The following is a 43,206-nucleotide window of genomic DNA, read 5'->3' on the forward strand; positions in this document are numbered from 1 at the left end:
ACACCACCCCCCGGATCATGCAAGCGACTGGGGGACAAAGTCATGCCGGACCTGGCGACCAGGGCTCCAAGATCAGAGCCACGAAAACGGTAACGGGGACGGCGGCCGCCGCGTCGGCCGCCATGAATGCGGCGACGTTGCGCTCCGGCCCGATCACCCATGCCGCCAGCAGCGCCGCGACCACCAGGATGACGCCGAGGATCGCGAAGCCGACCTGGTAACCCGCGAGCGGCGTCGCTGCGACGTTCACCAGCCCGCCGAGCATCAACGGTGCGAAGATGCCGCCGAGGCTGTAGAAGGCGATGATCGCGCTCATCGCGGTGCCACGTTGCTTCGGTGGGACGACGTCCGAGACCAGCGCCCACGCCACACCCTGCGCCCCGACGATCAGCGACGCGCCGACCACCAGCAGGCCGATCTGCGCCGGGCCTCGCTCGAACAGCATCCACACCGAGGTGCACGCGCCGCCGACCGCGATGAGCGCGCAGGGCAGCAGGCCGCGAGACGCTCGTGCGGTGGCTCCGCGCTTGGTCATCGCCCGCGAGACCGCCCCCGAAGACGATCATGAGCACGGCCCCGCACAGGTAGGTCAGCGCGATGAGCCATCCGGTGGTCGCCGCGTCGTACCCGGCGCCCTGGCGCAAGGCGAGCGGCAGCCAGCTGATCTTCACCGCCGCGGTGCAGTACGTCGCGAGGAACAGCAGCGCGACGCCGACGACGGTGCCGGAGGTCAGCAGCCGCCGGTACGGCACGTGCTCCGGGAGCCTCGTCGGTTCCTGCTCGCCATGCCCGACCGCCTCCGGTCCGTCACGCCCGACGATCAGCCACACCAGCACCCACGTCAGCCCGACGATCCCGGCGACGGCGAATGCGGCGTGCCAGCTGAAGTTCAGGATCACGGCCGTGATCACCGGCGCCGCGATAAGCGGACCTATGGAGGTCCCGGCCGCGACGATCGACGTCGGCAGCGCCCGCTTCTCCGCGGCGAACCAGCTGTGGGTCACGCTGAAGGCCATCGCGGCGCTCGGCCCCTCGGCGAAGCCGAGCACCATCCGCGTGATGAGCAGGACGGTGAAGCTCGTGCTCCAGATCATCGGAAGCAGGCTGAGCGCCCAGATCAGCGCGACCCCGCCGAGCAGCCAGCGGGCCGGCACCCGCCCGGTCAAGTAGCCGCCGAGGATCGCGCCGACCGCGAAGAGCCAGAAGAAGGCGCTCTGGACGAGGCCGAACTGTCCGGCGTCGATGCCGAGGTCCCGCATCAACTCGACGCCGGCGAGACCGACGATGCCCTTGTCGGCGAAGTTGAGGAGCAGGAACGCGCAGAGCATCGCCACCACGATCCAGGCCCGCGACCTGGAAGCCGAGCGACGCGAATCGGACGGGGGCGTTGCCGAAGACAAGCGGTCAACAGCCATTGGCGGCCTTCCTCGGAAGATGGGTGATTCCCGGCGGGGACTCGGCCCCGCGCGATTCCGGGGCGCTGACCTCTCGGAATGCGGATCACGGACCGTACCGCCGAGAAGAAGTGAACCACCATTCGAATCACTGCACAAGAATTCGCTCAAATAGCGGTTAACTTAATCCAGGTTTTCGGAGCTCGGCTCGCAGGCGGTATCGAATCAGAACTCACGTGTTCGACGCCCCACCGAACGATGGCAGACGGAGATGCGGCGCGTTCCGATCAGCCTGCTGCACCGGGCAGGTCGAGAACCGTGCGGCCGAGCGCCACCACGTCGTCCCGGTGAGCGGGCCGGCGCCACACCTCGCTGGTGCGCGAAAGCGTGTTGACAACGGTCTGCGCGGCGTGGACGAGGAGCTTGGCCTCGGCAGGGTCCAGCTCGGGCCGGTGGGCGTTGAGCAGCGACGTCCACTCGGTCACGTAGTCGCGCTGCATGCGACGGACCTTCTCCCGCTCCTCGGCGGGTACGTTGACGATCTCGTTGAGCAGGGCGCTCATCGCGGCGCCGTGCTCCAGGCTGATCCGGACGAAGGAGCGCAGCACGGCGTCGAGCGCCTGCCCCGGTTCTTCGGACAGGTCGAGCGCTGCGGACAGGTCGAACAGCAGCGCTTCGAGGCAGCGGGTCAGCGCAGCGACGAGGATCGCCGCCTTGTTGGCGAAGTGGTAGTAGAGGGTCGAACTTGCCAGCCCCGCAGCGCCGGCCGCGATGTCCTCCATCCCGACGGCGTCGTAGCCCCGCTCGGCGAAGAGCCTGGTAGCCGCGGCGAGCACCGCCTCGTGCCGCGAAGCCGGGGACAACCGCCCGCGCGAGACCGACGGCTGCTCCTCTGCGGCGTCGGGGTGCGGCCGCACCTCCTGCGATCGGCAGATGGTCATGCCCAGTTCGACCGTCATGAGCCTGGCACGCGCCGGATCGAGCTTGCCCGCGTAGTTGCCCATGGCGGTGAAGGCGGCGAGCGTCGCCCGCAGCAGCAACTCGACGGCTTCCGGGGACAGCTCCGGCCGTTCCGCCGCGACGGCGGTCCGCAGCGGCTCGATCGAAGCGAGATACCGTCCCGTCAACTCGTTCCGCTGCTCCTCCGGCAGGTGCACGATCACGCGGTCCCAGAGCACCCCGGCATGGCGGTGCTCCAGCACACCGGCCGCCACGGCGTCGAGCAGCTCACGCAGGTCGCCGTGCTCGCCGCCGAACGCGCTGGCATCCTTGTCGATCGCGTCGACGACCGTGGCGTAGAGGAGTTCCTGCTTGCCCCGGAAGTGCCGGTACAGGGCAGGGCCCGAGATACCGACCACGTCCGCGATGTCCGACATTCCGACGTTGTGGTAGCCGGAAACCCGGAAACGCTCCGACGCGGTGGTGATGATCTGCTGCTTCCGGTCCCGCGGACGAGTGTTGCGCGGACGGGTACCAGTCATCGGGTTCGCCGCCCCCAGTTCGCGGTTCTGCACTGCAAGACCACGATGTTAACAGCTGTTCGGTCGGCCGGTGCGCGGCGGATGCCCGCCGGACGAGCCCGTTCAGCTGTGGAGGTGGACGATCTGGCCCGACATGCCGCGGGACTCCGGTGACGCGAGGTAACGCGCGAGTCGGGCGACCTCGGCCTCGGTGCCCACGCTGCGGAGGATCTCCTCGGCTCGCGCGGTGTCGCGCTCGGAGACCTCGCGGGCGCGCTGGCGCAGCCGGGCCGTCGCGATGGGCCCCGGCGCGATGCAGTTCGCCCTGATCCCTTGTGGGGCGAGGTCCTTCGCCAAGTACCTGGTGTAGTGCATGACGGCGGCCTTGGTGATCCCGTAATGCGCATAGGTGCCCTGCTCGCTCGGGCGGACTCCGGTCACCGAGCCCATGGTGACGATCGCGGGGTCGGTGCCGCGGACCAGTGCGGGGAGAGCGGCCCGCACCGTGGTGATGGTCCCGTGGAGGTTGCGGCGCAAGACCGCGTCCAGCTCGTCGAGGTCGATCGCCGAGGCCCGGTTGCCGTCGAACGGACCGGAGCCACCTCCCGCGTTGCACACGAGCGCGTCGAGCCGGCCCCATTCGTCGACGATCCGCGCGACGAGGCGTTCCACGGACTCGGCATCGGTCGTCGAGGTTTCGGCATGGATCACCCGCGCGCCTGCGGCGGCGAGCTCGGCGACGACGTTATCGGTCTGCTCGTCCTCGAACTCGCGGAACCCGGCGAAGTCGGTGTCCACGACCGCCACGTCGTAACCGTCGCGAGCGAGTTCGAGCGCGACGGCCCTTCCGATTCCGCGTGCGGCGCCGGTCACCAGCGCCTTCGTCCTGCCGTTGTTCTCGTTCTGCATGTTCCGTCCTGACTCGAATTGGCCCGGATCCGTCATCTGACAACGCCTTTCGCCCGCAGGCCGGCGATCACGTCCGGCCCGTACCCCGCTGCCGCCAGGACTTCGTCGGTGTCGGCCCCGATCACCGGCGCGGGAACGGGCTCCGCAGCGGGCGTGGCGGAGAACCGCGGCGCGGGAGCGGGCTCGATCCCGCCCGGGCCGGTGCGGAAGGTGCCTCTGGCGGCGTTGTGCGGGTGGTGCGGGGCTTCGGAGAGGGAAAGCACGGGTGTCACGCACGCGCCGCGTCCGTCGAAGGCGTGCTCCCACTCGTCGCGGGTGCGGGTCGCGAACACCTCCTCGAGGGTCTTGCGCATGGCGGGCCACGCCGCGCGCCGGCGCTGCTCGGCGAAGTCCGGGTCATCGACGAGACCGAGGACTTCGAGCAGGGCGGCGTAGGACCGGCCGTCGCCGATGCCGAGAGCGACGTGGCGGTCGTCGGCGCAGCGGTAGACCCCGTACCAGGGCCTGCCACCGTCGATGCTGTTGCGCTCGCGCTCGTCGCGCCACGTCCCGTTGTTCAGGAATCCGTGGACCATCGCGAGCAGGGTGGCCGAGCCGTCGCTCATGGCGGCGTCGACCACCTGCCCGCGGCCGGTCGTCCGCGCGCTGATGATCGCGCCGAGCAGGCCGAAGGCCAGCAGCATCCCGCCGCCGCCCATGTCGCCGATCAAGTTGAGCGGTACGGCGGGCTCGTCGGCGGGGCCGATGGCGTGCAGCGCGCCGGTGAGCGCGATGAAGTTGATGTCGTGGCCCGGCTCCGCGGCGAGCGGGCCGTACTGCCCCCACCCCGTCATCCGGCCGTACGCGAGTCGCGGGTTGCGGGCCAGCAGGGCTTCCGGCCCGAGGCCGAGCCGCTCCGCGACTCCTGGCCGGAAGCCTTCGACCACCGCGTCCGCGCCGTCGACCAGCGCCATGACGACTTCGCCGCTCTCGGGGTGCTTGAGGTCGATCGTCAGCGAACGGCGGTTGCGGTGCAGGACCGGGTGCGGGTTGGGTCGGCCGGCGTCCTGCGGACGGTCGATGCGGATGACGTCCGCACCGAGATCGCCGAGCAGCATGCCCCCGAACGGGCCGGGACCGATGCCGCCGAGTTCGAGCACCCGGACGCCCGCCAACGGCCCCGCGGCCCCATCTTTCGCAACCATCGCAATGCTCATCGGTTTCCTCGTCCGGTCGTTCTCGATCGCGTCATGACGGCCCAGCACCCGCGAAGCGCGGTGCGCGCTTCTCCACGAAGGCCAGCCGCGCCTCCTCCGCGTCCGGGGACGCCGCGCACACCGCGAACTGCTCCGCCTCCAGCGGCAGGTAGTCCCCGAGCGAAAGGCTCAGCGCCGCTTGCAAGTTGCGCCTCGCCGCGGCGATCGCGGTCGGCGAGTACGACGCGAGAAGCGTGGCGACCGAGGTCACCTTCGCCGAGAGCTCTTCCGGCTCGACGACGTCGTTCACCAGGCCCCACCGCAGCAGCTCGGCGCCGCGCAGCTTGGGCGAGAGCAGCATGAGCTCCTTGGCCTTGTTCGGGCCGACCAGCCTGGTCAGCTGCCACGGGGCGGCGAGGTCTCCGCCGAAGGCCACCTTGACGAAGGCCGTGCTCATCACGACTGTCGTGGCGGCGTACCGGAAATCGCAGTTGAGCGCGAGCGACATCCCGGCACCCGCGCAGCCGCCGCGGATCTCCGCGACGCTGGGGGTGTTCATCTCGTGGAGGAACGTGACCAGCCGCGCGTAGTGCATCAGCGAGGTGCGCCCGCGCAAGTGGTCGCCTCGCGGGTACGGCGGCGGGTTGGTGTCCGAGTTGTCCCTGCCCACGCAGAAGTGGTCGCCGGTGCTGGTGATGATCACAGACCGGATGCTGCGGTCGTTCTCCGCTCGTTCCAGGGAATCCAGCAGCCCGTCGGCCATCTCGATGGTGAAGGAGTTGCGGCGCTCGGGGCGGTTCATCGCGATGGTGGCGACGCCGTTCTCTGTTCGGTAGACGACAGTGTCCGTCATGGGTCCGTCCTCATTGGTCAGGAATCTTGGTGGGCGGGCCAAGACGCCCGCTCGACGACCTTGGCGCGCAGGGCTCTGGCCTGCCGGGGCATGTTCCACGCAACGGCCGAGGCGATCCGGCCGCCCTCGCTGTGGACGCCGGCGAACGGACCCTCGTCGAGGTTCCCCTCGACGACGGTGAAATCGGCGGCACCCGACGTTCGGCCGTAGGCCTGGATCTTGACGTCGTACTGGTCGGTCCAGAAGTACGGGACCGGTGCGAAGGGGACGCGCCGACCGAGCAGGGTGCGCACGGCCGCAGCGCCCTGCTCAGTGGCGTTCATCCGGTGCTCGACGCGCATGCGGCCGTGGTCGGGATGCATCCACGAGGCGACGTCACCGGCACCGACGATGCCGGGCGCTGCCTCGCAGTACTCGTCGCACAGCAGCCCGTCTCCGAGGGGCAATCCGCTCCCCCGCAGCCACTCGACGGCGGGCACCGACCCGATCGCCACCAGCACGACCTCGGCGGGCAGTTCCGCGCCGTCGTCGAGGGCGACGCCGACCAGCCGTCCCCGTTCCCCGGCGAATCCGACGACGCCGGTGCCGCACCGCACGTCGACCCCGTTCTCGACGTGCAGCCTGGCGACCCTGCCCGCGATGTCGGCACCGAGCTGACGCACCATCGGGGCGCTGAGCGGGTCCACGAGCGTGACTGCACAGCCGAGTTCGCGTGCGACCGCCGCAGCCTCGGCACCCAGGAAACCGGCACCGACGACGACCACCCGTGGTGTGGCGGCCAGTGCGTCCCGCAGCGCGAGTGCGTCCTCGATGCCGCGCAGGACGTGGACTCCGTCGAGATCGTGCCCGAACGGGAGGCGTTTGGGGCGCACCCCGGTCGCCACGACGAGACCGTCGAACGGGACAGGATCGCCGTCGGCCAGCTCGACGTTGCGGGTCGAGACGTCCAGGCCGACGGCCCGGCTGCCGAGCCGCCACTCGGCTTCGAGGTCGTCCAGCACCGCCGGGGGCCGGAGCGCGAGGCGATCGGGCGCCCACTCCCCGCTGAGGACCTGTTTGGACAGTGGTGGCCGGTCGTAGGGCGGGTGCCGTTCGTCGCCGATCACGGTCAGCCGACCGGTGAACCCTTCCCGGCGCAGGGTTTCGGCCGCGGTGAGGCCTGCGGCGGAGGCACCCACGACGACCACGTTCGACAGCGTCATCGGTCGCGTCCTTCGGAGATGGTGATCACGCTCTTCAGAGGCTCGACGCGTTCTTCCGCGACGCGCGCACGATCGTCGTCGACCTCCTCGAAGTACCCCAACCGATCATCGCAGCGGTCAACGGGCCCGCGATGGGGCTCGGCGCCACCCTGGCGGTCCTCTGCGACGTGGTCTACGCCTCGACGACCGCGGTGATCGCCGATCCGCACGTGACGGTCGGCGTGGTGGCGGGCGACGGCGGTGTCGTGGCGTGGCCGTGGCTCGTCGGGATGGCACGCGCCAAGGAGTACCTGCTCACCGGGGACAAGCTCGACGCGGCCGAGGCCGAGCGGATCGGCCTGGTCAACCGCGTCTTCGAGCCCGACGAACTGCTCGACCGGGCGCACGCGCTCGCGCGCCGGCTGGCCGACAGCCCGGTCCGGGCCGTCCAGGGCACCAAGTCCGCGCTGAACACCATCCTCCGCGACACCGCGAACCTCGTCCTGGACAAGGCGCTCGTGAGCGAGAAGGAGTGCTTCGCCTCCGGGGACCACGCGCGGGCCGTCGAGGCCTTCCTCGCCGCACGCGCGCGGGAGAAGGCGAAGGCGTAGGGCAACGGCAGCTCATCCCCAAGTCCGCACGGAGAGGTGCGAATGTCAGAAATGATGTCCCTTCCCGACGTCGCGATGGCGTCGAGCATGTGCGAGGTCTTCCAGGCCACGGTCGCCGCGCGGCCGGACGTCGTGGCACTGCGCGCCTCCGACGGCGGGCAGGCGATCACCTGGCGGGCCTACGGCGAGCAGGTCGGGCGGATCGCGGCCGGGCTGGCGGGGCTCGGCGTCCGCCGCGGCGACACCGTCGCCCTCATGCTCACCAACCGGCCGGAGTTCCACCTGGTCGACGCGGCCGTCATGCACCTCGGGGCGACCGCGTTCTCCGTCTACAACACCTTCACCGCGGAGCAGGTCGCGCAGCTGTTCACCAATGCGGGCAACCGCATCGTCGTGTGCGAGCGGCAATTCGTGGCGAGGATTCGCGAGGCCGCTGACATCCATCCGGTCGAGCACGTCGTGTGCGTCGACCCCGTCGACGGCATGCCGAGCCTCGACGACCTGGTCGCCGCAGCGGATCCGGGGTTCGACTTCGAGTCGGCGTGGCGGGCCGTCACCCGTGACGACGTGCTCGCGTTGATCTTCACCTCCGGCACGACCGGCGAACCGAAGGGCGTCGAGCTCACCCACGCCAACATCCTCTTCTCCGTCGCCGGGAAGGCATCGCACCAGCAGGACGTCCTCGGTGCCGGCACCGAGGAGCGGGTGATCTCCTACCTCCCGGACGCGAACCTCGCGAACCGCTTCGCCGCTCACTACGTACCGATGGCGACCGGCGCGACGGTCACCGACGTCCGCGACGGCAGGACCGTGCTCGACGTCTTCCGCGAGGTGCGGCCGACGACGTTCATGGGCGTGCCGATGATCTGGTACAAGCTCAAGGCGTCGATCGACAACGCGATCGCCGGGAGGCGGGAGCTGGCCGAATGGGCGCTCTCGATCGGCAAGGCCCGGGTCCGGCACGAGCTCGCGGGCCGCCCCGTGCCGTCCCGGCTCGCCGCGATCGGCGAACTCGCGGATCGCGAGGTGCTCGCGCCGCTGCGGCGGGAGTTCGGGATCGACGAGCTCGGTTTCGCCACCTCGGGCGGGGCACCGATCGCGCCGGAGGTGCTGGAGCACTTCCTCGCGCTCGGCGTGCGGGTGTGCGAGGTCTACGGCCTGACCGAGACCGCGGCCTCCGGGATCGGCAACGACCCGCGGCGGATCAGGCGCGGAACGGTCGGGCAACCCCGGCCGGGCGTCGAGGCCAGCCTCGGTCCCGACGGCGAACTCCTCCTGCGCAGCCCTGGCGTGATGCGGGGCTACCGCAACGACCCGGGGAAGACGGCGGAGGCGATCGACGCCGACGGCTGGCTGCACACCGGTGACATCGCCACCATCGACGCCGAGGGGTACGTGTCGATCGTCGACCGCAAGAAGGACCTGATCATCAACTCGTCGGGCAAGAACCTCTCGCCCGCCAACATCGAGAACGCGATCAAGCTCGCTTGCCCGCTGCTCGGCTCCGTCGTGGCGATCGGAGACCGCAGGCCGCACGTCGTCGCGCTGCTCACGCTCGACCCGGAGCAAGCGACCGCATTCGCCGACGCCCACGGCATCGCGGACCGCTCCCCCGCCGCGCTGGCGAACGACCACCGGGTCCAGGAGGCCGTGGCCGACGGAGTTGCCCGCGGAAACGCCAAGCTCTCCCGCGTCGAACACGTGCGGGCCCACACCGTCCTCCCGGTGTTCTGGGAGGCCAACAGCGACGAGCTCACCGCAACGACCAAGGTGCGCAGGCGGATCGTGAACGAGAAGTACGCCGCCGAGATCGACCAGCTGTACACCGGCGGGACGAACCGATGAAAGGCTCCCGAAAACGAACTGCGCTCGAAGACGGAGTCTGTCCTATATAGACGGTGCTCGAAGAATCCCATCACCGCGGGCTTGGAATGCACGCCGAAGGCGAAGCGATTCTGCCCTCTTGTGTTCTCGCTCAAGCACGATCTAGCGGGTGGCTGAGCCATAGGCAGCAGCGTGCTCTAGCTCCCCGAGGGCATGAGCACGATTCTGCCGAATACTTCGCCGGCGTCCATTTTCCGGTGGGCCAGCACAGCTTGCTCCAACGGCAGCACCTCGTGCACAACCGTGTCCAGTTCGCCGCGACTTGCGGCGGCGAACAGCTCGGCGGTCACGGCCTGTCGGTCGGCTGCAGGCACGGTGTTGGCGCTGAAGGTAGCGAACGACATCGACTTCTGGAACGCCGCGAACATCTCCATGGCGAAGTCCGTCGGCGGGTCACCTGCGACTGCGCCGACGACCACCATGCGACCGTTCGGGTTGAGCTTGGCGAAGAACGAAGGCAGCTCCGCGCCGGCGACGATGTCGATGATGACGTCGTAGCCTGCGGGAGCGTGCTCACCTCCCTCGCCTGCGCGGTCCAGCACGTGGGTCGCGCCGAGCTTGCGCAGCCGATCGCCACGTTCGGGTGACGACGTTGTGACAGCCACCGCGCTGGCACCACCACGAGCCGCGAGCTGGACCGCCATGATCCCGATGCCACCGGCCGCGCCGCGCACCAGCACCGTCTCGCCGGGAGCGAAGTGGGCATGGCGAAGGCCGAAGTGGGCCACCGCTCCGGAGCTCCCGAGCGTCACCGCCTCGGTGGCCGACATGGTCGCCGGGAGGGGGAGGAGCGTCGCGGCCGGGGCGATCGCTTGCTCGGCGTAGCCGCCGCCCACGCCGGTGAAGGCCCACACGCGCTGACCGACCCATGATGTGTCGACGCCATCGCCGACCGCGGCCACGGTGCCCGCTATCTCACCGCCGAGGATGTGACCGTCCTTGAAGCCGTAGGCGGCGAGAGCGCCGCTTCGGATCACGGCGTCGACGCCGCCGACGCCGATCGCCTCGGTGGTGATCAGCACCTGCCCGTCGGCGGGACTCGGGGTGGGGAGGTCGATGACCGCGAGGCCCTCGGGACTTCCGAACGCCTGCACCGCAACTGCTTTCACTGTCGTCTCCGTGCTCTGGAATCGATCGGGACTCGCCAGCGGACAGTAACGGACGCCACCGTCCGTTTGGCTAAAGTGAGAGTGTGCCCGATCGTTTGCCTCACATCCTGCGCTCCGATGCCCGGGACAACCGCGAACGCATCCTCGACGCGGCTCGTGCGGTGTTCGCCGCCGAAGGTCTGAACGTGCCGATGCGGGAGATCGCCCGGCGCGCCGGGGTCGGCCCCGCCACCCTGTACCGCCACTTCCCCACCAAGGAGATGCTGGCCACCGAGGCTTTCGCGGACCAGATGCGCGCGTGCTACGCCATCGTCGACGAGGGGCTCGCCGACCCGGATCCGTGGCACGGCTTCTGCCTGCTGATCGAGAAGCTCTTCGAGCTGCACGCACGCGACCGAGGCTTCACCACAGCCTTCATGTCGACCTTCCCCAACGCGATGGACTTCGCCACGGACCGCGAACAGGCATTGAGGTCGATCGCGGAATTGGCCCGCCGCGCCAAGGACACCGGTCGCCTGCGCCCCGACGTCGTCCTGGACGACCTGATCCTCGTACTCATGGCCAACAGCGGCATCCAGGCCACTTCCCCAACGGCCCGCGTCGCCGCTTCCCAGCGCTTCGCCGCGCTCGCGATCCAGGCGTTCCAAGCCTCGTCGCCGACGCCAGATCGACAGGAGATGGCATCATCCGAACCCCTCACCGGCGTGAACGGCACACCATTCCGCAGCGGATGACGAAGACGTCAGCGTTCCGGTAAAGCCGTCAGCGCCGTGGGCTGGTTCATGCCGGCGGCATCTTCCCCGGGTACGGCGCCTCGGGCCGGAGCGCTTGGAGCCGGTCGATCTCCGCGCGGGAGAGCTGACCGTTGCGGGCCTTCTTCGCGACCGACATGGCGGCGACATCGTTTCCGACGGCCTGCGGCGCGTTCAGCATCCGTCCATCGTGGACGTTGCGCGAGTGCTGTTGCATGATCGCCCACGCGTAGACGGCGCGCTGTTCCTTGGTGCTCCCTGCGAATTGCTTGATCAGCCAGATCAGGACGAAGAGGAACGCGATGGCGACGAGGAGCATCACGACCCCGGCTCCGGGGCCCGCTTCGTCGCCCGGATTGGGAGGCGCGAAGAGGACGTACGCTCCCCCGGCTCCGCAGAGGACGATCATCAGCAGGGAGAACACGATCTGCGTGATCCAGTACCCGCTGCCTTTGTAGACGCGCGTTTGCTTGGCTTCGGTCATAGCGGGTACTCACTGTTCGAGAGAGGGTCGGGAGGCCGTGGTCGCGGCGGAGTCGCAGCGCGCAGTTCGGCGGCCGAGCTTCTGGCCAAGCCACTTCCCTTCGCCGAGCGGACTTCGGCTTCGTGCGCCGAGCGCTCGCCAGCTGCGCGAGGACTAGCCGCCTGGGACCGCTTCGAGGGCTTGAAGCTGTGATGCGCTCCAACCATAGATCGGAACTCCCGCCGATCTGGCGAAAACCCCAACGTGCGCGCTTCATCACAGCGCGAGCAGGAGGCCGGGAACGGCCCGCCGGCCACCTGCCGGGGAAGTGTTCCCACGTGCAGGTGGCCGGCGGGTGTCCGGAGTGCTTCAGCCGGTGACCGCGTGGTGCCCCTCGACGGCGACCGGAGTCGGCGCGACCGGCAGGTCTTCCGCCCCGCCCTGCGACCCGGCTGACGGAGTCGTACCCGACGACGGCGGCTTCACCACCGGCGGCTTGCCTGCGGGCGGCCCGGACGCGGGCGGCTGGCCCACCGGCGGCTGCTCCGCCGGCGGCTGACCTGCCGGCGGTTCATCTGCCGGTGGTCCCGCCGCGGGCGGCTCATCCGCAGGAGGCCCGGCCGCGGGCGGCTCATCTGCGGGCGGCTCATCCGCACCGGGGTGATCCACGATGGGAGCGTTCGTGCACTCGGAGTTCTGCGGGGAGCCGATGGGCACCACCGCGCCGAGAACTCCGACGTTGTTGCCGCACAGCTGGACCGGTAGCACGCTCAGGTTGTTGTCGTTGCCGATGTTGATGCCGTCGTTGTCGGCGCTGTCGGCCGACGCAGGCGTTCCACCGACGAGCAGGCCGGCACTGGCCGCGAGAACGACGGCCCTGCAGGCCGTCTTGCGCACAGATCGCATCGGTTTCCCCTCTTTTCCTTCTTCCATGCGGAAATTCCCATCTGCGGCCGGGTCACCGCAGGTGGACCTGAGTGCCCAGCGGCTATTTCGCCGGCCGGGACAACGCGAGGCCGGGCGGAACGACCTCCCGGGCCGCCGAACCTGACTCGGGATCGGTTGGCGCGGTGGGGAATTCGGCGGAGGTCGTGACGTCGCCCTCCGTGCCCGGGTCCATCACGTGGACGGGGCGCTCGGCCGACGCGGTGCCCGCGCAGGCGATGAGCGGCGGGTACGCCAAGCCCGGCGCGGCGGCCATCTGCGGCCTCACCGCGCGTGCGGTGCCGCTAACGGCGATGCGACGAAGGCTCATGATCGGCTCCTTGCCACACTGGCGTACCGTTCGCAGCGGGCTCCGGCGAACCGCAGCCGGGAAGCGCCTGTGCGAACACCTGATCAGGGATCAAGCGCTCGTGGAAGCTATCCCGCGTTTCCAACGGTCGCCACGCAAGCGGGACAGCGCGACCGGCAACCGGCCATCATCGCCTGACCAGCAGAAATGAATGTGTGTCGCACTCAAATTCGGGGCAGAAGCCCAGTTTTGATCACCCGTTAGAGCGGCGCAGTTACCTCTACTGGGCGACAATCACCGCATTCAAAATCCGGCCGGCGCGTCTTTCACCGGCCCCGTCGAGCGGGGACGTGCGGGGCCGGAGGACGGCTTCGGCAGCGGGATTCGCGGCCGAAGCCGTCACCTGGCAGGTGGCGGTCAGCGCCAGCCGAGGGCGGGTGCGACGTGGGTGAGGATGCTGTCCAGCACGTGGCTGTTGTAGTCCACCCCGAGCTGGTTGGGCACGGTCAGCAGCAGCGTGTCGGCCTCCGCGATCGCCTCGTCCTCGGCCAGCTGCCGCACCAGCACGTCGGGCTCGGCGGCGTAGGTGCGGCCGAAGATGGACCGCGTGTTCTCCTCGATGTAGCCGACGTGGTCCGCGCTGCCGCTGTCGCGGCCGAAGTACGCGCGGTCCAGGTCGTTGGTGAGCGCGAAGATGCTGCGCGACACCGACACGCGCGGTTCGCGCTGCCACCCGGCATCGGCCCACGCCTTGCGGAACGCCCGGATCTGCTCGGCCTGCTGCACGTGGAACGGCGCCCCGCCCTCGTCGTCCTTGAGGGTCGAGCTCATCAGGTTCATGCCGAGCTTGGCCGCCCACACCGCGGTGCCGTTGGAGGCGGCGCCCCACCAGATCCGCTCCCGCAGCCCCTCGGAGTGCGGCTCGACGCGCAGCAGCCCGGGCGGGTTGGCGAACATCGGGCGCGGGTTCGGCTCGGCGAACCCCTTGCCTTCCAGCACCTTCAGCAGCACCTCGGTGTGGCTGCGGGCCATGTCGGCTTCGGTCTCGCCCTCGTTCGGCCGGTAGCCGAAGTACCGCCACCCGTCGATCACCTGCTCCGGCGAGCCGCGGCTGATGCCGAGCTGGAGCCTGCCGCCGGAGATCAGGTCCGCCGCCCCGGCGTCCTCCGCCATGTACATCGGGTTCTCGTACCGCATGTCGATCACGCCGGTGCCGATCTCGATGCGCGAGGTCTTGGCGCCGATCGCGGCCAGCAGCGGGAACGGCGAGCCCTGCTGCCGGGCGAAGTGGTGCACCCGGAAGAAAGCACCGTCGGCACCGAGCTCCTCGGCCGCCACGGCGAGGTCGATGGCCTGCAGCAACGAGTCGGAGGCGGTCCTGGTCTGCGAATGCGGAGTGTCGGACCAGTGCCCGAACGACAGGAATCCGATGCGCTTCATAACACCTGCAACACCCCGACCCACGGCCTGATTCCGCAACCGACGAACGACGCCGTCACCGCAACCGGCAACGGAACGCGCTGCATCGATATGACCAGAGAGCGCCCGCATTCAGGGGTCGTTCCAGAATGCTGCGCGGGCACGCGTACAGGCCGGGTGGAGCCATGCTGAAGCGACCCGCCTAGCTCGCGGTGCGGGCCAGGGCATCGAGCAGCCAGGTGTGCGCGACGCCGACCGGCGCGGGTTCGCCCGTGATCTCGCCGGCGAGGTGCCAGTAGCGGCGCAACCGCGGGTGCCGGTCGGCGGCGGTGCGCTGGTTCAGCGCGCGCCGGAACTCCGGGGTGTCGCGGGCACCGCGCGCGGAGGCGTGGGCCGCGACGAACCGGTCGAGCGCGGGACCCGGCTGTGGCCGAGCCCCGGCCGCCACCTGGGGGAACGCCAGCTCGCAGGCCGCAGCGACGGCGGCGTGGAGCGTGCCGAGGTCGGCGATCCGGTCGTGGTCGACGAGCGTGCTGGCCCGCAGCTGGGTGGCGAGCGCGCGGTCGGCGGCGAGCATCGTCAACTCGGCGTACGCGACGACCTGCGCCGGGGTCGGCAGCTCCGGCGGGCGCGGCGCGCTGATGTCGAGGAACATGCCGACCGCGTCCGGCGGGATCGGCCCGGTGATCATCGGGCGCCAGAGGCGGACGAGGGCATCGTGCACGGAAAACCCGTCCTGCACCGCGGAAAGCAGTTCGAGCCGCGCGGCACGGTCGGCGGCTGGCGCCTCCTCGACCGCGCGGAGCGCCGAGCGCCGCCAGGCCTGCGTCGCCAGCTCGCGGTCGAGCGCGGCCCGCTCGGCGGCCACGGCGTCGACGAGGGAACGCCGGCCGGTGAGGACGTCGTCGATCGACCGCAGTCCCAACCCGAGCCCGCGCAGCCGCCGGACCAGGTTCAGCCGGTCGACAGCGGCCGCGTCGAACCGGCGGTGCCCACCGACGCTGCGCACGGGCTCCAAGAGCCCCTCGTCGCAGTAGAAGCGGATCGTGCGGACGGGAACGCCGGTCCGACGAGCCAGGTCACCGATCCCGAATGTGTCCCCGGTCACCATCGGTTGAACCTCCAGCCGAGTGGAATTCCTACGGTACGCCCATGGATGTCGCACAACTCGTCAAGGGACTGCACGAGCGCACCGCCGGTTTCGCCGAGGCGGTGGCCGGCGCCGACCCGAACGCCCGGGTGCCCACGTGCCCGGAGTGGCCGCTGCGGGTGCTGGTCGGGCATGTCGGCCAGGCGCACCGCTGGGCGGCGGGCATCGCCCGGTCCGGGCCGACCCCGGTACCGGACCCGTTCGACGCGGACCCCGGCTCCCCGGAGGACTGGTCCGACTGGCTCCACGAGGGTGCCTCGATCCTCGCCGACGCGGTGCTGTCCGCCGATGATCGTCCAGTGTGGACGTTCCTCGGGCCGCGGCCGGCGACGTTCTGGCTGCGCCGGATGCTCCACGACACGACGGTGCACCACGCGGACGCAGCGCTGGCCACGGGTGCCGCGTTCGAAGTCGCGCCGGACCTCGCGGCCGACGCGATCAGCGAATGGCTGGAGGTGCTGTCCGATCCGGTCGCGCAGACCGTCAAACCGGCCTTCGCCGAACTGCGCGGCACCGGCCAGACCCTCCTGCTCCGCCCCGACACCGGCTTGGGCTGGCTGATCACCCGCACCCCCGACGGCGTGCGGTGGACACGCGCCACGGAGACCGCGGACACGGCGCTGGCCGGTCCGGCGAGGGACCTGCTGCTGGTGCTCACCCGACGACTGCCGATCGACCAGGTCACGATCACCGGAGACCGCAACCTGGCCGATCACTGGCTGGCGCGCACGGCGGCTTGACATCGGCCTGCCACCATCGTCCACAAGAGACGCTGACCTGCTCGGGGTCGGCACGTCGGGACGAGGTGGAGCACACCTGCGAGCTCAGCCGACTGCGGCGCCGAACCAGCGCGGCAGTCGGCTGAGCAGATCCTGCTGATCGTCACCGACCCAGGCCACGTGGCCGTCCGGCCGCAGCAGCACGGCGGGCACGTCCAGTTCCTCGCTGGCGTCGACGACGTGGTCGACCCGGTCCACCCAGCCCGCCACCGAGAGCAGGCCGGTCTGGTCGAGCAGCAGGCCACGGCCACCGCGCATCAGCTCGTAGAGGCGCCCCCGCTTCAGCGTCACGTCCCGCAGCCGCCGACCGAGCAGGTCATGCCCCTCGCCGAAGTCGTAGCGGATGTCGATCGCGGTCATCTTCTCGATCAGGTACCGGTTCACCGCCTCGAAGTCCATCAGTTCCGACACCAGCCGGCGCACCGCCTGCGGGCCGGGCTCGGTGGACAGCAGCTCCATCTGGGCGCGCGTGTTGTCCAGCACGGCAGCGGCCACCGGGTGCCGTTCCGCCTGGTAGCTGTCCAGCAGTCCCTCCGGTGCCCAGCCGGCGAGCTCGGCGGCCAGTTTCCAGCCGAGGTTGAACGCGTCCTGGACGCCGAGGTTGAGCCCCTGCCCGCCCATCGGCGGGTGGATGTGCGCCGCATCGCCGGCCAGCAGCACCCTGCCGACCCGGTATCGCTCGGCCAGCCGGGTGGCGTTGCCGAAGCGGGACAGCCAGCGCGGCGAGTGCACACCGAAGTCGGTTCCGACGAACACCCGCAACTGCTGCCTGATCTCCTCAAGGGTCGGCGGGACCGAGCGATCTTCGGCCACCGCCGCGGCAGGCACGACGACGCGGTAGAAGCCGTCGCCGGCGGGCCCGGCGCCGACCAGCCGATTGGTTTTGCGGATCTCGGCCACCACTTCGGCCACCGTCTCCGGCGGCGCGGTCACCTCCAGCTCACCCAGCAGCATGTCGGTCGTGGAGGGCTCGCCGGGGAAGGCGACGCCGAGCAACTTGCGCACCGTGCTGCGGCCACCGTCACAGCCGACGAGGTAGCGCGCACGCAACCGCGTGCCGTCGGCCAGCTCGGCGGTCACCCCGTGGTCGTCCTCGCTCAGCCCGACCAGTTCGCAGCCGCGCCGGATCTCGGTGCCGACCTCCATGGCGTGCTCGGCCAGCAGGCGATCGGTGATGGTCTGCGGGATGCCGAGGACGTACGAATGCGCGGTGTCCAGTCCGTCTGGCGACGGCTTGGTGATACCGGCGAAGAAACCGTGGAGCGGATACTCCTTGCCGTGCGCGAGAAACCGCTCCAGAAGGCCGCGCTGGTCCATGATCTCGATGCTGCGCACGTGCATGCCGAGCCCGCGGATGTACTTGGTCGGCTCCGCCTCCTTCTCCAGCACGAGCACGTGCACACCGTGCAGCCGCAGCTCACCGGCCAGCATCGAGCCGGTCGGCCCGCCACCGGCAATGATCACGTCGAACATGAATCCCCGATTCAGCAAGGTTGCGTTCGGCCAGCTGCCCCGCACATCCGACGGCGCACGCCCGCGAGCACATTTCCGCAGGTTCTGGCTTCGGTCGGAGATTCTGCGGCACCACCCGGGTCTTGCCGCAAGCCCCCCGGTGCGCTATATGTTGAAGTGGGAGGGGAACACATTCCCCACTTCTTTGCCCGATGTGGACGAATGAAATCCCCTCAGAACCCGAAGAGGAGCGATGCAGCCGTCCAGGCCCGCTCCGGATCGTCCTCTTTTCCGGGCGCCCTCGCTGAGCGGTCGTTTTCAGAATGGCTCCGCCCAGCTCACCCGAAGGCGCTCACCGCCTGGCACCGGTGGCGATTTCGCGCGAAATCGATCATCGAATCGACCCCCGAGAACCGTCGTCCAGCAGCCGGACGAGACCGCATCAATGGTCACGGTTCGAAGCGCACGGTGAACTTCTCGTCCAGCCCGAACGCATCATCCTGATCCATGACCCTGATCAGCGCCGACGAGATCTTCCCGAATTCTTCGGGCGCCCAGGAAGGCCTTGCTGGACCCGGAATTCTCCGAAATCCAGTTCCCGCGCAAGGACGTCGTGCAGGTCCGGCTCTGCTCGGATCAGAGCGCCATCGATGACGACGCGCACTCCCCGCACCTCCAGGTTCGGGCTTGATCAGCGTGCGACGTAGGCGCTCATCAGGGCCTGGACCTCGTAGACGTCGACGCCCTTGCCGAACTGCTTCGTGATCGGCTCGGCCGTGCCGGAGAGCCAGATCTTCAGCTCCGCGTCGAGGTCGAAGGTGCCGGCGGTCTCGACGGAGAAGTGGGTGATGCTGCGGTACGGGATCGAGTGGTACTCGACCTTCCGGCCGGTCATGCCCTGCTTGTCGACGAGGACCAGGCGCCGGTCCGTGAAGAGAAACGAGTCCCGGATCAACTGGTACGCGGCATGGATCTCCTCCCCCTGCGCCAGCAGGCGCCCGAACTCCTGCGCTGCCGCACGGGGGTCGACCCGCGAAGCGTTGCCCATCATCCCGTCGAAAAGTCCCATGCTCGCTCTCCCCAGCGAAGATCGGATGCTCCACGATCACACTAACGAAAACGCCGGGTGCCCGACGGCGCCCCTCCAGCCTGCGTCGCTCACACCGCTTTGACCGGCACTCCCGCGGCGTCGAAGCGCTGGATGAGTTCGGCGGGCGCGTTCGAGTCGGTCAGCAGCATGTCGATCGACTCCACCGGGCAGATGTGGGCGAAGGCGCTGCGGTCGAGCTTGGAGCTGTCGGCGACGACGACCACGCGGTCGGCGCGTTCGGTCATGAGGCGGTTGATGCTGGCTTCGGCCTCGTTGTGCGCGAACGCGCCGCGCGACGGGTCGACGGCGTCCACGCCGAGGAACACGATGTCGAGGGTGATCTCCTCGAGGAGGTGGGTGCCGAGCGGCCCGGTGAGTTCGAACGACTGCGGTCGCGCCACGCCTCCCGTCACCACGATCTTCACCTGGGGCCTGACGACGAGCTCGTTGGCGATGTTCAGGGCATTGGTGACGATGGTCAGCGAAGTGCGTTCGCCGGAGTCGCCGATATCGGCGCGCGACACGAGGCTGCGCGCGATTTCGGTGGTGGTCGTACCTCCGTTGACCCCGACCACCGCACCCGGCGCGACCATCGCCGCAGCCGCTCGGGCGATGCGCCCCTTCTCACGCGCGTTCCGGGCGGCCTTGTAGCGCAGCGGCAGGTCGTAGGAGATGTTCTGGGCGACGGCTCCGCCGCGCGTGCGGGTCAGCAGCTGCTGCTCCGCGAGGTGATCGAGGTCGCGGCGCACCGTGGCCGCAGAAGCGTTGAGCTCTTCGGCGATCTCGTCCACTGTGACCTTGCCTCGTTCCCCGAGCAGGTCGAGCAACGCGGACAGTCGCGCATGCCGGTCCACCGGTGTCCCCCATCCTTCGGCCGAACGCAGAATCGATCACTCCACGGCCAGTATCGCTCATAAACGCTCACGTGGTGACAGGTGTTCCAATCAGGTCCGGCGCGAGCGGCCATCCAGCAGGTCCTGCTGCGCCGAATCCTGAGGCCCCTTTTCCTGCCCGTCGAGCCGCTTTCATGCAACTACTCGAGATTCCGGCGCGTTCCGTCGGCGGCCAGCGGCTCGATCGTGATGTTGTCGGCGATGTCCCGGAGGACGCGGTGGTCGAGCGTTCCCGCGACCGGCGCGGCTGCTGCGGCCGCTGACCACGCAACGGCATTGCGCAGGCGCTCGGGCCAGGTCTCCCGGCGCATGATGCCGGCGGCGAACGCCGCCACCACCGCGTCACCGGCACCTGTCGGATTACCGCTGACCGCGAAGGGCGGCGCTGCGCGCCAGAACCCCTCATCGGTGGCTGCGAGCAGTCCGTCCGGGCCGAGGGAGACGATCACGGCTGCCGCGCCGCGGTCGCGCAGCTGCCGAGCTCCGCTGAGCGGGTCGTCATGTCCTGTCGTTTCGCGGAGTTCGGCGGCATTGGGCTTGACGAGGTCCGCGCCGGCTTCAGCCGCCGCCAGCAGCGCGGGGCCTGTGGCATCGACCACGGCGGGCACCGAGCGGGCATGGGCGTCCCGGACCAGCTCGGCGTAGCTGCCCGCCGCGCACCCGGGCGGCAGGCTTCCCGAGCACACGAGGACCGAAGCGGCGGTCAGCCGCTCGGCGACGAGGTCCCTGAGCCGCTGCCAGTCCTCGCCTCCCAGGGGGCTGCCGGGCTCGTTGAACAGCGTCGCCTCGCCTGCGTCCGCTTCGGCGATCACCGCGATGGTCTTGCGGGTGGGAGCGGACACCGGCAGCAGCGCGTGCTCGATCCCGGCAGCGGTGAGGTCATCGCGGATCACGTCGCCGAGGACGCCCCCGACAGGGGCGGCAACGAGCGTCGGGACGCCCTGGCCGTGCAGCACCCTGCTGACGTTGAGGCCTTTGCCCCCGGCGCGTTCGTGGACGCTGCGGACGCGGTGCGATTCTCCGGGGTGGACGTGCTCCACCCGGTAGCTGACGTCCAGCGCGGGGTTCGGGGTGACGGTGATGATCATCCGGTCGCATCCTGGGGCAAGCCGGTGCCGAGCCGCAAGATCCCGAGCAGGCGTGCGGTTTCCGCCGCGAGGGCGTCCTTGCCCGCAGTGAGGTACTTGCGCGGATCGACCAGGCTCGGGCTGCCCGCCAGGACCCGCCGCACCGACTCCGTGAACGTCTTGTTCAGGTGCGTGGAGATGTTGATCTTGGTCATTCCGCTGCGGATGGCGAACCCGAGGTCCTCGTCCGACACGCCCGAAGAACCGTGCAGCACGAGGGGAACGCTCAGCGCGTCGTCGAGCCGCTCGATGAGCTCGAAGTCGAGCGAGGCGTCGCGCGTCACCATCGTGTGCGAGGTGCCGACCGCGACGGCCAACGCGTCCACGCCGGTGGCGGCGACGTAGTCGACGGCCTCGCGCGGATCGGTGCGGGCCCCCGGCGCGTGGACGCCGTCCTTGCCGCCGACCTCGCCCAGCTCGGCTTCGATCCAGAGCCCGGCGTCGTGGCACCTGGTCACGACGGCGCGCGTGCGGGCCACGTTCTCCTCGTAGCTCTGCTTCGAGGCGTCGAACATCACGGAGCCGAACCCGAGCTCGATGGCCTCGGCGACCAGATCCTCGGACTCGGCGTGGTCCAGGTGCACGGCCACCGGCACCTCGGCCCTGCGGGCGCGGGCGAGCGTCGCGCATGCGATCGGCTCCAGCGCGCCGTGGTAGCGCGCGCAGTTCTCGCTGATCTGCAACACCACCGGGGCCCCCGCGCGCTCGGCGCCGGCCACCAGGGCATCCGCGTGTTCGAGCCCGATGACGTTGAACGCACCGACCCCGAGACCGGTGCGGACGGCGGCGTCGACGACGCTGCCGGTGCCGACCAAAGGCATGGCTGCTACCTCTCTTCAGTGTGGTTGATGACCGGGTTGCCGCGCGCGAACACGGCGTCGACGAGGAGGTCGTCCGTGAGCACGACGAGGTCGGCCGGGCGGCCGGGAGCCAGCGAGCCGGCTTCGCCGCCGAGCCCGACGGCGCGGGCGGGAACGCTCGTGATCGCCGCGAGCGCGTCGAGGAACGGGATTCCGATGGCGACCGCGTTGCGCAACGCGCGGTCGAGCGTGAGCGTGCTGCCGGCGAGCGAATCGCCTTCTGCCAGGCGGGCTTCGCCGCCGCGCACCCGGACGGTCTCCTCGCCGAGGGGGTAGGTGCCGTCGTCCAGACCGGCGGCGGCAATCGCGTCGGTGACCAGCGCGGTGCGCCCTGATCCCGCCGCGCTCGCCGCCGCATGCGCGATCGCCGGGTGCAGGTGGAGTCCGTCGACGATGAGCTCGATCGTGACCCCGGCCGCCGCCAGCAGGGCGGGCACCGGCCCGGGACGGCGGTGGTGCTGCGGCCGCATCCCGTTCCACAGGTGGGTCGCGACGGTGACCCCGGCGTCCACGGCCGCGCGGGTGAGTTCGTAATCGGCGTCGGTGTGCCCGATCGCGGCGGTGGCGCCGCTGTCGACGACCTGGCGCACCGCGTCCAGACCGCCGGGCAGCTCGGGCGCGAGGGTGACCATGCGGACCGCACCATCACCGGCGTCGAGCAATCGGCGCAGATCCGCCGCGGCCGGTGCGCGCAGCAGCGACGGCGGGTGGGCACCGCAGTGCGCGGCGGCCAGGAACGGGCCTTCGAGGTGCACCCCGGCGATGAGCCCGTCCTGGACCGACTCGGCGAGCTCGGCGACTTTCCGCTCCATCACCCGCAACGGAGCGGTGACCAGCCCGGCCACCAGCGTGGTCGTTCCGTGGGCGCGGTGGAATTCGACCGCCCGCCGCCCTCGTTCCCGGGTCCCGTCCTGGAATGCGGCTCCCCCGCCACCGTGCACGTGCATGTCGACGAAACCCGGCACCAGCCACCGATTCCGCAGGTCGACGTCGACTGGCTTCGGCGCCGGCCCGGCCCCGATGGAAGCGATCCGGCCGTCGCGCACCTCCACCCAGCCGGGATCGAGGACGGCGGAGTCCGCCGCGACGACCTTGCCGCCGCCGAGAATCATGTCGTCCCCACCAGTTCGGCGGCGAGCAGCGCCGCGCCCAGGCTGCCCGCGCAATCGCCGAGCGCGGCGGGCACGATCCGCGGCGTGCGCTGGAGGTTCCAGTCCTCTTCCACGCGACGGGTGAGCGGGTCGAACAGCAGCGGCCCGGCCTGAGACAGGCCACCGCCCACCACGACGACCTCCGGCGCCAGCAAGGCGGTGAGCCAGATCAGCGCGCCGCCCAGCGCATCGACCGCCTCGTCCCAGACGGCGGTGGCGACCGGGTCCCCTGCGGCGACGCGCCTCGCCACGTCCGCCGCGCCCGCCACCGGAGTCCCGGTCCGGTCCTGGTAGCGCCGGCTGATCGCGCCCGCGGAGGCGACCTCCTCCAGGCGAATCCGAGCCGAGATCGGGACCTGCCCGATCTCCCCCGCGTATCCGCCTGCGGCGTAGACCCGGCCGGATTGCACGTGCGCCGCCGAGATTCCGGTGCCGACCGGGAGGAACACGGCGTCGCTCGCCTCCCGGGCGGCACCGAGCCGGTGTTCCGCCAGCGCCCCGGCCCGGACGTCGTGGCCGAAGGCGACCGGCAGCCCGATCCGCTCCGCGAGCAACGAGGCGAACGGCACGTCCGACCACCCCAGGTTCCCCGAGAACACCGCGACGCCCCGGGACTCGTCGACGATCCCCGGCACGACGAAGCCCACGGCCGCCGGCGCGGTGTGCTCGGAGAGGTCGGCGACGAGCGAAGACGTCAGGTCCAGCACTCGCTGGGCCGTGTCGGACGACGGCGGCGGCGTCGCGCGGCGCCGCTGCGCCAGCACCGTCCCCGATGCGTCGACCAGCACCGCTTTCGTCTCGGTCCCGCCCACGTCGACACCGACCACGGGGCCGCCGGCGCTGTCCGTCACATGTCGTCCAGGACGATCGACCGGGTCAGGTTGCGCGGGTTGTCCGGGTCCAGCTCGCGCTTCACCGCTGCGGCCACCGCGACTCGCTGGGCGAGCACCAGGTGCGCCATCGGGTCGCGCTGCCCGCTGTCGACGAAGTCGGCTCCGGCCGAGGAAACCTCGGCGGCGAGCCCGGTCGGGGTCTCGCCGAACATCCAGGTCACCCGGCCGGGTTCGGCGATGCTGATGGGGCCGTGCCGGTACTCCATGGCCGGGTACGCCTCCGACCACAGGCCCGCGGCTTCCCGCACCTTCAGCGCCGCCTCGTGCGCCAGCCCGACCGTCCAGCCCTTCCCGAGGAAGGTGATCTGCTCGCTGGCCGGGAGCGCGCCGAGCTCGGCGTCCAGCATGGCGCGGGCGTCCGCGACGGCCGCGGTCAGATCCGCTCCGAGCGAAGCTCGGAGCAGGGCCAGCGCGGTCGTCGCGAACCGCGTCTGCACCACGGACTGCTCGTCGGCGAACTCCAGCGCGACCAGCTCGTCGCAGACCTCCGCGATGGGCGCGGTGGGAACGGCGGTGATCCCGACCGCGGGCACCGTGCCCTTCAGCCGCCGCAGGAGTTCGAGCACCTCCGTGGTGGTTCCCGAGCGGCTGATCACCACCACGCGGTCGTAGGGCCGGCCGGCGGGCATTTCGGATGCGGGGAACGCGTCCGTCACGCCCTCGCCGGCGGCCTCCCGCAGCGTCGCGTACGCCATGGCCATGAACCACGAGGTGCCGCACCCGGCCACGGCCACCCGCTCACCGCGGGCCGGCAGCACGCCGGCCACCTCCCGGGCCAGCTCCGCGGCGCGCAGCCAGCATTCCGGCTGGCTGTCGATCTCGCCGTCCACGAGATATCCGCCAGACGTCATCAAGTCCTCCAAAACCTGTCGTTGCCGCGGCGAGCTCGTTCTCCGGTGCGCCGCCGAACGACGGCGCGGCGGGAGGCCGGGCACTGCCGAACCGCCACGCGGAGTCCGTCGCAGCGCGCCACGCCGCCAGACTAGATGCCCGAATTTGATCGAACAAGAGACTAATCAATCAATATCAATCATCGTACAGCCTCGGTCACCGCCACCGCAGGAGCCGCCGACTTGCGGTGACGATCACCGAGAAGAAGCCTTGCGTAGCGCCCCGACCACACGGAGTCACCGGATCAAGCGCATTGACCAGTGTGTTCCAAGGAATGCGGACCGAGGTAGTGACAGGCGCCACCGGCCGCGTTAATAATGACCGAACTTGCATGAAGTTGCTCGATAACTCGGACTTACGAGCACACATGCGCAAGCTGGTATCTGAGTTAGGGAGAGCAACACATGCCCCAGAAGCTCCGGAGACGGCTGGTGCTCGCCGCCGGGATGTGCCTGGCACTGCTTACGAGCTGCGGCATGCCAGACACCGACGCCGGGCGGGTGCTGCGGGTCGCGCAGTACCCGGATCCGCCGGAGCTCAACTCGCAGCAGCAATCGGGCAGCCAGGTCTACATGGGACTGTGCGAGCCGCTGACCGGCCTCGGTTTCGCCAGGGCCGGCGACCTCCGGATGCGCGGCGCGGAAAGCGTGCGCACCGCCGACGGTCGGGTGTGGACGATCACGCTGCGCCCCGGCCGCACGTTCCACAACGGCGAACCGATCACCGCGCAGACCTACGCGGACACCTGGAACGCGGTCTCCTACGGCCCCAACGCGTACAAGGCGAGTTCCACCTTCAGCGTCATCGACGGCTTCGACGAGGTCAACGAGGACCCGCCGCAGCGCGACACGTTGCGCGGGCTGGCAGTGCTCGGGCCGCTGACCTTGCAGGTCACGCTCAAGCAGCCCAACTACGACTTCCCGAAGATCATCGCCTCCTACAGCGCGTGCCCGATCCCGAAGGAGGGCCTGGCCGACCCCACCGGCTACTCGCAGGCGCCGATCGGCAACGGCCCGTACCGCTTCGTCCGCTGGGACCGCAACGAGAAGATCGTGCTGCAGCGCTGGCACGACTACCAGGGCGAGGTGCCGCCCGGGGCGGCCGAGGAGATCCAGTTCAAGATCTACCAGTCGCAGGACACCGCCTACCGAGACGTGCAGGCCGGGCAGCTCGACGTGCTGCGCAACCTGCCCGGCGGCCTGCTCAACGACGCCCGCGCCCAGCTCGGCGACTCCGGCCTGTTCGCGATCCCGCAGCAGCGGCAGATCACCCAGATGCTGGTGCCCGAGTACGTCGAGTCGCTGCGCGATCCGCGGCTGCGCAAGGCGATCTCGCTGGCGATCGACCGCGACGCGATGGCCGGCGCGCTGCTGCGCGGCACGGCGACCCCGGCCCGTTCCCTGCTGGTCGAGGCCGTCGGCGCGCCCTACCGGGCGGACGCCTGCACGGCCTGCCGGTACGACCCGGACGAGGCTCGCCGCCTCGTCGCGGAAGCCGGCGGATTCCGGGAACCGGTGGTCATCTGGTACTCCAACACCGGAGGCGGTGGCGGCACCGAGATGTCGCAGATCGCGCTGGCCATCTCCAACGCGCTGCGGCAGGAGCTGGGCGCCGAGGTCAAGCTGAAACCGGTGCTGCCCGCCCAGCTCACGCAGGCGCAGATCAGCGGCGAGCTGACCGGCCCGGCGCTGAGCCTCTGGGGCGACATCTACCCCAGCCCCGACCAGTACCTGGGCATGTTCCGCAAGGGCGGCGACGGCAACGAGTACACCCGCTACGACAACTCGCGCGCCAACGAACTGATCAACCAGGCGCTGGGCACCGGCGACGAGCTGGAAGCAGCGCGGCTCTGGCAGCGCGCCGAGGACCTGATCCTCGACGACATGCCCGCGATTCCGCTCTACTACCCGGCCATCTACGCCGCGCACGCGCCGTGCGCCACGCCGGTCACGCTCGGCGGCGACCTCCAGTACTACCTGACCGAGTTCGAGTGCGGCCCCGGCCGCGAGGGGTGATGCCGACATGCTCGGATACGTCGTCCGCCGCTTCGCGGCGATGCTGCCGGTGTTGTTCGGCGTCACGTTCCTGATCTTCGCGCTGGTCTACGCGATGCCCGGCGACCCGATCGCCGCGCTCGCCGGCGACCGGCCGATGCCACCGTCCACTGTGGCGGCGCTGCGCGAGCAGTACCACCTGGACGAGCCGCTGATCACCCAGTACCTGCTGTACATGACCGGGCTGTTCCAGGGCGACTTCGGCACCGACTTCTTCGGCCGGCCGGTGCTCGAGATGATCGCCGAGCGGTGGCCGACGACGCTGCAGCTGGCGCTGACCGCCTGGGTGTTCAAGCTGGTGATCGGCCTCGTGGTCGGGATCTTCGGCGCGCTGCACCGCGGCCGCTTCGGCGACCACCTGACCCTGGCGTTCACGGTGCTTTTCGTGGCGCTGCCCGGGTTCGTCATCGCCTTCATGGCGCAGCTGGTGTTCGGCTTGAAGCTGCAGCTGTTCCCGATCGCGGGCGTCGCCAACGGCTGGCCGATGAGCTTCATCCTCCCGGCGCTGGTGGTGGCGCTGGAGGCCGCGGCGCCGCTGGCGCGGCTGACCAGGTCGAGCCTGGTCGACGTGATGGGCGCCGAATTCATCCGCACCGCGCGGGCCAAGGGCGCGTCGGCCGGTCGCGTCGTGTGGGGGCACGCGCTGCGCAACTCGATGATCCCGGTGGTCACCTACCTCGGGCTCAGCCTGGCGGCGATGCTCGGCGGCGCCGTGATCGTCGAGAGCGTGTTCAACCTGCCCGGCATCGGCGGCCTGCTGGTGCAGGCGGTGCAGACCCAGCAGGGCACCATCGTGGTGGGCGTGGCCACCTTCATCATCCTGATCTACCTGCTGGTGAACCTGCTGGTGGACATCAGCTACGGAATCATCGACCCGAGGGTGCGCAATGCCTGACCGGACCGACTTCTCCCCCACTCCCGCCCAGGCCGCGCCCCGCCGGAGGTTCACGCTGGTCGGCCGGCTGCCGAGGCCGCTGCGCGCGCCGCTGTTCGTGGTCGCGGCGCTGATCGCCGCCGGCTACGTGCTGATGGCGGTCTGGCCGAGCCTGTTCACCTCAGCCGACCCGATGCACTGCGAGCTGCGGCTCAGCGGCGCGGGCCCGGCGCCGGGCCATCCGTTCGGCTTCGACATGCAGGGCTGCGACTACTTCGCCAACGTCGTGCACGGCGCCCGGCCGTCGATCGCGATCGGTCTGCTCGTCACCGCGGTGACCTTCGTGCTGGCCGCGGTGCTCGGCGCGCTGGCCGGTTACTTCGGCGGCATCGTCGACGGAGTCGTCTCGCGGATCGCCGACGTGGTGTTCGGCCTGCCGATGATCATCGCCGCGATCGTGGTGCTCAACCTGTTCGAAGAACGCACGATCTGGACGGTGAGCCTGGTCCTGATCGTCTTCGGCTGGCCCGGCGGCATGCGCTACATGCGCGGCTCGGTCCTCAAGATCCGCAACCTCGAATACGTGCAGGCCGCGCGCGTGCTGGGCGGCAGCCACCTGCGCATCATGGGCACGCACATCGCACCGAACGCGCTGACCTCGCTGATCGTGCTCAAAACCCTCGAGATCGGCGGTGTCATCGCCGCCGAGGCGGCGCTGACCTTCCTCGGCATCGGGCTCCAGCCGCCCGCGATCTCGTGGGGGCTCCAGCTCTCCACCGCCCAGCAGCAGTGGCAGGCCAGCCCGCACCTGCTGGTCTACCCTGCCCTGTTCCTGACCGGCGCCGTCCTGGCGTTCGTCGTCCTCGGCGACAGCCTGCGGGAGACCCTCGACCCGAAAGGAAAGAAATCGTGAACGCGAAGGCGCGGTCCGCGCCGCACCAGGCCGAGGACGACCGGCGCACGGTTCTCGACGTGCGCGGCCTCAGCGTCGACTTCCACACGCCCGCCGGCCGGTTGCACGCCGTCCAGGACGTCAGCTTCAGCGTGGGCGCGGGCGAAACGCTCGCCGTGCTCGGCGAATCCGGCTCGGGCAAGAGCGTCACCGCGCAGGCGATCATGGGCATCCTCGACACGCCGCCGGCCGAGATCGTCGGCGGCACCGTCGAGCTCGGTGGCCAGGACCTGCTCGCGCTGCCCGAGCGGCAACGCCGCGCGGCAACGGGATCGCGCGTGTCGCTGATCTTCCAGGACGCGCTCACGGCGCTGAACCCGGTGCAACCGGTGGCCAAGCAGATCGGCGAGCTGTACCGGCTGCACCGCGGCGCGTCGCGGAAGCAGGCGTGGCGGCAGGCCGTGGAAATGATGGACCGGGTGCGGATTCCGGCGGCGGCAAGCCGCGCCGGCGACTACCCGCACCAGTTCTCCGGCGGCATGCGCCAACGCATCCTCATCGCGATGGCGCTGGCGCTGGACCCGGAGGTCGTGATCGCCGACGAACCCACCACCGCTCTCGACGTGACCGTGCAGGCCCAGATCCTCGACCTGCTCGCCGAACAGCAGGCCGAGCGCGGCCTGGCGCTGGTGTTGATCACCCACGACCTCGGTGTCGCGGCCAAGATGGCCGACCGCGCCCTGGTGATGTACTCCGGGCGCGTCGTCGAGCACGGGCCGATCCGCCGGCTGTTCACCGCGCCGATCCACCCGTACAGCCAGGGCTTGGTCGCCTCGATCCCGCGGCGGTCGCACCGCGGCGGTCCGCTGCCCGCGATCAGCGGCCTGCCGCCGAGCCTCACCGATCGCCCCGCGGGCTGCCGCTTCCACCCCCGCTGCAGCATCGCGCGCGAACACTGCGAGTCGGTCGAACCGGAACTGCTGCAGCTGGACGACGGCAGGCAGACCCGGTGCCACTTCTGGACGGAGGTCGCATCGTGACCGATCAGCACATCCTCGACGTGCACGACGTCACCAAGCACTACCGCAAGCGCGGCGGCGGGCGGTTCGGCCTCGGATCCGCCACCGTCAAAGCGGTCGACGGCGTGAGCCTGAAGCTGCGCAAGGGCGAGGCGCTGGGCATCGTCGGCGAGTCCGGGTGCGGCAAGTCCACGTTGACCCGGCTGCTCACCGCGCTGGAGAAGCCCACCAGCGGGCAGATCCGCTACCGGGGCGTCGACGTCCACAGTGCGAAAGGCGCTGCCCGAACCCAGATGCGGCGCAACATCCAGATGGTCTTCCAGGACCCCTACGCCTCGCTCAACCCGCGCAAGACCGTCGGCTCGATCCTGGCCGAGCCGTTCCGGATCCACCGCGACGCGCTGCCCGAGTCGGGCCTGCGCCCGCGGCTGGAGCAGCTCCTGGAACAGGTCGGCCTGCGGCCGGACCACCTCGACCGGTACCCGCACGAGTTCTCCGGCGGACAGCGCCAGCGCATCGGCATCGCCCGCGGCATCGCGCTGAACCCGGAGGTGCTGATCTGCGACGAACCGGTCTCCGCGCTCGACGTCTCGGTGCGCGCGCAGGTCCTCAACCTGCTCGCCGAGCTGCAGCGCGAACTGTCGCTGACCGTCGTGTTCATCGCGCACGACCTCGACGTGGTGCGGCACTTCTGCGACCGGATCGCGACGATGTACCTGGGCAGGGTGGTCGAGGAAGGCGACTGCGACGCGGTCTACGACCACCCGGCGCACCCCTACACCCGGGCCCTGCTGTCCGCGATCCCGCGCCCCGGTTTCGACGACGAACCGGAGCAGGAACGCATCGTGCTCGAAGGCGACCCGCCGTCGCCGATCGCACCGCCGTCCGGCTGCCCGTTCCACACCCGGTGCTGGATGGCCCGACCGGACTGCGCGCACACCGTTCCGGCCGGGCACGACCTGGGCGAGGGGCACGTCTCGCACTGCCACTTCGCCACCGAGGTCGCCGACGCCGACGCGCGCCGGTGAGGCGCACAGCCTGCGACGTGTGGTGTACAGGGCTACACCTATGGTCACGAGTTCGCCGGCACCGCCGCCGACGGCACGTGTTACGCCGTCGAACCCACCGTCTACTGCGGAGAGTGCGACCAGTGCCGCGCCGGCCACGTCCAGCGGTGCAACGCGCCGGAGCACGGAACGCTGGGGATATTCAGGGACGGCGGGATGTGCGATGCCGTCACCGTCGCCGAGGACATGCTCGTCCGACTCCCGTCCGGCCTGGATGTGCGCGACGCCTGCCTCGTGGAGCCGGCGTCGGTGGCCTGGCACGGTGTGCGTAGCGCGGCACTCGAGCCCGGGGAGCGGGTGGCGGTCGTCGGCGGCGGCAGCATCGGGCTGCTGGCTGCGGCGGCAGCCCGGCAGCGCGGCTTCGACGTCGATGTCGAGGTGCGCCACAAGCACCAGAGGATCGCGGCGGAACGCCTCGGACTCGGCTCGGCGGACGGCGTCTACGACGTCGTGATCGACGCTGCGGGCAGCGAGGCAGGCCTGGCCCGGTGCGCCGAACTGGCCCGCGTCGGCGGTCGCGTCGTGCTGCTGGGCGTGTACCAGCACACCGCGCCCATCCCGGGCATCGCCAGCCTGGTCAAGGAACTAAGCTACATCCACTCCATCGCCTACGGCCGGCACGACGGCGTCCGCGACACCGAACAGGCCGCGGCGATGCTCGCCGGCAACCCCGAGATCGCGCAGACGGTGATCACCCACCGCTTCCCCCTCGACGACGCCGCAGAGGCCTTCCGCGTGGCCGGCGACCGTGCCTCCGGAGCCATCAAGGTCGTCCTCCACCCCTGACCGCACCCCGCCCGGCGCGTACGCACTCCTAGCGGCGGCAGGGGTTATGCCCTGGCAGAGGCGCTCTACCAGTAGGGAGCCACTGCGCCGCAGCGACGGCGATCCAGCCGACGGCGCTGGTGAACGCGCTATGCGGCATGAGCGGATGTTTGTTGTGCCCAACAAACCGATCAGCGTCCGAAGTGGACAAGTACGCCACGGTGGTGGGTGCCTGACGCCGGTGGCGTTTTCGCGCGAAACCGGCGCCGTGCACCTCAGACGGCCATGTCCCACGCATACCTGCGCAGCATTCTGAAACGACCCCGGGAGCGCTGTGCTGGCGTGCCGCGGAGAAGTGTCCGCTGCGCCCCGCGGGCGCAGCGGAGCACTGGTCAGGACGAGCTGACGCGGGACCGCTCGAAGTAGTCGATCAGGGCGGCGTCCGGCGCCGTCACCTCGACCGGCATTCCACCGCTGCGCAGCGATTCCGTTGCCGCGCAACCGGTCGCGACCGCTTCCCGCGCCGCGATCGGCGAGGTGATGGTCGGCACGTCGGCGCTCACGAACGCCAGGAACTCGGCCACGATGCGCGGGTCCGCGCCGCCGTGCCCGCCGCTGGCGCGCTCGACCTCCACCACCCGGTCGGCGTCGGGCGCGTAACCGCGGTGCCTGCGGTTCCACACCTTGACCACCGAATCCGCGTCGTCGCCGAAGTTCTCCAGCCTGCCCTCGGTGCCGATGACGGTGTAGTTGCGCCAGTAGTCCGGCGTGTAGTGGCACTGCTGGTAGCTCGCCAGCACGCCGTTGTCCAGCTCCAGGTTGACCAGGCTCAGGTCCTCGACGTCCACCACCGGGTTGAGGCCGGTCTGGCTGCGCGGCGGCCAGTTCTGCTCGTACTCGGCCCAGTCGTGGCCCGTCTTGTAGGTCTCGCGCTCGTTGCGGTCGGTGATGTCGCCGTAGACCGTCAACGCGCCCATCGCGTTGACGCGCCTGCTGTACCCGCCGGCCAGCCAGTGCAGCACGTCGATGTCGTGCGCGCCCTTCTGCAGCAGCAGGCTCGTGCTCTTGCTCCGGTCGGCGTGCCAGTCCTTGAAGTAGAAGTCGCCGCCGTGCCCGACGAAGTGGCGGCACCAGATCGAGGTGACCTCACCGATCGCGCCCGAGGTGATGAGATCGCGCATCGTGCGGATCACCGGCATGTGCCGCATGTTGTGCCCGACGTAGAGCTTGCCGCCGGACTGCCGCGCCGCGGCGAGGACGCGGTCGCAGCCGGCCGTGGTGACCGCCAGCGGCTTCTCGAGGTAGACGGCGAGCCCGGCTTCCAGGCAGCGGATGGCGTGCTCTTCATGCAGGTGGTCGGGGCTGACGACGAACACCGCGTCCAGCTCGCTTTCCAGCAGCTCATCGAGCGTGTGCGTCTGCCGGACGTCGTCGCCGTAGCGCTGCGCGGCGGCAGCGGCGCGCGCCGGATCCGGATCGCACACCGCGACGATCCGCGAGCCCTCACCAGGCCGATGGGCGTGGTCGGCGATCCCCACCCGCAGCCCGCACCCGAGCACACCTGTCCTTACGTCCATGGGTCACCTTCCCGCGTGCGCGCACCGGCAAGACTGCGCATTTTTGCTCCAACATGATTGTTTGCAGCATATATCGATCAGTTTCGCGCAATCCACTCTATGTCGCCCACGCCGCCGACACCACCCCAGGACAGGACATGGCACACGCGAGCGGCACCACTGTTGCACCCGGGCGGCGACCGGCCTTGGGCCGAATTCGACGGGAGGGCAACCACAACCGACGTCGGCGACAGCACCCCTGGAGGGACTACCCGCCCTCTCCTGGCGCGACCGTGCGCAAGACCGCGCCGACGCTGCGGTCGGCCGCGGTGTGGAGGTGCCGGCGGAACTCCTTCAGCGCCATGGTGACGTGCGCGTCGCGACGACGAACGAACACGGTCGTCACCGTTGCGTCGGCAGGCGCCATCCGGTGCAGGCGGAGTCGGTGGCGCAGTCCAGAATGCTCGACCAGCGCCCGGGGCAGCATCGTGATGCCGAGGCCCGCGGCGACGCAGCCGAGGATGCCTTCGACCGTGCCGTAGTCGAGGACCTTCGGTTCCACGCCCCGCGCTCGGACGACGGTTTCAAGCCTGCGCCGGTACGAGCACCCCGCGCGGAACACGAGCAGCCGGGGGCCGTTGGGTCCGCGCAATGCGTCATCGAGGTCGCGGTGCCTCAGCGCGGTGATGACGACCATTTCCTCGGTGAAGACCTCTTCTTCGTGCAGGTCCTCGTCGTTGACTGGGCCGGCGACGAGCGCTCCGTCGAGGGCGTGGTCCTTGACCAGCTCCACCAACGACTCGGTGGGGCCGGTGAGCACGGAGAGGTCGACATCCGGCCAGGCCGCGGTGTAGGACTCGAGGACGGGCGGCAACCGGATCCCGGCCGTCGTCTCCATCGCTCCGATTCGCAACGGCCCGGAAGGCCTGTCGTCCCGAACGGCGCGGCGGGCCTCGTCCGCGAGCGAGGTGATCCGCTGGGCGTAACCGAAGAACTGCTCCCCGGCCGCGGTCAAGGCCACTCCCCGGGCGTGGCGGCGGAGGAGGACCGCGCCGAGTTCTCGTTCCAGCCCTGCCATTCGCGCGCTGATGCTGGACTGCACGGTGTGCAGTTCCGCGGCCGCGCGCGTGATGCCACCGGTGCGTGCCACGACGACGAACACCTGCAGGTCCGACAACTCCACGTGCTCGCTCCTGACCTCTAGGGTTCGTCGCTGACGATGGCAGCGTTCGCCACTCATCGTTGGACACGATTCCTAGCAGAGCCTAGCGTCCTTCCTGCACCGGAGACGCAGGTCGACAGCGGGGAGAACGCGTTGATCCCAACCAGACTGACGGCGGCGCTGGGCATCGAGCGGCCGGTCTTGCTCGCGCCGATGGACAAGGTCGCCGATGCCCGACTCGCTTCGGCGGTGTCCGCGGCGGGTGGGCTGGGCTTGCTCGGTGGCGGGTACTGCGATCGCGAATGGCTGGACGAGCAGCTGGCGTCGGTGAGCAGGCGGGTCGGATGCGGGTTCATCACGTGGTGCCTGGCCCGGAATCCCGAGCTGCTCAACGTCGCGCTCGATCACGACCCGGCAGCGGTGTTCCTGTCGTTCGGCGACCCGATGCCGTTCGCCGACCGGATCCACGAGGCGGGCGTGCCGCTGCTGTGCCAGGTCTGCACGGTCGAAGAAGCGCGACGCGCCCTGGATTCCGGCGCGCGCGTTCTGGTGGCCCAGGGAGGAGAGGCGGGCGGGCATGGCACCGGAACCCGTTCGACCCTCACCCTGGTCCCCGAACTGGCCGACCTGCTCGCCGCGCGTTCTCCTGACACACTGCTCGTGGCCTCGGGCGGGGTGGCGGACGGCCGCGGACTGGCCGCCGCCTTGTGCTTGGGGGCCGACGGCGTGGTGATGGGGAGCCGGTTCTGGGCGAGCACGGAGGCGGCCGTGTCCGCCGCCGCGCAGCGCCGCGCACTCGCCTCCAGCGGCGACGACACCGTGCGGCAGAGCGTGTACGACATCGTCCGGGCGGTGGACTGGCCCTCCCACTACACCGGACGAGTGCTGCGCAACGACTTCGTCCGGCAGTGGCACGGGCACGAGCACGAGCTGCGCGAAGACCTGCCCCGTCTGCAAGAGGTCTTCAAGAACGCCAAGGACAACGACGACTACAGCATCGGGAACGTCATCGTCGGCGAAGCGATCGGCCTCATCGACGAACTCGAGCCCGTCGAAGCGATCATCGACCGCGTCGTGCGGGAAGCCTCGTCCATCCTCGTCTCGACCTGAGCTCGTCGACAGCGCGCCGATCGCTCGTCCACCACGCAAAACCATGGGAGGAACTGCACATGCAGCAACGAGTTCGGGATTTCTGCGCGCGCTTCGGCCTGCGCGTGCCGATCGTGCAGGCACCGACGGCCGGTGCCTGCCCGCCCCGGCTGGCGATCGCGGTGGCCGAAGCCGGCGGGATGGGCGCGAACGGGGTGGTGCTCGACCGGCCCGAACTCATCGGCGACTGGGTGGAGCGGTTCCGCGCGGGAACGTCCGGCCCGTTCCAGCTGAACACCTGGATCCCGGACGCGCCGGTCGACGATCCCGGGCGGCAGCAGGCGGCGGAGCAGTTCCTGACGCGGTTCGGCGAAGCTGGCGAGGCCGGGCCTCCGAGCCCGGATTTCGCCGAGCAGTGCGAGGCCATGCTGGCGGCCCGGCCGACGGTCGTCTCGTCGATCATGGGGCTCTTCGCCGATGACTACGTCGAGCGGCTGCACCGGGCGGGCATCGCGTGGTTCGCCTGCGCGACCAACCTCGCCGACGCCCTGGCCGCCCAGGACGCAGGTGCCGACGCCGTCGTCGCTCAGGGAATGGAAGCGGGCGGGCACCGGGGCAGCTTCGACCCGCAGACGGCCGAGCAGACCGACGTCGGCCTTTTCGCCCTGATCCCGCACCTGGTCGACCGGCTGCGGATCCCGGTCATCGCGGCCGGCGGAATCGCGGACGGTCGTGGCGTGGCCGCCGCGCTGACCCTCGGCGCGAGCGCGGTCCAGGTGGGGACCGCGTTGCTGCGCTCCCCCGAGGCGGGCATCGACGACGGCTGGTCGGCCGCCATGGAAGGGCTGTCGCCGGAGCGGACGGTCACCACCCGCGCGTACACCGGCCGGCTCGGACGGGCGGCGCCGACGCCGTTCGTGACGGCGTGGACGAGCGACGAAGCTCCTTTGCCCGCCCCATATCCCGTCCAGCGGCGGCTGGTGGGCCAGTGGCGCCGGGGCGGTGCGGCCGGTCTCGACCGGGTCAACCACTGGGCCGGCCAGAGCGCGGCCCTGGCCACCACGGCACCGGCGGGAGAGATCGTCACTCGCATGTGGACGGACGCGCGCGAACTGCTCGCCTGATCGCGGACGGGCACCAGGCGGCGCCGACGATGCATCCGGATGTTCGGGCGTGGTCGGCACCCTGGTGGTCGAGACGCGGTTCAGCGTTGCGGGCTGGACCGAATCATCGGAGCACTGCCCGGAAACGTCAGTCCTGGCCGAGCCAGAGGTCGGGGCCGAAGACCTCGTAGTGGATGTCGGTCGCCGGGACGCCGAGTTCGCGGAGCTGGGTGCGGACCGCGCGCAGGAACGGCAACGGCCCGCACAGGTAGGCCGTGATGCCCTCCGGGATGCCGATCGCGGTCAGGTCGACCAGCCCCGTGCGGTCGGCAGGCCAGGGACCTTCGGGGGCCTCGTACCAGACGTGGGCGGTGGCGTCGGGCAGCTTCGCGACGAGTTGGTCGAGGTCGGCGCGGAATGCGTGGGTGCCCTGGGCGCGGTCGGCGTGCACGGCGATGACCCGGCGCGGCGAGCCGGTGCCCGCCAGGTGGTTGAGCATGCTGATCATCGGTGTGCAGCCGATGCCGGCCGAGGCGAGCAGGACCGGACCGTCGCCGTCGCCGTCGCCGTCGCCGTCGCCGTCGCCGAGCGTGACATCGCCGAAGGGCGCCCCGATCCGGAGGACGTCGCCTTCGGTGACGCGCTCGTGCAGGTGGTTGGAGACCTCGCCGTCCGGGCTGCCGACGACCTTCTTGACCGTGAACTGCACCGCGTCGGCGGGCGCGCCGGAGAGGCTGTACTGGCGGATCTGGCGCGCCCCGTCCGGCAGTTCGACCTGCACGGACACGTACTGGCCGGGTCGCGACGCGGGTGGCGGGGAGCCGTCGACCGGGCGGGCGAGGAAGGTGACGACGTCGTTGTCGGGCAGGCGGCCCACGACGCGGTAGTCGCGCCAGACGTCGCCGTCGGGGGTGCCCGCCTCGGCGTACAGGCGGGTTTCGATCGCGATGAGCGCGTCCGCCATCGACCAGTAGACCTCGCTCCACGCCGCGGCGACTTCATCAGTGACGGCCTCGCCCAACACCTCGGCGATGGCGGCGAACAGGTTCGTGTGCACGATCGCGTACTGGTCGGGCGTGATCCCCAGGGACGCGTGCTTGTGCGCGATGCGGCTCAGCATCGTCTCGGGCGGGGTGCCGGGATTTTCCAGGAGCGCCGAGGCGAACGCCGCGATCGATCCCGCCAGGGCCTGCTGCTGCTCGCCGCTCGCCTGGTTGCCCCGGTTGAACAGGTCGCGCAGCAACTCGGGGCGGGCGGTGAAGAGCTTGTCGTAGAACACCGACGCGATCTCGCCGATGGCGCTGCGGACCGCCGGCAGGGTGGCGCGCACCGTTTCGATCGATTCCTCGGACAACATCGGCCAACTCCAAACTGGTATCCAATATTCGTATTTTTGGCCGCACCGGATCACCGGGCGCGGCGCGTTCCGGGGTCAGCCCGCCGGCGGCCTCGACGACAGGCTCAGCAGGATGGGTCCGGTGGGGGCGGCCACCAGGTCCTCGATGGTGATCGGGTCGAGCGCGGCGAAGAAGGCTTCCTGGGCGTTGCGCAGCGCCGTGCGAAGTCGGCATGCCGACCGCAACGGGCAGGGCGGATCGTCCTCGCAGCCCACCACATCGCCCACGCCTTCGAGCTCGCGGACGAGTCGGCCGAGAGATCCGGTGCGCCCCGACTGGGTCAGAGCGAGCCCGCCACCTCGACCCCGGCGAGCTTCGACGACGCCGAGGCGCTGCAGCAGCGTGACGACCTTCGCGGCATGGCTGTAGGGAACGGCGACCTGGCCGGCGACCTCGCGCGTGGTCGGCGCGGCTTCGTCGTCCAGGACCGCGAGGCGCATCGCTATCCGCAGCGCGAGATCGGTTCGTTTGGTCAGCCGCACGAGCACGACCCTAGATAACTGGAATCTCAAAATCCAAATATCTCCCGCGCGCCTGTAAGGCAGCTCATACCGGGCGCCCCGCGCTCCGCGACGATATTGACCGTGCAAACCCAGTATTGACCGGTCAATTGATCGCCCGCTAGATTCTCCTCCCATGGCAGTCCCGGCGTACTTGCGGATCCGCAACGAGCTGGAGCGGCAGATCCGCTCCGGCGCGCTTCCGCCTGGAACCCGGCTGCCGACCGAGTCCGAACTCCAACAGGAGCACTCGATCGGCCGCGCGACCGCGCAGCGAGTGCTGACCGAGCTGGCGCAGGCGGGCCTGGTGGAGCGCCACCGCCGACGCGGAACGTTCGTCGCATCGAGTGCACGGCAGGAGAACCTGCTGCGCATCGCCAACCCGGTGCTGCAGGGCCCGGAGATCCCGGGTCGGCACGCGGTGGACTCGATCACGGTGGTCCCGGCCCGGGACGCCGACGTCGACCTGCCCGGCGTGGCCGACGACGCGCCGGTGCACGAGTTGCGGCGGCTGAAGTTCGACGTCGACGACAACCCGATCGCCGTCGAACTGTCCGTCATCCCGTTCTCGTTGGCACCACGACTGCAGGACGAGGACCTCGTCCACCTGACCGTGCACGACTACTTCACCCGCATCGGCGTTCCCGCGGCGAAGTCCCGCGTCTACATCGACCCGATCAACCTCGACGAGGCGACCGCGGATCGGCTGCAGCTGCCCGTAGGCAAGGCGGTGATCCGGTTGCGGCGCCTGACCTGGCTGACCGACGGCGATCTCGCCGAAGTGGCGTGGTGGATCATGCGCCCCGACCTCGTCGAGTACTTCCTCGAACAAACAATTCCCCAGTAACGAGGAATCCCCCTAAGCCGCCGATCCCCAGTGGATCGGTCGATGCGCCGTGCGCATTTTCACGGACCTCCCATCCCCGGTGAACATCGTCATCGGCGCACGAAGGAGTGTGACCATTGGCAACCCCGCGCATCGCGATCATCGGCACCGGCGTGATCGGTGCGATGGCCGCCTGGCAGCTCACCCGTCGAGGGGCCGAGGTACTGGCCTTTGACGCCTACTCCCCCGGTCACGACCGCGGCGCATCCGCCGGTGAATCGCGGATCTTCCGGACCATCTACAAGGAAGGATCGAGCTACGTCCCGCTGCTGCAGCGGTCCGGCGGCCTGTGGCACGACCTGGAGCGAACGTCCGGGTCCGATCTGCTGACGATGTGCGGCGGGCTGACCATCGGCCGCGCCGACCACCCGGACGTCCAGGCCGTCCAGCGCTGCGCCGAAGAGCACGGGCTCGACCACGAAGTCCTCGACGCGAACCGGTCTCGGGAGCGCTTTCCCCAGCACGCGGTCGACGACGACGAAGTAGCGGTGTTCGATCCGGCCGCGGGCGTCCTCCGCCCCGAGCTCGCAGTGCAGGCAGCCCTGCACGCCGCCGAGGCATCCGGTGCGACGCTGCTGTCCCACCACCCGGTCCAAGAGGCCTCCGAGACCGCGCATGGGTGGCGAATCACCAGCAACGGCAAGGACTTCGACGCCGATCACGTCGTCTTCGCCCCCGGGCCGTGGGCGTCGCGGCTGGAACCGCTGCGAGGACTTCCGGTCGAGGTCAGGTTGATCACCGCGTGCTGGTGGGCGGCCCGCGACCACGCCGCCCACCTGCCGGACCGGTTGCCGATCACCATCCGCCGACACCGCGAAGCCGGGTTCTCCTGCTTCCCGTCACTGGACGGCGCATCCATCAAGACCGTGCCGCACCACCTCGGGTTCCCGGTGCTGGACGGCCCGGATGCCCTGCCCCGCAACGCTTCCCCGGAATTCGTCCGCGCGGCATCGGCCGCCACGGCCCGGCTGCTGCCCGGCGTCGTGCCGCACCCGATCCGGATCGGCACCTACGCCGAAGGGTTCACCCCGGACGACCACGCGCTGCTCGGCGCCCTGCCCGGCCTGCGCAACGCCACGGTCATGACCGGCTTCTCCGGCCACGGTTTCAAGCTCGCACCGGTCTTCGGCGAGATCGGCGCCGACCTGGTCCTGACCGGCGGCACCGCGCACGACATCGACCACCTCGACCCCAGCCGCTTCACCAACGCGTGATCACTGGAGGCACACCATGCCCACTGGTTCGACCGGACAGCTGGTCGGGATCGTCCTCACCACCCTGCTGGTGATCGGCGCCGGCGCCGCCATGTCCGTCTACTTCGGACGCCGCGCCAAGACGTCCCAGGACTGGCTCGCGGCCAACGAGTCGCTGCCGCTGTTCGTCGTCGTCATCACCCAGTTCGCCGCCGCCTCGGGCGGCGGCGTGCTCATCGCCCACGTCGGGATCGGCTACAGCTCCGGGTGGTCGGTGTTCATCTACGAAGGCTGCGTGCTGGTCGGCTTCCTGCTGCTCATGCTGATCGCGCGCTGGCTGCGCGAGCAGCGGTTCACCACCGTGCCCGACGTCGTCACCCGCCTGTTCGGCCAGAACCGGCTGCTCACCGCCATCGCCGCGCTCGCCGCGCTGGTGGTCCCGTTCGGCTGGATCGCGACGCAGTTCGTCGCCTTCGCCCGGCTCTTCGGCCAGCTGACCGGAATCCCCCTCCCCGTGCTCGTCGCGGTCATCGCCCTCGCTTCGCTGGCGTTCGTGCTGCCCGGCGGGCTGACCTCGGTGGCGTGGGCCGACTTCGTGTTCGGCCTCTTCAAGATCACCATGGCGCTCGTCGTCGCGATCTACGGCATCCAGCTGGCCGGCGGCTGGACGCACGTCACCCAGGTCGTGCCGCAGCGGCTGTGGGGCTTCGAGGGAGTCACGGCCGTGGGCTGGCAGCAGATCTGGCTGTGGGCGGCCGCGATCATCCCCGGAACCCTGACCAACCAGCTCTACTACCAGCGCGTGTTCGCGACCAAGCGGATCAGCGACGCGCGCCGCGGCCTCGGGCTCTCGGGCCTGACGATGCTCATCAGCGGCGTCTACGCCGGCTGCATCGGGCTCGCGGTGCACGCGATGAACCCGAACCTGTCCTCCCAGGAGGACGCCGCCGGCTGGCTGCTCACCCAGCTGCCGTCCTGGATGCTCATCGTCTTCGCGGCGTTCCTCGTCTCGACGATCGTCGCCACCAGCGGCGCCGCCCTGCAGTCGGTCACCGCCAACCTGACCCGCGACGTCTACCAGAACATCGCCGGCAAGCAGGCGAGCGAACGCCGGACCGTCGCGCTGTCGCGGGTGCTGACCGTCGCGGTGTCGATCATCGCCGCCGTGCTGGCGGTCGTGTTCCCACAAGCCCTGCCGTGGCTCGTGGCCACCTACGCCTACTCGGCGGCGGCGCTGGCCGCGCCGATCTTCCTCGGCTACCTGCTGCACCGCCGCCGCGACCTCACCCCGGCGACCGCGATCGCGAGCATGGTGGCTGGCATCGTCGGTTGCGGCGTCGCGCAGGTGCTGGACACCACCGTGCCCTACGCGGTGTACGGCATCGCCACTTCGGCCGTGGTGCTGCTGCTGATGACCGCCGCGACGTCCAGCAAGAGGGCCGACGCACCCGCGCCGGCCGTTCGCAGTGAGATTGTGAGGGAACGATGAGCAACAGGATCGCCGTCGTCGGCCTCGGAGTGCTGGGTGCCAGCGTCGCACGATCGCTGGCCCTGCGCGGCGCCGAGGTGACCGTGTTCGAACGGTCCGCGGCGCTGGCCGGGACATCGGGCACGTCGTTCGCCTGGACCAACTCGCACAGCAAGAACCCGCGCTCCTACCACGACCTCAACGTCGCCGGACTCGCCGAACACGACGCGCTCGCCTCCGACACCGCGCAGACATGGCTGGTGCGCAACGGAAACCTCGAGTGGGCCGAAGACCCCACGGGCGCGGACCGGCTCGCCGCCTCGGTCGCGGAACTCACCGACCGCGACTACCCCGTCGACTGGATCACCCCGCAGCGGGCCCGCGAACTCGTGCCCGACCTGCGCATCCCCGACCACGTCACCGACATCGCCCACTACCCCACCGAAGGACACGTCTTCCCGGCGCTGCTCGTATCGCGGCTGTGGGGCGAAGCACGCGACCACGGCGCACGCCTGCGCTGCCCCGCGACGGTGACCGGCCTGTCCGAGACCGACAGCGGGGTGCGGATCGAGCTGGCCGACGGTGTCGCCGAGGCCGACGCCGTCGTGCTCGCGGTCGGCCGCTGGACCGAGGCGCTCACCGCGTCGGCGGGCCACCGCATCCCCGTGGCCGACCCCGACGCCGCGGGAACCGCGACCGTCGGGATGCTCGGCTACACCAACCCGCTCCCCACGAGGCTGGACCGCATCCTCACCACGCCGCGGCTCAACGTCCGGCCGGACGGTGGCGGCCGACTGATCGTGCAAGGCCTGGACCTCGACGCCGACGCCGACCCGGCCAACCCGCCGGCGCTCGACGGCCACCACGCCAGGCAGTTGTGCAGCCGCCTCAACGACCTGCTCGACGGCACCGGAGGGGCCCACCTGGAATCCCTGCGCATCGGTCAGCGCGCCATGCCCGCCGACGGCCTGACCGTCGCCGGGTTCCTCGGCGACAGAGGCAAGATCTACACCCTCTGCACGCACAGCGGCATCACGCTCGGCCCACTCCTCGGGCGTCTCGCCGCGCAGGAACTCCTCACCGGAGACCTCGCGGAGATCCTCGCGGACTTCCGCCCCCAGCGCCTCATCGGCCGCACCGACCTCCCCGCCCTCCAACCGGCCCGCTTCGCCGGCCAGCAGTAACGGAACCCGCAGTGCCCAGGCGCTCCTCCGGCCACCTGGACCCTACGCAGACCAGCACAACGGTGATCTACGTTCGGTGACCTACGTTCCGGTGGTCCGCAGTTTCAATTGAAACTGCGGACCACCGGCGTGTCGGGCCACGACACGCCGGAGGCTGTGGACAACTCCCGCAATTTCAATGAGTGTTTTTCATCCTGGTCGGCCCGCAGCCGCGGGCCGCAAAGCTGCACGTCGATGGGGTGCCGCATGCGCCGCAGGCGCATAGCC

General features: G+C 70.3%; 41 protein-coding genes and 2 pseudogenes. 18 read left to right on the plus strand and 25 right to left on the minus strand.

Translation table 11 applies throughout. From position 1 onward, the window contains the following. Window positions 1-40 precede the first annotated feature (40 nt). The 7 genes and pseudogenes from AB0H93_RS41400 to AB0H93_RS41430 form a co-directional block, all read right to left on the minus strand. Window positions 41-535 (minus strand): MFS transporter, encoded by a 495-nt coding sequence (locus AB0H93_RS41400; RefSeq protein ID WP_358581754.1) that lies wholly within the window; start codon window positions 533-535, stop codon window positions 41-43. 76 nt (window positions 536-611) lie between these two features. Beyond that, a pseudogene (locus tag AB0H93_RS41405) lies at window positions 612-1,415 on the minus strand (MFS transporter); the annotation flags it as partial. A 266-nt stretch (window positions 1,416-1,681) separates the two neighbouring features. Further along, window positions 1,682-2,875 (minus strand): TetR family transcriptional regulator, encoded by a 1,194-nt coding sequence (locus tag AB0H93_RS41410; protein WP_358581756.1) that lies wholly within the window; start codon window positions 2,873-2,875, stop codon window positions 1,682-1,684. Window positions 2,876-2,977: 102 nt separating this feature from the next. Continuing rightward, window positions 2,978-3,763, minus strand: coding sequence for an SDR family oxidoreductase (locus AB0H93_RS41415; protein WP_358581759.1), 786 nt, complete (start codon window positions 3,761-3,763; stop codon window positions 2,978-2,980). Window positions 3,764-3,795: 32 nt separating this feature from the next. Next, on the minus strand, window positions 3,796-4,947 hold the full coding sequence (locus tag AB0H93_RS41420; protein WP_358581761.1) for a CaiB/BaiF CoA-transferase family protein: 1,152 nt from the start codon (window positions 4,945-4,947) through the stop codon (window positions 3,796-3,798). Between the two features lie 43 nt (window positions 4,948-4,990). After that, window positions 4,991-5,791, minus strand: a complete 801-nt coding sequence (locus AB0H93_RS41425) for an enoyl-CoA hydratase-related protein (RefSeq protein WP_358581764.1) — start codon at window positions 5,789-5,791, stop codon at window positions 4,991-4,993. 17 nt (window positions 5,792-5,808) lie between these two features. After that, entirely contained in the window at window positions 5,809-6,993 is a 1,185-nt protein-coding gene (locus AB0H93_RS41430) for an FAD/NAD(P)-binding oxidoreductase (RefSeq protein ID WP_358581766.1), read from the minus strand. On the opposite strand from AB0H93_RS41430, the gene AB0H93_RS41435 reads away from it, so the two are divergent. Both AB0H93_RS41435 and AB0H93_RS41440 read left to right on the plus strand, forming a co-directional pair. Beyond that, the gene (locus AB0H93_RS41435) at window positions 6,951-7,583 is read left to right on the plus strand and encodes an enoyl-CoA hydratase/isomerase family protein (RefSeq protein WP_358581850.1); all 633 of its coding nucleotides are present in this window, start codon (window positions 6,951-6,953) and stop codon (window positions 7,581-7,583) included. The two genes, AB0H93_RS41430 and AB0H93_RS41435, sit on opposite strands and share 43 nt — an antisense overlap. Before the next feature lie 42 nt (window positions 7,584-7,625). Continuing rightward, window positions 7,626-9,428 carry a long-chain fatty acid--CoA ligase gene (locus tag AB0H93_RS41440; RefSeq protein ID WP_358581769.1) on the plus strand — a complete coding sequence of 601 codons (1,803 nt, stop codon included), beginning with the start codon at window positions 7,626-7,628 and terminating at the stop codon, window positions 9,426-9,428. A gap of 176 nt (window positions 9,429-9,604) precedes the next feature. On the opposite strand, the gene AB0H93_RS41445 is transcribed toward AB0H93_RS41440, so the two are convergent. Further along, window positions 9,605-10,576, minus strand: a complete 972-nt coding sequence (locus AB0H93_RS41445; RefSeq protein ID WP_358581771.1) for a zinc-dependent alcohol dehydrogenase family protein — start codon at window positions 10,574-10,576, stop codon at window positions 9,605-9,607. A gap of 83 nt (window positions 10,577-10,659) precedes the next feature. On the opposite strand from AB0H93_RS41445, the gene AB0H93_RS41450 reads away from it, so the two are divergent. After that, window positions 10,660-11,310 carry a helix-turn-helix domain-containing protein gene (locus tag AB0H93_RS41450; protein WP_358581774.1) on the plus strand — a complete coding sequence of 217 codons (651 nt, stop codon included), beginning with the start codon at window positions 10,660-10,662 and terminating at the stop codon, window positions 11,308-11,310. Window positions 11,311-11,356: 46 nt separating this feature from the next. Here the strand turns inward: AB0H93_RS41450 and AB0H93_RS41455 are convergent, their stop codons facing one another. The 5 genes from AB0H93_RS41455 to AB0H93_RS41475 form a co-directional block, all read right to left on the minus strand. Continuing rightward, window positions 11,357-11,812 carry a hypothetical protein gene (locus AB0H93_RS41455; protein WP_358581777.1) on the minus strand — a complete coding sequence of 152 codons (456 nt, stop codon included), beginning with the start codon at window positions 11,810-11,812 and terminating at the stop codon, window positions 11,357-11,359. 348 nt (window positions 11,813-12,160) lie between these two features. Next, complete coding sequence (locus tag AB0H93_RS41460) at window positions 12,161-12,697, minus strand: hypothetical protein (protein WP_358581779.1); 537 nt, start codon at window positions 12,695-12,697, stop codon at window positions 12,161-12,163. An 82-nt stretch (window positions 12,698-12,779) separates the two neighbouring features. Beyond that, window positions 12,780-13,046 (minus strand): hypothetical protein, encoded by a 267-nt coding sequence (locus tag AB0H93_RS41465; protein ID WP_358581782.1) that lies wholly within the window; start codon window positions 13,044-13,046, stop codon window positions 12,780-12,782. 396 nt (window positions 13,047-13,442) lie between these two features. Further along, window positions 13,443-14,465 (minus strand): LLM class flavin-dependent oxidoreductase, encoded by a 1,023-nt coding sequence (locus AB0H93_RS41470; protein WP_358581784.1) that lies wholly within the window; start codon window positions 14,463-14,465, stop codon window positions 13,443-13,445. Window positions 14,466-14,646: 181 nt separating this feature from the next. Then, window positions 14,647-15,555, minus strand: a complete 909-nt coding sequence (locus AB0H93_RS41475; RefSeq protein ID WP_358581786.1) for a MerR family transcriptional regulator — start codon at window positions 15,553-15,555, stop codon at window positions 14,647-14,649. Between the two features lie 41 nt (window positions 15,556-15,596). On the opposite strand from AB0H93_RS41475, the gene AB0H93_RS41480 reads away from it, so the two are divergent. Continuing rightward, a complete protein-coding gene (locus tag AB0H93_RS41480) occupies window positions 15,597-16,334 on the plus strand; it encodes a maleylpyruvate isomerase family mycothiol-dependent enzyme (protein WP_358581788.1) in 738 nt (245 codons plus the stop codon). An 84-nt stretch (window positions 16,335-16,418) separates the two neighbouring features. Here AB0H93_RS41480 and rox read toward each other — a convergent pair whose 3' ends face one another. Beyond that, on the minus strand, window positions 16,419-17,846 hold the full coding sequence (gene rox, locus AB0H93_RS41485) for a rifampin monooxygenase (protein WP_358581790.1): 1,428 nt from the start codon (window positions 17,844-17,846) through the stop codon (window positions 16,419-16,421). Between the two features lie 544 nt (window positions 17,847-18,390). On the opposite strand from rox, the gene AB0H93_RS41490 reads away from it, so the two are divergent. Next, complete coding sequence (locus AB0H93_RS41490) at window positions 18,391-18,516, plus strand: hypothetical protein (protein ID WP_358581792.1); 126 nt, start codon at window positions 18,391-18,393, stop codon at window positions 18,514-18,516. On the opposite strand, the gene AB0H93_RS41495 is transcribed toward AB0H93_RS41490, so the two are convergent. The 7 genes from AB0H93_RS41495 to AB0H93_RS41525 form a co-directional block, all read right to left on the minus strand. Further along, complete coding sequence (locus tag AB0H93_RS41495) at window positions 18,517-18,894, minus strand: PH domain-containing protein (RefSeq protein WP_358581794.1); 378 nt, start codon at window positions 18,892-18,894, stop codon at window positions 18,517-18,519. Between the two features lie 89 nt (window positions 18,895-18,983). Beyond that, entirely contained in the window at window positions 18,984-19,769 is a 786-nt protein-coding gene (locus tag AB0H93_RS41500) for a DeoR/GlpR family DNA-binding transcription regulator (RefSeq protein ID WP_358581797.1), read from the minus strand. Window positions 19,770-19,948: 179 nt separating this feature from the next. Next, a complete protein-coding gene (locus AB0H93_RS41505) occupies window positions 19,949-20,896 on the minus strand; it encodes a 1-phosphofructokinase family hexose kinase (RefSeq protein ID WP_358581799.1) in 948 nt (315 codons plus the stop codon). Next, window positions 20,893-21,756 carry a class II fructose-bisphosphate aldolase gene (locus tag AB0H93_RS41510; protein WP_358581802.1) on the minus strand — a complete coding sequence of 288 codons (864 nt, stop codon included), beginning with the start codon at window positions 21,754-21,756 and terminating at the stop codon, window positions 20,893-20,895. Before AB0H93_RS41510 ends, AB0H93_RS41505 begins: the two co-directional genes overlap by 4 nt. A gap of 5 nt (window positions 21,757-21,761) precedes the next feature. After that, window positions 21,762-22,907, minus strand: coding sequence for an N-acetylglucosamine-6-phosphate deacetylase (gene nagA / locus AB0H93_RS41515; RefSeq protein ID WP_358581804.1), 1,146 nt, complete (start codon window positions 22,905-22,907; stop codon window positions 21,762-21,764). Continuing rightward, entirely contained in the window at window positions 22,904-23,797 is an 894-nt protein-coding gene (locus tag AB0H93_RS41520) for an ROK family protein (protein ID WP_358581806.1), read from the minus strand. Before AB0H93_RS41520 ends, nagA begins: the two co-directional genes overlap by 4 nt. Beyond that, on the minus strand, window positions 23,794-24,690 hold the full coding sequence (locus AB0H93_RS41525) for an SIS domain-containing protein (RefSeq protein ID WP_358581809.1): 897 nt from the start codon (window positions 24,688-24,690) through the stop codon (window positions 23,794-23,796). Before AB0H93_RS41525 ends, AB0H93_RS41520 begins: the two co-directional genes overlap by 4 nt. Before the next feature lie 444 nt (window positions 24,691-25,134). Between AB0H93_RS41525 and AB0H93_RS41530 the strand changes: the two genes are divergently transcribed. The 7 genes and pseudogenes from AB0H93_RS41530 (at window position 25,135) to AB0H93_RS41560 (ending at window position 31,422) form a co-directional block, all read left to right on the plus strand. Continuing rightward, entirely contained in the window at window positions 25,135-26,745 is a 1,611-nt protein-coding gene (locus AB0H93_RS41530; RefSeq protein ID WP_358581811.1) for an ABC transporter substrate-binding protein, read from the plus strand. 7 nt (window positions 26,746-26,752) lie between these two features. Continuing rightward, window positions 26,753-27,679, plus strand: coding sequence for an ABC transporter permease (locus AB0H93_RS41535; protein WP_358581813.1), 927 nt, complete (start codon window positions 26,753-26,755; stop codon window positions 27,677-27,679). Continuing rightward, the gene (locus AB0H93_RS41540) at window positions 27,672-28,571 is read left to right on the plus strand and encodes an ABC transporter permease (RefSeq protein ID WP_358581815.1); all 900 of its coding nucleotides are present in this window, start codon (window positions 27,672-27,674) and stop codon (window positions 28,569-28,571) included. The genes AB0H93_RS41535 and AB0H93_RS41540 overlap by 8 nt, the downstream gene beginning before the upstream one ends. After that, window positions 28,568-29,590: an ABC transporter ATP-binding protein gene (locus AB0H93_RS41545; protein WP_358581818.1), complete on the plus strand. Its 1,023-nt coding sequence runs from the start codon at window positions 28,568-28,570 to the stop codon at window positions 29,588-29,590. The genes AB0H93_RS41540 and AB0H93_RS41545 overlap by 4 nt, the downstream gene beginning before the upstream one ends. Further along, entirely contained in the window at window positions 29,587-30,597 is a 1,011-nt protein-coding gene (locus AB0H93_RS41550; protein ID WP_358581820.1) for a dipeptide ABC transporter ATP-binding protein, read from the plus strand. The genes AB0H93_RS41545 and AB0H93_RS41550 overlap by 4 nt, the downstream gene beginning before the upstream one ends. Before the next feature lie 45 nt (window positions 30,598-30,642). After that, a pseudogene (locus AB0H93_RS41555) lies at window positions 30,643-30,822 on the plus strand (alcohol dehydrogenase catalytic domain-containing protein); the annotation flags it as partial. Continuing rightward, a complete protein-coding gene (locus tag AB0H93_RS41560; RefSeq protein ID WP_358581852.1) occupies window positions 30,823-31,422 on the plus strand; it encodes a zinc-binding dehydrogenase in 600 nt (199 codons plus the stop codon). 371 nt (window positions 31,423-31,793) lie between these two features. Here the strand turns inward: AB0H93_RS41560 and AB0H93_RS41565 are convergent, their stop codons facing one another. Together AB0H93_RS41565 and AB0H93_RS41570 are read right to left on the minus strand one after the other, a co-directional pair. Continuing rightward, window positions 31,794-32,978 carry a Gfo/Idh/MocA family oxidoreductase gene (locus tag AB0H93_RS41565; protein WP_358581823.1) on the minus strand — a complete coding sequence of 395 codons (1,185 nt, stop codon included), beginning with the start codon at window positions 32,976-32,978 and terminating at the stop codon, window positions 31,794-31,796. Between the two features lie 247 nt (window positions 32,979-33,225). After that, window positions 33,226-34,140 carry a LysR substrate-binding domain-containing protein gene (locus AB0H93_RS41570; RefSeq protein WP_358581825.1) on the minus strand — a complete coding sequence of 305 codons (915 nt, stop codon included), beginning with the start codon at window positions 34,138-34,140 and terminating at the stop codon, window positions 33,226-33,228. Between the two features lie 132 nt (window positions 34,141-34,272). On the opposite strand from AB0H93_RS41570, the gene AB0H93_RS41575 reads away from it, so the two are divergent. Both AB0H93_RS41575 and AB0H93_RS41580 read left to right on the plus strand, forming a co-directional pair. After that, window positions 34,273-35,229 carry a nitronate monooxygenase gene (locus tag AB0H93_RS41575; RefSeq protein WP_358581827.1) on the plus strand — a complete coding sequence of 319 codons (957 nt, stop codon included), beginning with the start codon at window positions 34,273-34,275 and terminating at the stop codon, window positions 35,227-35,229. Window positions 35,230-35,288: 59 nt separating this feature from the next. Beyond that, window positions 35,289-36,332, plus strand: coding sequence for a nitronate monooxygenase (locus tag AB0H93_RS41580; protein WP_358581830.1), 1,044 nt, complete (start codon window positions 35,289-35,291; stop codon window positions 36,330-36,332). Window positions 36,333-36,459: 127 nt separating this feature from the next. On the opposite strand, the gene AB0H93_RS41585 is transcribed toward AB0H93_RS41580, so the two are convergent. Next, window positions 36,460-37,668, minus strand: coding sequence for a globin domain-containing protein (locus AB0H93_RS41585; protein WP_358581833.1), 1,209 nt, complete (start codon window positions 37,666-37,668; stop codon window positions 36,460-36,462). 75 nt (window positions 37,669-37,743) lie between these two features. Next, window positions 37,744-38,190, minus strand: a complete 447-nt coding sequence (locus AB0H93_RS41590; RefSeq protein WP_358581836.1) for an Rrf2 family transcriptional regulator — start codon at window positions 38,188-38,190, stop codon at window positions 37,744-37,746. Between the two features lie 154 nt (window positions 38,191-38,344). On the opposite strand from AB0H93_RS41590, the gene AB0H93_RS41595 reads away from it, so the two are divergent. The 4 genes from AB0H93_RS41595 to AB0H93_RS41610 all read left to right on the plus strand — a co-directional run bounded on the left by AB0H93_RS41595 (window position 38,345) and on the right by AB0H93_RS41610 (window position 42,939). After that, entirely contained in the window at window positions 38,345-39,055 is a 711-nt protein-coding gene (locus AB0H93_RS41595; RefSeq protein ID WP_358581838.1) for a GntR family transcriptional regulator, read from the plus strand. A 116-nt stretch (window positions 39,056-39,171) separates the two neighbouring features. Beyond that, on the plus strand, window positions 39,172-40,308 hold the full coding sequence (gene solA / locus AB0H93_RS41600; RefSeq protein ID WP_358581841.1) for an N-methyl-L-tryptophan oxidase: 1,137 nt from the start codon (window positions 39,172-39,174) through the stop codon (window positions 40,306-40,308). Between the two features lie 16 nt (window positions 40,309-40,324). Then, a complete protein-coding gene (locus AB0H93_RS41605) occupies window positions 40,325-41,776 on the plus strand; it encodes a sodium:solute symporter family protein (protein ID WP_358581843.1) in 1,452 nt (483 codons plus the stop codon). Next, complete coding sequence (locus AB0H93_RS41610; protein WP_358581847.1) at window positions 41,773-42,939, plus strand: FAD-binding oxidoreductase; 1,167 nt, start codon at window positions 41,773-41,775, stop codon at window positions 42,937-42,939. The genes AB0H93_RS41605 and AB0H93_RS41610 overlap by 4 nt, the downstream gene beginning before the upstream one ends. The last annotated feature ends 267 nt before the right edge of the window (window positions 42,940-43,206 follow it).

The sequence above is a fragment of the Saccharopolyspora sp. NPDC050642 genome (assembly GCF_040654735.1).
Lineage (GTDB): Bacteria > Actinomycetota > Actinomycetes > Mycobacteriales > Pseudonocardiaceae > Saccharopolyspora > Saccharopolyspora elongata.

What these genes read in the sequence shown, in the direction of transcription:
- AB0H93_RS41580 (WP_358581830.1), top strand. Translation starts at nt 35,289, where the DNA reads ATGCAGCAACGAGTTCGGGATTTCTGCGCGCGCTTCGGCCTGCGCGTG.
- AB0H93_RS41460 (WP_358581779.1), bottom strand. Translation starts at nt 12,697, where the DNA reads ATGCGATCTGTGCGCAAGACGGCCTGCAGGGCCGTCGTTCTCGCGGCC.
- AB0H93_RS41425 (WP_358581764.1), bottom strand. Translation starts at nt 5,791, where the DNA reads ATGACGGACACTGTCGTCTACCGAACAGAGAACGGCGTCGCCACCATC.
- AB0H93_RS41410 (WP_358581756.1), bottom strand. Translation starts at nt 2,875, where the DNA reads ATGACTGGTACCCGTCCGCGCAACACTCGTCCGCGGGACCGGAAGCAG.
- AB0H93_RS41505 (WP_358581799.1), bottom strand. Translation starts at nt 20,896, where the DNA reads ATGATCATCACCGTCACCCCGAACCCCGCGCTGGACGTCAGCTACCGG.
- AB0H93_RS41495 (WP_358581794.1), bottom strand. Translation starts at nt 18,894, where the DNA reads ATGGGACTTTTCGACGGGATGATGGGCAACGCTTCGCGGGTCGACCCC.
- AB0H93_RS41595 (WP_358581838.1), top strand. Translation starts at nt 38,345, where the DNA reads ATGGCAGTCCCGGCGTACTTGCGGATCCGCAACGAGCTGGAGCGGCAG.
- AB0H93_RS41535 (WP_358581813.1), top strand. Translation starts at nt 26,753, where the DNA reads ATGCTCGGATACGTCGTCCGCCGCTTCGCGGCGATGCTGCCGGTGTTG.
- AB0H93_RS41430 (WP_358581766.1), bottom strand. Translation starts at nt 6,993, where the DNA reads ATGACGCTGTCGAACGTGGTCGTCGTGGGTGCCTCCGCCGCAGGCCTC.
- AB0H93_RS41530 (WP_358581811.1), top strand. Translation starts at nt 25,135, where the DNA reads ATGCCCCAGAAGCTCCGGAGACGGCTGGTGCTCGCCGCCGGGATGTGC.
- AB0H93_RS41475 (WP_358581786.1), bottom strand. Translation starts at nt 15,555, where the DNA reads ATGGTGACCGGGGACACATTCGGGATCGGTGACCTGGCTCGTCGGACC.
- AB0H93_RS41455 (WP_358581777.1), bottom strand. Translation starts at nt 11,812, where the DNA reads ATGACCGAAGCCAAGCAAACGCGCGTCTACAAAGGCAGCGGGTACTGG.
- rox (WP_358581790.1), bottom strand. Translation starts at nt 17,846, where the DNA reads ATGTTCGACGTGATCATTGCCGGTGGCGGGCCGACCGGCTCGATGCTG.
- AB0H93_RS41585 (WP_358581833.1), bottom strand. Translation starts at nt 37,668, where the DNA reads ATGTTGTCCGAGGAATCGATCGAAACGGTGCGCGCCACCCTGCCGGCG.
- AB0H93_RS41440 (WP_358581769.1), top strand. Translation starts at nt 7,626, where the DNA reads ATGTCAGAAATGATGTCCCTTCCCGACGTCGCGATGGCGTCGAGCATG.
- AB0H93_RS41465 (WP_358581782.1), bottom strand. Translation starts at nt 13,046, where the DNA reads ATGAGCCTTCGTCGCATCGCCGTTAGCGGCACCGCACGCGCGGTGAGG.
- AB0H93_RS41480 (WP_358581788.1), top strand. Translation starts at nt 15,597, where the DNA reads ATGGATGTCGCACAACTCGTCAAGGGACTGCACGAGCGCACCGCCGGT.
- AB0H93_RS41470 (WP_358581784.1), bottom strand. Translation starts at nt 14,465, where the DNA reads ATGAAGCGCATCGGATTCCTGTCGTTCGGGCACTGGTCCGACACTCCG.
- AB0H93_RS41605 (WP_358581843.1), top strand. Translation starts at nt 40,325, where the DNA reads ATGCCCACTGGTTCGACCGGACAGCTGGTCGGGATCGTCCTCACCACC.
- AB0H93_RS41610 (WP_358581847.1), top strand. Translation starts at nt 41,773, where the DNA reads ATGAGCAACAGGATCGCCGTCGTCGGCCTCGGAGTGCTGGGTGCCAGC.
- AB0H93_RS41510 (WP_358581802.1), bottom strand. Translation starts at nt 21,756, where the DNA reads ATGCCTTTGGTCGGCACCGGCAGCGTCGTCGACGCCGCCGTCCGCACC.
- nagA (WP_358581804.1), bottom strand. Translation starts at nt 22,907, where the DNA reads ATGATTCTCGGCGGCGGCAAGGTCGTCGCGGCGGACTCCGCCGTCCTC.
- AB0H93_RS41540 (WP_358581815.1), top strand. Translation starts at nt 27,672, where the DNA reads ATGCCTGACCGGACCGACTTCTCCCCCACTCCCGCCCAGGCCGCGCCC.
- AB0H93_RS41400 (WP_358581754.1), bottom strand. Translation starts at nt 535, where the DNA reads ATGACCAAGCGCGGAGCCACCGCACGAGCGTCTCGCGGCCTGCTGCCC.
- AB0H93_RS41420 (WP_358581761.1), bottom strand. Translation starts at nt 4,947, where the DNA reads ATGGTTGCGAAAGATGGGGCCGCGGGGCCGTTGGCGGGCGTCCGGGTG.
- AB0H93_RS41565 (WP_358581823.1), bottom strand. Translation starts at nt 32,978, where the DNA reads ATGGACGTAAGGACAGGTGTGCTCGGGTGCGGGCTGCGGGTGGGGATC.
- AB0H93_RS41560 (WP_358581852.1), top strand. Translation starts at nt 30,823, where the DNA reads ATGCTCGTCCGACTCCCGTCCGGCCTGGATGTGCGCGACGCCTGCCTC.
- AB0H93_RS41525 (WP_358581809.1), bottom strand. Translation starts at nt 24,690, where the DNA reads ATGACGTCTGGCGGATATCTCGTGGACGGCGAGATCGACAGCCAGCCG.
- AB0H93_RS41415 (WP_358581759.1), bottom strand. Translation starts at nt 3,763, where the DNA reads ATGCAGAACGAGAACAACGGCAGGACGAAGGCGCTGGTGACCGGCGCC.